General features: G+C 69.4%; 44 protein-coding genes (2 of these 44 cut by a window edge). 20 read left to right on the top strand and 24 right to left on the bottom strand.

The features are described from left to right. The 4 genes from QCZ28_RS08650 to QCZ28_RS08635 all read left to right on the top strand — a co-directional run. Positions 1–608, top strand: partial view of a flavodoxin family protein gene (locus QCZ28_RS08650; protein ID WP_279516088.1) — the 3' portion only. The gene continues 118 nt to the left of window position 1, outside the view; the window shows 608 of its 726 coding nt (coding positions 119–726); the start codon falls outside the window, past its left edge; the stop codon is at positions 606–608. A gap of 121 nt (positions 609–729) precedes the next feature. Then, positions 730–1,671, top strand: coding sequence for a DUF5996 family protein (locus tag QCZ28_RS08645; protein ID WP_279516087.1), 942 nt, complete (start codon positions 730–732; stop codon positions 1,669–1,671). Between the two features lie 126 nt (positions 1,672–1,797). Beyond that, positions 1,798–2,106 (top strand): GNAT family N-acetyltransferase, encoded by a 309-nt coding sequence (locus QCZ28_RS08640; protein ID WP_279516086.1) that lies wholly within the window; start codon positions 1,798–1,800, stop codon positions 2,104–2,106. A 31-nt stretch (positions 2,107–2,137) separates the two neighbouring features. Beyond that, a complete protein-coding gene (locus tag QCZ28_RS08635) occupies positions 2,138–2,419 on the top strand; it encodes a (4Fe-4S)-binding protein (RefSeq protein ID WP_279516085.1) in 282 nt (93 codons plus the stop codon). 323 nt (positions 2,420–2,742) lie between these two features. Here QCZ28_RS08635 and QCZ28_RS08630 read toward each other — a convergent pair whose 3' ends face one another. Continuing rightward, the gene (locus tag QCZ28_RS08630; RefSeq protein ID WP_279516084.1) at positions 2,743–3,171 is read right to left on the bottom strand and encodes an SRPBCC domain-containing protein; all 429 of its coding nucleotides are present in this window, start codon (positions 3,169–3,171) and stop codon (positions 2,743–2,745) included. Between the two features lie 356 nt (positions 3,172–3,527). Beyond that, entirely contained in the window at positions 3,528–6,257 is a 2,730-nt protein-coding gene (locus tag QCZ28_RS08625; RefSeq protein ID WP_279516133.1) for a LuxR family transcriptional regulator, read from the bottom strand. Between the two features lie 289 nt (positions 6,258–6,546). On the opposite strand from QCZ28_RS08625, the gene QCZ28_RS08620 reads away from it, so the two are divergent. The 4 genes from QCZ28_RS08620 to QCZ28_RS08605 all read left to right on the top strand — a co-directional run bounded on the left by QCZ28_RS08620 (position 6,547) and on the right by QCZ28_RS08605 (position 9,308). Continuing rightward, a complete protein-coding gene (locus QCZ28_RS08620) occupies positions 6,547–7,605 on the top strand; it encodes a protein kinase (RefSeq protein ID WP_279516083.1) in 1,059 nt (352 codons plus the stop codon). A 482-nt stretch (positions 7,606–8,087) separates the two neighbouring features. Further along, a complete protein-coding gene (locus QCZ28_RS08615; protein WP_279516082.1) occupies positions 8,088–8,399 on the top strand; it encodes a hypothetical protein in 312 nt (103 codons plus the stop codon). A gap of 2 nt (positions 8,400–8,401) precedes the next feature. Continuing rightward, positions 8,402–8,797 carry a nuclear transport factor 2 family protein gene (locus QCZ28_RS08610; protein ID WP_279516081.1) on the top strand — a complete coding sequence of 132 codons (396 nt, stop codon included), beginning with the start codon at positions 8,402–8,404 and terminating at the stop codon, positions 8,795–8,797. A gap of 46 nt (positions 8,798–8,843) precedes the next feature. Beyond that, positions 8,844–9,308 (top strand): MarR family transcriptional regulator, encoded by a 465-nt coding sequence (locus QCZ28_RS08605; protein WP_279516080.1) that lies wholly within the window; start codon positions 8,844–8,846, stop codon positions 9,306–9,308. A gap of 765 nt (positions 9,309–10,073) precedes the next feature. Here QCZ28_RS08605 and QCZ28_RS08600 read toward each other — a convergent pair. Next, a complete protein-coding gene (locus tag QCZ28_RS08600; protein ID WP_279516079.1) occupies positions 10,074–10,667 on the bottom strand; it encodes a helix-turn-helix domain containing protein in 594 nt (197 codons plus the stop codon). Positions 10,668–10,716: 49 nt separating this feature from the next. Here QCZ28_RS08600 and QCZ28_RS08595 point away from each other — a divergent pair, with 49 nt between their 5' ends. Next, on the top strand, positions 10,717–11,577 hold the full coding sequence (locus QCZ28_RS08595; RefSeq protein ID WP_279516078.1) for an enoyl-CoA hydratase/isomerase family protein: 861 nt from the start codon (positions 10,717–10,719) through the stop codon (positions 11,575–11,577). A gap of 211 nt (positions 11,578–11,788) precedes the next feature. Here QCZ28_RS08595 and QCZ28_RS08590 read toward each other — a convergent pair whose 3' ends face one another. After that, on the bottom strand, positions 11,789–12,172 hold the full coding sequence (locus tag QCZ28_RS08590) for a MerR family transcriptional regulator (RefSeq protein ID WP_279516077.1): 384 nt from the start codon (positions 12,170–12,172) through the stop codon (positions 11,789–11,791). Between the two features lie 110 nt (positions 12,173–12,282). Between QCZ28_RS08590 and QCZ28_RS08585 the strand changes: the two genes are divergently transcribed. The 3 genes from QCZ28_RS08585 to QCZ28_RS08575 all read left to right on the top strand — a co-directional run bounded on the left by QCZ28_RS08585 (position 12,283) and on the right by QCZ28_RS08575 (position 16,868). After that, entirely contained in the window at positions 12,283–12,990 is a 708-nt protein-coding gene (locus tag QCZ28_RS08585) for an SDR family oxidoreductase (RefSeq protein ID WP_279516076.1), read from the top strand. Between the two features lie 1,085 nt (positions 12,991–14,075). Beyond that, positions 14,076–15,788: a carboxylesterase family protein gene (locus tag QCZ28_RS08580; protein WP_279516075.1), complete on the top strand. Its 1,713-nt coding sequence runs from the start codon at positions 14,076–14,078 to the stop codon at positions 15,786–15,788. A gap of 72 nt (positions 15,789–15,860) precedes the next feature. Then, positions 15,861–16,868, top strand: a complete 1,008-nt coding sequence (locus QCZ28_RS08575; RefSeq protein ID WP_279516074.1) for a zinc-dependent alcohol dehydrogenase family protein — start codon at positions 15,861–15,863, stop codon at positions 16,866–16,868. A 37-nt stretch (positions 16,869–16,905) separates the two neighbouring features. Here QCZ28_RS08575 and QCZ28_RS08570 read toward each other — a convergent pair whose 3' ends face one another. The 6 genes from QCZ28_RS08570 to QCZ28_RS08545 all read right to left on the bottom strand — a co-directional run bounded on the left by QCZ28_RS08570 (position 16,906) and on the right by QCZ28_RS08545 (position 22,629). After that, positions 16,906–17,559 (bottom strand): response regulator transcription factor, encoded by a 654-nt coding sequence (locus tag QCZ28_RS08570; RefSeq protein ID WP_279516073.1) that lies wholly within the window; start codon positions 17,557–17,559, stop codon positions 16,906–16,908. Continuing rightward, positions 17,556–18,710 (bottom strand): histidine kinase, encoded by a 1,155-nt coding sequence (locus QCZ28_RS08565; RefSeq protein WP_279516072.1) that lies wholly within the window; start codon positions 18,708–18,710, stop codon positions 17,556–17,558. Before QCZ28_RS08565 ends, QCZ28_RS08570 begins: the two co-directional genes overlap by 4 nt. 14 nt (positions 18,711–18,724) lie before the next feature. After that, the gene (locus tag QCZ28_RS08560; protein ID WP_279516071.1) at positions 18,725–19,474 is read right to left on the bottom strand and encodes an ABC transporter permease; all 750 of its coding nucleotides are present in this window, start codon (positions 19,472–19,474) and stop codon (positions 18,725–18,727) included. Continuing rightward, positions 19,471–20,367, bottom strand: a complete 897-nt coding sequence (locus QCZ28_RS08555) for an ABC transporter ATP-binding protein (protein ID WP_279516070.1) — start codon at positions 20,365–20,367, stop codon at positions 19,471–19,473. Before QCZ28_RS08555 ends, QCZ28_RS08560 begins: the two co-directional genes overlap by 4 nt. 136 nt (positions 20,368–20,503) lie before the next feature. Then, complete coding sequence (locus QCZ28_RS08550; RefSeq protein WP_279516069.1) at positions 20,504–21,610, bottom strand: Gfo/Idh/MocA family oxidoreductase; 1,107 nt, start codon at positions 21,608–21,610, stop codon at positions 20,504–20,506. A 47-nt stretch (positions 21,611–21,657) separates the two neighbouring features. Then, positions 21,658–22,629, bottom strand: a complete 972-nt coding sequence (locus QCZ28_RS08545) for an aldo/keto reductase (protein ID WP_279516068.1) — start codon at positions 22,627–22,629, stop codon at positions 21,658–21,660. 127 nt (positions 22,630–22,756) lie between these two features. Between QCZ28_RS08545 and QCZ28_RS08540 the strand changes: the two genes are divergently transcribed. Next, positions 22,757–23,278, top strand: a complete 522-nt coding sequence (locus tag QCZ28_RS08540; protein ID WP_279516067.1) for a MarR family winged helix-turn-helix transcriptional regulator — start codon at positions 22,757–22,759, stop codon at positions 23,276–23,278. 15 nt (positions 23,279–23,293) lie between these two features. Here QCZ28_RS08540 and QCZ28_RS08535 read toward each other — a convergent pair whose 3' ends face one another. From QCZ28_RS08535 to QCZ28_RS08520, 4 genes are all read right to left on the bottom strand, one after another. Beyond that, entirely contained in the window at positions 23,294–24,337 is a 1,044-nt protein-coding gene (locus QCZ28_RS08535) for a PHB depolymerase family esterase (RefSeq protein WP_279516066.1), read from the bottom strand. A 69-nt stretch (positions 24,338–24,406) separates the two neighbouring features. Next, a complete protein-coding gene (locus QCZ28_RS08530) occupies positions 24,407–25,087 on the bottom strand; it encodes a GPP34 family phosphoprotein (protein ID WP_279516065.1) in 681 nt (226 codons plus the stop codon). Beyond that, a complete protein-coding gene (locus QCZ28_RS08525) occupies positions 25,084–25,803 on the bottom strand; it encodes an ABC transporter permease (RefSeq protein WP_210864585.1) in 720 nt (239 codons plus the stop codon). Before QCZ28_RS08525 ends, QCZ28_RS08530 begins: the two co-directional genes overlap by 4 nt. 27 nt (positions 25,804–25,830) lie before the next feature. After that, positions 25,831–26,712 carry an ABC transporter ATP-binding protein gene (locus tag QCZ28_RS08520; protein WP_279516064.1) on the bottom strand — a complete coding sequence of 294 codons (882 nt, stop codon included), beginning with the start codon at positions 26,710–26,712 and terminating at the stop codon, positions 25,831–25,833. Positions 26,713–26,819: 107 nt separating this feature from the next. On the opposite strand from QCZ28_RS08520, the gene QCZ28_RS08515 reads away from it, so the two are divergent. The 3 genes from QCZ28_RS08515 to QCZ28_RS08505 all read left to right on the top strand — a co-directional run bounded on the left by QCZ28_RS08515 (position 26,820) and on the right by QCZ28_RS08505 (position 28,912). Then, positions 26,820–27,962 carry a histidine kinase gene (locus tag QCZ28_RS08515; protein ID WP_279516063.1) on the top strand — a complete coding sequence of 381 codons (1,143 nt, stop codon included), beginning with the start codon at positions 26,820–26,822 and terminating at the stop codon, positions 27,960–27,962. Continuing rightward, entirely contained in the window at positions 27,959–28,561 is a 603-nt protein-coding gene (locus QCZ28_RS08510; RefSeq protein ID WP_279516062.1) for a response regulator transcription factor, read from the top strand. Before QCZ28_RS08515 ends, QCZ28_RS08510 begins: the two co-directional genes overlap by 4 nt. A 135-nt stretch (positions 28,562–28,696) precedes the next feature. Beyond that, entirely contained in the window at positions 28,697–28,912 is a 216-nt protein-coding gene (locus tag QCZ28_RS08505) for a hypothetical protein (RefSeq protein WP_279516061.1), read from the top strand. A 111-nt stretch (positions 28,913–29,023) separates the two neighbouring features. On the opposite strand, the gene QCZ28_RS08500 is transcribed toward QCZ28_RS08505, so the two are convergent. The 8 genes from QCZ28_RS08500 to QCZ28_RS08465 all read right to left on the bottom strand — a co-directional run bounded on the left by QCZ28_RS08500 (position 29,024) and on the right by QCZ28_RS08465 (position 41,370). Beyond that, complete coding sequence (locus QCZ28_RS08500) at positions 29,024–31,294, bottom strand: glycoside hydrolase family 44 protein (RefSeq protein WP_279516060.1); 2,271 nt, start codon at positions 31,292–31,294, stop codon at positions 29,024–29,026. Positions 31,295–31,549: 255 nt separating this feature from the next. Then, positions 31,550–32,755 (bottom strand): serine hydrolase, encoded by a 1,206-nt coding sequence (locus QCZ28_RS08495; RefSeq protein WP_279516059.1) that lies wholly within the window; start codon positions 32,753–32,755, stop codon positions 31,550–31,552. Between the two features lie 335 nt (positions 32,756–33,090). Beyond that, positions 33,091–34,509 carry an FAD-binding oxidoreductase gene (locus QCZ28_RS08490; RefSeq protein ID WP_279516058.1) on the bottom strand — a complete coding sequence of 473 codons (1,419 nt, stop codon included), beginning with the start codon at positions 34,507–34,509 and terminating at the stop codon, positions 33,091–33,093. A 153-nt stretch (positions 34,510–34,662) separates the two neighbouring features. Then, positions 34,663–37,074, bottom strand: coding sequence for a CehA/McbA family metallohydrolase (locus QCZ28_RS08485; RefSeq protein WP_347815095.1), 2,412 nt, complete (start codon positions 37,072–37,074; stop codon positions 34,663–34,665). Between the two features lie 259 nt (positions 37,075–37,333). Beyond that, on the bottom strand, positions 37,334–37,735 hold the full coding sequence (locus QCZ28_RS08480; protein ID WP_279516056.1) for a DUF4260 domain-containing protein: 402 nt from the start codon (positions 37,733–37,735) through the stop codon (positions 37,334–37,336). A gap of 167 nt (positions 37,736–37,902) precedes the next feature. Beyond that, the gene (locus QCZ28_RS08475; protein ID WP_279516055.1) at positions 37,903–38,184 is read right to left on the bottom strand and encodes a (4Fe-4S)-binding protein; all 282 of its coding nucleotides are present in this window, start codon (positions 38,182–38,184) and stop codon (positions 37,903–37,905) included. Between the two features lie 39 nt (positions 38,185–38,223). Next, positions 38,224–38,532 carry a GNAT family N-acetyltransferase gene (locus QCZ28_RS08470; RefSeq protein WP_279516054.1) on the bottom strand — a complete coding sequence of 103 codons (309 nt, stop codon included), beginning with the start codon at positions 38,530–38,532 and terminating at the stop codon, positions 38,224–38,226. Positions 38,533–39,213: 681 nt separating this feature from the next. Further along, positions 39,214–41,370 (bottom strand): hypothetical protein, encoded by a 2,157-nt coding sequence (locus QCZ28_RS08465; RefSeq protein ID WP_279516053.1) that lies wholly within the window; start codon positions 41,368–41,370, stop codon positions 39,214–39,216. 620 nt (positions 41,371–41,990) lie between these two features. On the opposite strand from QCZ28_RS08465, the gene QCZ28_RS08460 reads away from it, so the two are divergent. Beyond that, complete coding sequence (locus QCZ28_RS08460; protein ID WP_279516052.1) at positions 41,991–42,521, top strand: hypothetical protein; 531 nt, start codon at positions 41,991–41,993, stop codon at positions 42,519–42,521. Positions 42,522–42,845: 324 nt separating this feature from the next. On the opposite strand, the gene zwf is transcribed toward QCZ28_RS08460, so the two are convergent. Next, complete coding sequence (gene zwf, locus QCZ28_RS08455; protein WP_279516051.1) at positions 42,846–44,339, bottom strand: glucose-6-phosphate dehydrogenase; 1,494 nt, start codon at positions 44,337–44,339, stop codon at positions 42,846–42,848. Positions 44,340–44,422: 83 nt separating this feature from the next. Beyond that, complete coding sequence (locus tag QCZ28_RS08450) at positions 44,423–45,361, bottom strand: AraC family transcriptional regulator (RefSeq protein ID WP_279516050.1); 939 nt, start codon at positions 45,359–45,361, stop codon at positions 44,423–44,425. A gap of 72 nt (positions 45,362–45,433) precedes the next feature. On the opposite strand from QCZ28_RS08450, the gene QCZ28_RS08445 reads away from it, so the two are divergent. The 3 genes from QCZ28_RS08445 to QCZ28_RS08435 all read left to right on the top strand — a co-directional run. Continuing rightward, positions 45,434–46,273 carry an NAD(P)H-binding protein gene (locus QCZ28_RS08445; RefSeq protein WP_279516049.1) on the top strand — a complete coding sequence of 280 codons (840 nt, stop codon included), beginning with the start codon at positions 45,434–45,436 and terminating at the stop codon, positions 46,271–46,273. 383 nt (positions 46,274–46,656) lie between these two features. Next, positions 46,657–56,001 (top strand): neuraminidase-like domain-containing protein, encoded by a 9,345-nt coding sequence (locus QCZ28_RS08440; protein ID WP_279516048.1) that lies wholly within the window; start codon positions 46,657–46,659, stop codon positions 55,999–56,001. 9 nt (positions 56,002–56,010) lie between these two features. Continuing rightward, positions 56,011–57,671: the 5' portion of a SpvB/TcaC N-terminal domain-containing protein gene (locus tag QCZ28_RS08435; RefSeq protein WP_279516047.1), read on the top strand. It continues 5,998 nt past the right edge of the window; only the first 1,661 of its 7,659 coding nucleotides appear in the window; it begins with the start codon at positions 56,011–56,013; its stop codon lies beyond the right edge, outside the window.

Here is a 57,671-nt window from a genome sequence, read left to right as displayed (position 1 = left end):
TGGCGATCATGGAGGCGAACGGGGTCGCCGTAGATCAGATTCGCGCCGTCGACCACGACATCGCCACCGGCGTCCGACCCGATATGACCGAGTACGGATGGGATACCGACGAATGGCCCGCGCTGCTGACCCGGGTGCTGGAAGCTGACATCTTGGTCATCGCCGGACCGATCTGGCTCGGCGACAACAGCTCGGTCACCCGTCGGGTGATCGAGCGGCTCTACGGCTACTCCGGCGTGCTCAACGAGCAGGGCCAGTACGCTTACTACGGGCGGGTTGCAGGCTGCCTGCTCACCGGCAACGAGGACGGCCTGAAGCACTGTGCGATGAACATCCTCTACAGCTTGCAGCACATCGGCTTCACCGTCCCGCCGCAGGCCGATGCGGGTTGGCTCGGTGAGGTCGGTCCCGGGCCCTCCTACCTCGACGAGGGCTCCGGCGGTCCGGAGAACGACTTCACCAACCGCAATACCGCCTTCATGACCTTCAATCTGCTCCACCTCGCGTCGATGATGCGCCGCGCTGGCGGATTCCCGGCCTACGGCAACCAGCGCACGGCCTGGGACGCCGGCAGTCGACCCGGCAACGCCAACCCGGAGTACCGCTAATCATCAGGAAGCGACAAGACGGCCAATCAGCGGACCGGTGGCGCCGCGTAGGTACCGGCCGGCCAGCCACGACAACGACTTCTGTCACCATCTCGTGACAGCGCCAAGGATGTGAGTGACGATGACGAGCCCGACAACGATGAGCTGGCCGAGCCTGCGGGTCTCGGACTGGACCGCCACCCGCGACACAGTGCACATGTGGACCCAGATTGTGGGCAAGATCCGCATGGCGCACGCGCCGTTTCTCAACCATTGGTGGCAGGTGACCCTGTACGTGAGCCCGCGCGGGTTGACGACGTCCGCCATCCCGTACGGCACGGGAGTCTTCGAGATCGAGTTCGACTTCATCGGCCATCGGCTCGACGTGCGCGCCAGCGACGGCGGCGCGCGAAGCCTCGCCCTCCGGCCGATGCCGGTCGCCGAGTTCTACTCGCGGGTCATGGCCATGCTCGACGAGCTCGGGATCAAGGCACCGATCCGGCCGTACCCCAACGAGGTCGACCCGGCGATACCGTTCGCTGAGGACCACCAGCACGCCTCGTACGACGGTGAGGCGGCCACCCTGTTCTGGCGACAGCTGTTGCAGGCGAATCGGGTGATCGGTGAGTTCCGGTCGCATTTCGTGGGCAAGGTCAGTCCGGTGCACTTCTTCTGGGGCGGGATGGACCTCGCCTGCACCCGCTTCTCCGGCCGGTCGGCTCCGCCGCACCCCGGGGGCGTGCCCAACTGCGGGGACTGGGTCATGGTCGAGGGCTACTCGCGCGAGCTGTCCAGCTGTGGGTTCTGGCCCGGCGGCGGCGAGGAAGGCGCCTTCTACTCGTACGCCTATCCCGCACCCGACGGGTTCGCCGAGCGGCAGGTCGGTCCCGAAGGCGCGTACTACAGTTCCGAGTTTCAGCAGTTCCTTCTGCCCTACGAGGCCGCCCGTGCCGCGCCGGACCCCGACCGCGCGGTCGCCGAGTTCCTCCGCACCACCTACGAGGCCGCTGCGGACCTCGGGAACTGGGACCGCTCCGCGCTGGAGGACAGCCCGCTTCGCTGGCACAAGACCCCTGCTCGGTAAGACAAACAGTGTGACCGAACGATCGCCGTGTTACCCCTGCGGACACGACTGGCGGCAACCGGTGGCACGGCCGACGGTCGAACCGTTGGTCGGCCCGTATCGGAGATGAAATTTGAGGGAGGACACATGGTAGTGAATGTGAAAGATGTCCCCGAAGCCAAGCAGTACGAGGCTCGGGTCGAGGGAGGGCCCGGGGTTGCAGGTGTCGCGCAGTACATCCGCACCGCGGAACTCATCGCGTTCGTGCACACCGAGGTCTCGCCGGAGTACGAGGGCAGGGGAGTCGGGGCGGCCCTGGCCCGCGCGGGCCTCGACGAGGCCCGCGAAGCGAACTTGCTGGTCCTGCCGACCTGCCCATTCTTCGCGGGATGGATCGCCCGGCATCCCGAGTACCAGGACCTGGTGTACCAGTCCCGCAGCAGAGTCAGTGACTGAACGAAAGGGCGCAGCAGCGATCGAGGTGAGTATGAGCAGCGGAAACGGGAAGAAGACGTACGAGGGCAAGAAGATCACTGTCACGTTCGAGGCGAGGCGTTGCCGGCACGCCGCCGAGTGCGTCCGCGGCCTGCCGGAGGTCTTCGACACGGGCCAGCGCCCGTGGATCCGCCCCGAGGGCGCCGAGGCCGAACGCCTGGCCGAAGTGGTCCGGCGCTGCCCCTCTGGAGCGTTGCAGTACGAACTCGTAGACGGCCGGGCGGAGACCCCGGATCTGCCCACGGCACCGCGCGCGACTTCACCGGCCAGTTGATTGTGCGCGGTGAGTTGAGAGTGGACACATCGCAAGGCGGTTCGATCATGGCCGTATCGTCGAACACTGGGGATGTCATTCAGGACCTCATCGCCCCCGAGGCGATTGTCAACGGCAACCCGATGATCTGACACTCCCGTAGGTGGGGGGAGGTGCGGCGTTTCGGGACCCGTCCCTCCCCTCCGAACGGCGTGGTGTCCGGTCTCAGGACCTCCGTACCGCCGGGAAGCTGTCGTTTCCCACGTCCCGACTCGGTCGGCTGATCGCGGTCGGCGAGCCACTGCCGGGAGTCAACGCGGGCCCCTGTGCCGCCCACATGGCGGTCATGCCTCTGCCCGCGCGGCGAGCGCCCTATTCATCGCCGCGAAGCCTGACTCGGTCGAGCGCAACATGCCGGGCAGCATCATCACGAGCAAGCCGGAGAAGCGTTCGGACTGGGTGAACCGGCTCGACCCGGAGGTGAGCGGTTCGATGTCGAAGGAGTGCGCGCCGTCGAAGATGCCCGGGACGAGCAAACGGCCGAGCCAAGCGAGCCGCCGCTCGGGCTCGACGGCGGTGACGGTCGGTCTGAAGCGGCGCGGCTCAGCGCCGGGAAGAGCGATGGTCACCGCCAGCCGAGAGCCACGGGTCAGGCTGCCATCAAGGCTTGTGATGAATGGGTTCCATTCCGGGTACGCACCGACGTCGGTGAGGATCGCCCATACCCGATCCGCGGGCGCGGCGATGTCGATCGTATGGCTGATGGTAGGCATGATCGTCCTCTCGTGGTCTGGCCCGAGGGCGACTCGGTGGCCAAATCGGTTGTGCGACATGGTGTCGCATAGTTTCAGGTTATTTTGGGGTGAAGTCTGGCGATCCGAATCGCCGTCAGTCATCGTCGGGTCACCAAGAATTGCACCCGTGGCGACAGTTCGCGTCAGTGGAAGCTACTGAGGTCCAGAGCGGTCGCACCGTGCTGGCACGTCATCTGAGCACGGCCGACGCGCTCAGCGCTCATCAGCCGTGACCGCGAACAATCAGGTCGAGCCTGCCGAAGGAGGCTGGTGGATCGAGCGCCGACGTTCGGCTGCTCGGCCACCCCAGGACTCCCCGCCGTGTGCAAGTCTGGTCAGGGAAGCGGCAGATCCTTGAGCTGTCGGCGCGAGGTGATGCCGAGTTTGCGGAAGATGCTGCGCAGGTGCGCTTCGATGGTGCGTGGGCTCAGGAACAGCTGTGCGGCGATCTCCCGGGAGGTCGCCCCGGTGGCGACCAGTCGGGCGATGTGCAGCTCGTGGGTGGTGAGCGCGTCGGCCGGCTGCGTGCTCCGTTTGCGCGGGTGTTCACCAGTGGCGCGCAGCTCGCGGGCGGCCCGCCGGGCGAAGGCCTCTACGCCCATGTCCGACAGCAGTTGGTGGGCGGTGCGGAGTCTCTTGCGCGCGTCCTGGCGGCGGCCTTCGCGGCGCAGCCACTCGCCGTAGACGAGCTGAGCACGAGCCGCGTCGCTGGCCATCCGGGACTTTCCGAGCCGCTCGATCGCTTCGCGGTAGTGCTCCTCGGCCTCGGGTCCCGTGCTGGTCAGCGCTCGTGAGCGCGCCACCAGGCCGAGCGCCCATGAGGTGCCGCACGCATCTGCGAGTGAGGTGAACTGCTCCAGTGCGCGCGCCGCTCGCGCCGGCTCGCCGGCACGGACGGAAGCCTCGATGAGCTCGGGTAGGCCCACGCTGCTGATCGACTGTTCGTCGGAGCTGCACGCCCTCGTCGCCGCCTCCTGCGCGACCGAGTAGTTGCCCGACCCGTTGTGGAGCACTGCCATCGCGTACTGAGCCAGGGAGACATCCGTACCCCCGTCGGGGTAGATGTCCTCTTGGTCAATGATGGCGTTGAGCGCGGTGGTCTCGGCCTGATCGCCACGCCAGGCGTGGAGAATGACGCGAGCATGGTGCAGCGGCACGCCCCCGGTCGCCTGCGTGATCGCCGTGGCCTCGGTGGCCAACTCGTCGGAGTGGGCGAGATCGCCCATCAGGGCCGACGTGATGGACAGGAAGTTCAGTGCGGCGGGGAGCGTCGCCAGCGCGCCGGCCTCACGAGCGAGCTGGACGTTGCGGCTGGCCAGCACATAAAGCAGCTCGTCGTCGAGGACCGCCACGGCGTTGCGGCCGGCCAGCCACAGCCACCGGTCGCTCTGGCTGGACTGCACAGATTCCGCCTGCGGGCCGTCGCGGAACGCTTCCAGCGCAAGCCGTAGCGCCGGCGCTCCCGCCGCGAAGCCCCTCGTCAAGGTCGTCGCGAGCCCGTCGAGGAGCAGGTCCACCGGTCGCGTCGGCGCCCCAGGTGCGGGGGCGGTCAGGGCCGCTTCGGCGATGCGCACCGCGTCGCCCCCTCCGTTGATGATCGCCGCATCCAGCGCCTGTAGGTAGGTCTCGCGGGACAGCGCGGCGTCCAACGGGGCGAGTGCCTTGGCGGCGTCCATCAGCATGCCCGGCACCTCGGTGCCTCGGGTCAGGTGGAAAGCGATCTGGGCTCGCAACAGGTCGAGATGGGCGCGTTGCAGGGGATCGAGCGGATCGAGCGGCGCCGCCGTGAGCAGTTCCAGTGCGCTTCCGGACGCGCCGGCCTCGTGCTTGGCGCGGGCGGCTTCCAGCGTCAGCCGGGCACGGTTGGCGGGGTCGGGGGTGAGGGTTGACGCGCGCTGCAGGAACGCGGCCGCGGCGGCCAGCCCGCCACGGGCCCGTGCCCGGTCCGCCGAGCGTTCCAGCTCCGCGGCGGCGTCCTCGTCGGTGCCCAGGACCGATTGTGCGCGGTGCCAGGCGCGCCGGTCCGGGTCGGTCCGCGGGTCGGTGGCGGCGGCCAGCGCGCCGTGGGCGCGGCGCCGGTCAGGTGGTGTGGCGGCCCGGTAGACCGCCGAACGCGCCAACGGATGACAGAACCGCACCCGGCTATCGATCTCGAGCAGTCCGGCGGCTTCGGCGGGTGCGGCCGCCTCGCGGGCGATCCTCAGCGCGGCGGTGGCGCGCCACAGCAGCGCCACGTCGCCGGTCGGCTCTGCGGCGGCGACCAGCAGTAGCAGCTGGGTGTCGGGAGGCAGATCGCGGGAGCGGCGCCGGAATGCGTCCTCGACGCGGTGCGGGACGCTGAGGGTGTCGGGCAGCTCGAACCCGCCGGCCAGTTGGGTGGGCGGCGTGCTGCGGGGGAGTTCCAGCAGCGCCAGCGGGTTGCCGCGTGCCTCGGCGACGATCCGGTCACGGACCTCGTCGTCCAGCGGGGTGCGGACCGCGGCCGCCAGCAGCGCTTCGGCATCGGTGTCGCTGAGCCCGTCCAGGCGCAGTTCTGGCAGTCCCCAGAGCGGGTGACCCTCGCTCGCGCCGGCGTCACGTAGCGCGAAGACCAGGGCGATCCGCTCGGCGGCGACCCGGCGTGCCACGAACGCCAGGACCTGCGCGGAGGCCTCGTCCAGCCATTGGGCGTCGTCGACGAGGCACAGCAGCGGCTGTTCCTCGGCGATCTCGGCGAGCAGGTTGAGGGTGGCCAGCCCGACCAGGAACCGGTCCGGTGCCGCCCCGGCGCGTAAGCCGAGCGCCACGCCGAGGGCGGCCTGCTGCGGTTCGGGTAGCGCACCCGTGTGGTCGAGCAGTGGCGCGCACAGCTGGTGCAGACCGGCGAACGCGAATTCGGTCTCGGACTCCGCTCCGACCGAGTGCTCGACCCGGAACCCTGCGGGAACCGCGATGTCGCGGGCGTGTTCCAGGATCGCGGTCTTCCCGATGCCCGCTTCCCCGCGCACCACGAATACCCCGCTGCGTCCGGTCTGCGCCTGAGCGAGCAGGTGTTCGACGGCGACGCGCTCCGCGCGCCGGCCCAGAAGGTTCGCCAGTTCGTTCTCACCTGAGTCCGTCGGGCAGCGTACAAAGAGCTTAGAACTTAGGTAATTGTCACCGACGCGAACCGTGACCAACAGGGCGGGGTCTCAACCCTGGCTGGCTGGCCGGCGCGCCTGCCGGCGCCGTTGCTGGTCCTGGCAGGCAGCGACCATCCACCGGGCGCCACGGTGACGACCGGCGACGAGATCAGGGACTCCCACGGACGCGAAGGTGCCACCACCGCTGCCAGCCTGGCAACGAGGCAAAAACTGGATCAGTTAAGGAATTCTGGTGAGTTCGAAACGCGTCATCCACGGGCTGTATGAGGTAGGTGGTGTCATTGGTTGGGGTGGTACGGCAAACGTCTACCTGGGTCGCGACATTCGCTCAGGAAGCTCTGTCGCAATCAAGGTTCTACGCAAAGACCTTGCACGGGATCCCCTTTTTCAATCCAAGTTTAGGCGCGAGGCGCAGCTGTTGGCCCGTCTCAGTCATCCCGCAATTGTTGCCATTCATGACACTGGAGATGAAGAAGTTGAAGTAAGCTCGGTGGATACGGTGTGCGTTCCTTTTATCGTCATGGAGTATGTCGCCGGCCGGTCCTTGCGGGACCTCCTCGATGGTGGCCGGCTCGAAGTGGAGGAGTCGGTCCGTTATCAGGCCGGGGTCCTCTCGGCGCTTGAGTTCAGTCATCGAGCAGGCATTGTCCATCGCGACATCAAACCAGCCAACGTGATGGTCACAACCGAGGGTGCTGTCAAAGTCGTCGACTTTGGGATCGCGCGATCCAGTGGCGATTCGGCCGCGACTCTGACCCTGGCCCACGAGGTACTTGGAACTCCACAGTATCTCTCTCCCGAGCAGGTGCGCGGGGAAGCCGCGGACGCCCGCAGCGACCTGTACTCCGCAGGCTGCCTACTCTACGAACTACTGACCGGACGGCCCCCCTTTGTCGGTGCTGATCCGATCTCCGTCGCCTACCAACACATCTACGCGGAACCCGCGAGGGTCAGCACGCGCAGGCTGGGTCTCAATCCCGGCTTCGACTCCGTACTCGGGAAGGCTCTCGCCAAAGCTCGGAAGGATCGGTACCAGAACGCGCGAACGTTCAGAGAGGCCCTCCAATCCGCGGCGCAGGGCATCGCCCGCGACGAAGACGGGCTTCACTCGGGTGCGTTCGAGCGAAGTGTTCCTGCGGAGTCGCCTTGGGCAGTCACGCCCGCACGGCCACCGTCGACCGCTGACCGGCCAGGTGCGTGTTCACCGCTGGCGCGCAGTTCGCGGGCGGCCCGTTCGGCGAATGCGTCCGCGCCCATTGCCGACAGCAGTTGGTGGGCGGTGCGAAGTTGATCGCGGGCATCCCGGCGACGACCCTCATGCCCGCCGTGCCACGAACGCCAGGACCTGCGCGGAGGCCTCGTCCAGCCATTGGGCGTCGTCGACGACGCGCAGCAGTAGCTGTTCCTCGGCGATCCCGCGATCACCACCCGGTGTGCGTCAGCAACCGGCCGCGACCAGTGACGCTGCGTCATATGCGGTGATGGCAGGGCGCAACTACCGGATCGGCTGAGGACGTGCTTCCAGGAGGCCTGTCCAACCAACCAGTCATCGAAGTCGAACGGCCTGATGTCATCCACAGCGGTCAACGGCGGGTACGTCCCTGATGGGTGTCCTGCTCTCAGGAGGCGGGTTCTCCCGGACCTCATGTTCGGGACGAGCCGCTTGCGGCGCCTGGGTGACCTGCGTCCCAACCCCTTGCCGAAACGCGTCGCTGAGTTGACAGTTCAACTCAGCGGCGAGTCGTCCGCTCGAGTAACCGGAAGGGCAATGTCATGACCAGGCAACTAACAGGCCGTAGCTACCGCTTCGAGCTGGGTGACCTGAAGGTGCGGTTCACCTTTGATTCGCCGACCCAGGGCAGTTTCGTCGTACTGAAGGGCGCAGGGCTCGCACCCGACGGTCACGCTGAAACGGTGGCTCTGAACCTGCAGGAAATCCGTGAAGGCGTGTATCTGAACTCCTGGACCGAGGCGAGCGGGGCCACAGTTACGCACCTGGAGGACTTCGAGAACGGGACGGTCTATTCCAACGTGACCGTCGACGGCAAGCTCTACAACTTCGTCGGAACGATCAAGGAGGCCTGAAGATGACCCAGCACCCCGTCGCCCAGGACGATCAGGCAAAGCGAAACACCGAAATCGTTCTCACCGCGATGCGAGAGTTGTTCGCGGAGAAGGATCTCACCGCGATCGACCGATACTGGGCCGAACCGTACGTCCAGCACAGCCCGCAGATGCCCAACGGGCTTGACACCCTGCGCAGCGTCGTCCCGGGGCTGGAGGGCTTCTCCTGGGAGCCGCAGCGGGTTGCCGCCCAGGGCGATCTGGTCTTCACCCACAGCATCGTCCGTGGCTGGGCCCCGAACCCGGTGGCCATTGTCGACATCTTCCGGCTAGCGAACGGACGTATTGTGGAACACTGGGACGTCGTTCAGGACATCGTCGCCGCCGAAGACTCCGCCAACGGCAACGCCATGGTGTAGGCCCGGAAGGTCGACATGCCGGTGTGTCGACGCGAAAATGAACACCGTGACGATGCGACGTGACGACGACCTCGACCGGGCCGCAGCATGGCAGGACTTCGTGCTGGCGGCCCACCTCCTCGAGGCCGCGCTGGAACGACAATCCCAGCGCGACGGGAACATCTCGCACGGGCACTTCAAGTTGCTGGTCCTGCTGAGCGCGGCGGAGAATCAGACGCTGGGCCTGAAAGCGCTCGCCGGCATGCTGCGCTTCTCGCCCAGCCGTGTCAGCCACACGCTGACAGTCCTGGAACGCCAGGATCTGGTCACCCGGGGTCGTGTGCCAATCGGACGACGTGCCTACGAAGCCACCTTGACCTCGCAAGGTCGGCTGCTCGTTGCGCGCGTGCTGCGCGCGCAACGAGCAGAAATTCGAGACGTCCTTTTCGACAGCCTGGGTGCAGCTGATGCGGCCGCCCTCGGCAGGATCAGCGCACGTATCGTGCGAGTTTTCGACGAGGCAGAAGCCTAGTGCGGATGCCGCCGCACGGTGTGATGCAGCGTCTCCTGAACAGCACGGCAAGAGTGTCCGCGTGCCCCGCACCGCCGACCGACACGTCCTGGCCGCCTGCGACCAGGTCATCGGTGGAGTCCTGACCACACCGACGTCGACGGCAAGACCAGCGAGATCACCTGCTTCCAGCCGTTGCTCGATCAGATCGACGACCTCCAGGCCACGCCCGTGCACCTGGCCGGCTGCGCCCGCGGCCACTCGTCGATCGAAAACAAGGTCCGCCGGGTCCCCGACGGCACCTACGACGGAGACCGATCCCGCACCGGCACCAGGGCCGCAGGTCACGGCCCGCTCTGCGCAACGCCGGGCACCGTCGCGGACGGGGCCCAGTTGGGCTGCCGGGTCGCCGAGCGCGGGCTCGCCACCGAGGGTGTACGTCGGATGTTGCGCTCTGGCCCGCGACGCGTACGGCTGCTGCCGGCCGGCCGCCGGGTCGACCCTGGACAACGCCGCTCGCTCGCGGTGTGCTGGCGTGGCGGTTCACTGCGGTCGGGGCGGTGTCCCTCGACGGGTGTCCCGGGCTGCGGCACGTCCGCGACCTGATCGTCGCCGACTGAGGCGCCGGACATCCGCTGCCGGACAACTGCGCGTACGCGCCTTCGAGCCCCCTGGAAGCGGCCCCTCGCTGGGGGGCCGACCCGTGGCAGGGGGCAGCGCGACCGGTGCGGCTGTTCGGCGAATTGATCACGCTGATCACGACGGATGAGCGGTGTCACGGTTCGGTCATGCGAAGATCCCGGCCGTCGCCATCGTCACCCGACGTCGCGCCTCGGCCTCGTTGTCGCCGAAGCGGTCGATCGCCCAGGACAGGGCAAGTCCAAGTTCGAACACCTCGCTCGCGGTGACCTCTTCGGCCACCTTGCCGGCCGCCTTGGCCCGGTCCAGCAGGGCGGCGGCCCGCTCCATCAGTGGCGCATTCGCCGAGTGCAGCGGCGAGGCGTCGTCGTGGTGCGCGGTAGCCAGACAGGCTGGCAGGTCGTGCCAGATCCGCAGCCCCCAGCTCATCCGCACCAGCCATTCGACGAGCGCCTCGTCGGGAGGCAGCGTCCGGGACAACTCGTCGGCCTCTTCCTGCGCCCGGCTGAAGAACTTCTCGATGACCGCGGCCAGCAGGTCGTCGCGGGTGGGAAAGTTCCGATAGAGCGTCGCGTTGCCCACGTCGGCGCGCAGCGCGATGGCGTCGAGCGAGGCGAACACTCCGTCGGCCTCGAACACTTCGCGCGCGGCGGCCAAGATCGCGTCGCGGTTGCGTTGGGCATCGGCGCGAAGCGGACGTGTTTTGACCAACATCACTCCTCGTTGCAGAAGTGGGGACACTCCCCACATACTCTTAGCGGGGAAACTCCCCACTTACGAAGGAGTTTATATGAGCTACGACGACCTGGCTGGTCTGCGGATCACGGTGACGAACGGTGTCGCCACCGCCACCCTCGACCACCCGCCGCTGAACCTGGTGGACGGCGTCCTGCTGCCCTCACTGCGCGGCTTCATCAACCGGGTGCGCCGCGACCCCGACATCCGCGTCGTCGTGTTCGACAGCGCCGACCCGGGATTCTTCAGTGCGCACGGCGACATGGCCTACCTCACCGATCCGGAGGCGTTGCCCGCCGCCACGGCCGCTGCGATCGCCGCCGCGCCGGACATGCCCGTCCCGGACGACTGGAACATCCTGCAGGTTCTGAGCGAGGAGGTGCGCAGCCTGCCGCAGGTCACCATCGGCAAGATCGCCGGCTACGCCCGGGGCGCCGGCAATGAGTTCCTGATGAACCTCGACATGCGGTTCGCGGCGATCGGCCGGTCCGGTCAGGCCCAGCCCGAAACGATCATGGGAATTTTGCCGGGCGGTGCCGGAACGGTCAACATGGCCCGCCTGCTGGGCCGGGAACGCGCCCTGGAGGTGATCCTCGGTGGCCAACTGGTCGACGCCGAGCTGGCCGAACGCTACGGCCTGGTCAACCGTGCCCTCCCCGCCGACGAGATCGACGCCTTCGTCGACCGGCTGGCCCGCCGGATCGCTCGCCTGAGCCCCGAGGTCGTCGCCGCCGTCAAGGCCACCGTCGAAACCATCACCCCGAAGGTTCCCCACCACGCGTACGCCACGGAGAACGGCTTCCTGTACTCCCTGTTCACCGAAGACCTGGTCGCCTCGGCCCACAAGCAGCTCGCCGCGGGCGTGCAGACTCGAGAGGGCGAACGCGACCTGGAGGGCATCTACGACAGCCTCTGATCAGCGGGCCGCGCCGAGCAGGGCAATGGCTTCCTGGGCGCACCGCCATGTGATGGCGATCCCAACGTCGGCGGAGAGGCGGATGTGAACCGGTGGCTGGGCGGTCGGTGCTGGACCGGCTGCCCGGCCGCCGTTCTCAGGGCTGGCGGTGGCGATCTGCGCCCACGCGTACCACCGCTGGCCCTTCGACCCGCGCGGCCCCTGATGTGCGCTACGGCGCCGCGGTGACAGTGTCCACCGTGGTGCAGCCACTGGCCGGGTTCAGGCTGAGCGCAATGACCGCGTCGAGCCGGTCCCGGACCTCGACGAGTCCGGTGATCTGCTCGTTGATGCGGTCGCGCTCGCGATTCAGCATGGCTTGGGACTGCGGTGTGGTGACCTTCGCGTCGACGCAGGGCAGGAGGTCCAGGATGGTTTTGCTGGACAGGCCTGCGCCGTACAGCATCTGGATCAGATGCACCCGCTCGGCCGCCATCTCGCCATAGTGCCGCTGACCGCCGTTGCTGCGTGCGCTGGTCAGTAGTCCCTGCTCCTCGTAGTAGCGCAGCGCTCGCACCGAAACCCCGGTCCTGGTGGCGAGTTCACCGATCCGCACGACTTCCCCTCTCAACCTGGTGATGCCAGGCACAGCATTTGCCTCTGACGTCGGCGTCAGGTTCTAGCGTAGCCCGAGCAACGGAACGTCTTTAGCCTGTGGAGGCACCCATGCGTATTTCTGGTTCGGTCGCGCTCGTCACCGGCGCCAACCGTGGACTCGGCAAGCACTTCACCCAACAGTTGCTGGAGCGTGGCGCGACCAAGGTGTACGCCACGGCCCGCAACACGGAACTGATCGACATCGCCGGCGTTGAGAAGCTGCGCCTGGACATCACCGACCCGCAGTCGGTCGCGGCCGCGGCGGCCGCCGCTCCCGACGTCACCCTGCTGATCAACAACGCCGGGCTCGCCACCGGGGCGAACCTGGTCAGCGGCGACCTGAGCAAGATCCGGTTGGAAATGGACACACACTTCTACGGCACCCTCGGCATGGTTCGGGCGTTCGCGCCGGTGCTCGCCAGCAACGGCGGCGGGGGGATTCTCAACGCCCTGTCCGCTCTGTCATGGTTCTCCTACGACGGGGCCAACGCCTACAGCGCGGCGAAGGCAGCCGCGTGGAGTCTGACCAACGGCGTCCGCATCGAACTCGCCGGGCAGGGGACCCTCGTGACCGGGCTGCACCTGGGCGCTGCCGACACTGACATGGCGGCCGGCTACGACGGCGACAAGATGGCCCCCGCCGACGTGGTGCGTGCCGCACTCGATGGCATCGAGGCCGGCAAGCTCGAGGTCATTGCCGACGAATGGAGCGCCTACGTCAAGGCATCCCTCGCCGGGGACCCGAGCGCGTTCTACACCGCCGCCTCGGCGAGCTGACGAAGCAGGTCGACGGGCACGGCGGCCAGGTCCGCGTCGCCGGTGGGGAGGCGCGGACCGCCGCACGAGGCGCGCACCTCGCCGATCATGGAGTTGTGGTGGGCAACAAAACGCCCGCAAAACGCCAAGTCGGGCACCACAACTCCATGATCGGCGGGTCCACCTCACCTCGAACTCGCAGCCGAGGCACCTCCCTGGCCCCGGAACCCGTTCCATTACGCGGTCGGAGCCTCGAACGGGATCTACGCGAGCCAGAGTGGACGTCCGGCGGTGTCGGTTCGTCCTTGGTCGCTTGACCTCCGGCTTCACCCGTCCTGCCGACCGCGTCGCGCACCCCGGGGCTCGCGTCGCATTCCCGTCGAAAACATCCCCCCAAGCGGCACGGCCCGCCGACTCTGACGCAACGCATTCTGCGACTTCTGTTCCGGTCGTCGTCCGGGCCGGGGGACGCCGGACTCGTCGCCGTTGATGAAACGCTTCCCTATGCTGTCGCCGGAGCGATGTTTCGGATCAGCATCGGCGAAAAGGACGCGTTCGCCGGGGCCGAGGTCGGGTACCCGGCAACCAGGGCCACGACCAGTGACACCACGTCACAGGTGGTCGTGACGTGGCGTCACTGACGGGTCGGCCGCGCCCGCGCTGTCATGGAAGTGACCGAGGGACACCGGAGGCCGGCCTCCGGCACCTTGGACAACTCTGGCCTGGGTCGCCATCGCGGCCACCCTCGCCACCCGACTCTTTCACTGGGACCCCGCCGATGACCGCCGCTGTCAAATACTGCGACGCCGCGCGTGACCCAGTTCCGGGGAGAGGGTGTCCGTTGACAGGCGACTCGTCACCGTGCGCCCGCCAGTGAAGCGCTTCGCGCAAACATGTGTCATTTCTCGAAACAGCAACAGGAGTGAAGAGTGGGAAGCGAGCGGCAACAGCGCCCGACCGGTGTCGTCCAGGAGGATGCCAGGTCTGGTGGGCTTCGACGGGTTGGGAGGTCCTTCGGCCCCTGGATCCCCCTGTTCCCGCTGACGGCTGTCGCGTTCGTGCTCGCGTGGCTCAACCGGAGTCCGTGGTGGGGTTGGGCACTTGTCGTGGGGCTGCTCGTGGTGCTCGGTGCGACCGTGCGCTCGTGGGCCCGAGGGCACACGCTGCTCCGGATAGGCGCGTGGCTGCTCGCCGGGGCGCTCGTTCTCGGGGCGGCGGTGTTCGCCTATCCACCGCCGCAGACCCGCATCGCCGGCGGTGAGGACCGCTCGCCGTCCGGGCCGGTGCAGACGCAGCAGGGGCCGATCACCGGCGTCTACAACGACGAGCGCACCGTCGAGGTCTTCGCGGGCATCCCGTATGCGCAGGCTCCGGTGGGGGATCTGCGTTGGCGTGCGCCTGAGCCGCTGAAGCCGCGCGAGGGCGTCTTCACCGCGGACCGGTTCTCCGCCGTTCCGGTTCAGGGCACCTCCAGGTTCTTCACGCGGGCGCTCTCGCAGATCGTGGAGGTGCCCCTGGAAGGCACGCTCCTCAATCCGTATCCCGTGAGCGAGGACAGTCTCTCCCTCAACATCTGGCGGAGCACGACACCCGCCCCGAAGGGCCTTCCGGTGCTCGTCTACATCCCGGGCGGCGGCTTCACGACCGGTTCCGGCGCGCTCCCCCTCTACGACGGTGAGGCGCTCGCCTCCCGAGGTGAGGTGATCACCGTGACCATCAACTACCGGCTGGGGGTACTCGGCTTCCTCTCCCACCCCGAACTGTCCGCCGAGTCCGCACATGACGCGTCGGGCAACTACGGGATCCTCGACCAGATCGCCGCCCTAGCCTGGGTGCGCGACAACATCGCGGCATTCGGTGGCGACCCTGACCGGGTCACGATCGCGGGCGAATCCGCCGGGGGCGAGAGCGTCTGCATCCTCGGTGCGACACCGCTCGCCGAAGACCTCGTCGACGGCATCATCGGCAGCAGCGGAGCCTGCATGGGCACCACGGGGAACAGCGAGCACGGCGACCAGACCGACACGCGCGAGGCGGCAGAGGATGCCGGCCGCCGCCTGGGCGAGCAACTGGGAGGGGCGACCATCGAGGAGATGCGCGACATGCCCGTCGAGCGCGTCGTGGACGCGGCGGGCGCGCTCGGTGCGCACTGGCAGCCCTCCGTCGACGGCTACGTGCTCGAACGATCGCCGGCGGAGACCTACGCCCTCGGAAAGCAACTGGACGTGCCGATCCTTCTCGGCAGCAACGCGGACGAAGCCTCGCTGGCGCTGGCCAGCCCGCCGGACACGGACGTCGACGAGTACCGGTCGTCCGCACGCGAGACATACGGCGCGGATGCGGATCGGTTCCTCGCTCTGTATCCAGGGGATACAGCGGAGCAGGTTCTGGAGTCGCGTCTGCGGGTCGAAACCGACAAGGTCATGACCCGAGCGATGCGGCGCTGGGCTCAACTGCAGACGCGGACGGGTGAATCGGACGCCTACCTCTACTTCTTCTCACACATCCCGCCCGAGAAGGGTCTGGAGAAGTACGGCGCCTACCACGGCGCCGAGGTCGCGTACGCATATGACAACCTCGGCGCCGACAGCGCCGCCGACTACACGGAGGCCGACTACCGGCTCCGCGACCAGATGAGCGCGTACTGGGTCAACTTCGTCCGCACCGGCGACCCCAACGCACCAGGCCTGCCGGCCTGGCCGACGGTCGGGCAAGCGCCCGACCGGGTTATGGAGTTCGCCGGCGGCAGCGGGATGGCACCCCGCCCACGCCCCGACGCCGTCGACTTCTGGGTGGACTACGACGGGCCGATCCCCTAGACGAGTAAGTACTGGATGGACGCTGACCTTGCCGTTGCGTGACGCAGGAGAACCACGATGAGGAGCACCGATATGACTGATTCGATGAAGGCTGTTGTGCTCGCCCGTTTCGGCGGGGCCGACGCATTCGAGTTGCGCGACGTTCCCGTACCGCAAGTCGAACCCCGTCAGGTGCGGGTGCGTGTCCATGCGACCGCCGTCAACCCGCTCGACTATCAGATTCGGCGCGGAGACTACGTGGATCATGTGCCGCTTCCGGCGATCATCGGGCACGACATCTCCGGGGTGATCGAGGAGGTCGGGTCTCATGTGACTGAGTTCCGTGCCGGCGATGCGGTCTATTACACGCCGCGGATCTTCGGCGGTCCTGGCTCCTACGCCGAGCAGCATGTCGCCGATGTCGACCTCGTCGGCCGTAAGCCGGAGAACGTCAGCCATCTGGAGGCGGCGAGCCTGACTCTGGTCGGCGGTACGGTCTGGGAGGCGCTCGTGACGCGAGCTCAGCTCACTGTGGGGGAGACGATCCTCATTCATGGGGGCACGGGTGGTGTCGGCACGATTGCGATTCAGGTCGCGAAGGCGATCGGCGCGCGCGTGATCACCACTGCGAGGGCGGGCAACCATGAGTTCGTGGGCTCTCTGGGAGCGGATGCGGCGATCGACTCTGCTACGTCGGACTACGTCGATGCGGTGACCGAGTTGACCGGGGGCAAGGGGGTTGACGTCGTCTTTGACACGATCGGTGGCGACACGCTCACCCGAAGCCCGCTGACGCTCGCCGACGCCGGACGCGTCGTCAGCATCGTCGACATCGCGCAGCCGCAGAACCTCATCGAGGCGTGGGGTAAGAACGCCGCCTATCACTTCGTCTTCACTAGGCAGAACCGAGGAAAGCTGGACGCGCTCACCACGCTGGTCGAGCGCGGTCTCGTGAAGCCGGTCGTTGGCGCGACCCTTCCGCTGGCTCGGGTGGGCGAGGCTCATGGGCTCCTGGAGGACAGGGCGTCGTATGCGCTGCGCGGCAAGGTCGCGATCGATGTGGCGGGGGAAACTGTGGTACTTCCCCCTCGCATCCCGTAGCGGAACGCCCCAGGCATTGTTCCTGCTCTTTCGCCCGTCAGCGAGGGTGGACCAGGCCGTTGTCGTACGCGAAGATCACCGCCTGGATCCGGTCGCGGGCGCCGATCTTGAACAGGACTCGCCCGACGTGCTTCTTCACGGTGGATTCGGTGAGGGTGAAGCGTTCGGCGATCTCGGTGTTGGTGGCGCCCTGGCCGATCGCTTCGAGCACCTCGCGCTCCCGCTCGCTCAGCGTGCTCAGGCGGGGATCCTCGGACGTGGCCGGCGCCGGTTCCTGCAGGTAGGCGTCCATCAGCTTGCGGGTCAGGCTGGGGGCTACCACTGAGTCGCCGCTGGCGACGGCGCGGATACCGGCGATCAGTTCCTCGGGGCGGGCGTCTTTGAGTAAGAAGCCGCTCGCTCCGGCCCGAAGTCCGGCGTAGACGTATTCGTCCAGATCGAAGGTGGTCAGGATCAGCACGTGGGTGCGGGAGCCGGCCGCGGTTATGCGGCGGGTGGCCTCGATGCCGTCCATGCCGGGCATGCGGACGTCCATCAGCACCACATCGGGCCGGGTCTGATCGACTTTCCGCACCGCCTCGGCGCCGGTGGCGGCCTCCCCCACGACGGTGATGCCGGGGGTGCCGTCGAGCAGCATCTTGAAGCCCATTCGTTGCAACTGCTGGTCGTCGACGATCAGGACGGTGGTCATGAGGGCTCCTTGAGGAGTACGTCAACGAGCCAGCCGTTCTCGACCGGGCCGGTGGTCACTACCCCGCTGTACATGGCGGCGCGCTCGCGTATGCCGAGCAGGCCGTGGCTTGGAGGGGCCGGCATGGCACGGCCGTTGTCGAGTACGCGTACCCGTACCTCGCCGTGGCAGGCAGCGAGAGTGACTGTCGCGGACGCGCTGCGCCCCGCGTGTTTGAGGGTGTTGGTGAGCGCCTCCTGGACGATGCGGTAGACCGCGAGCTGCAGCCCCTTGCCGAGGGTGCGCAGCTCGCCCGAGGTGGAGTAGGTGACCGGCAGCCCGGCTGCCCGCACGCTCGGCAGCAGCCGGTCGAGATCGTCGATGCCGGGCTGCGGCCTCAGCTGCGGATCGGTGTCCTCCCCGCGTAGCACGCCCAGCACCCGACGCAGCTCCGCCAGCGCCTGGCGGCCGGTCTCGCCGATCAGCCGGAGCGGCTCGGCGGTCTGCTCCTGCCGCGATGTGGCGAGGGCGGCGCTGCCGTCGGCGAGGCCGACGATCACCGACACGTGGTGGCCGACGATGTCGTGCATCTCACGGGCCACCCGGGCCCGCTCCTCGGCGACGGCCAGGCGGGTCTGTTGATCCCGTTCGATCTCGAGGCGGGCGGCCCGGTCCTCCAGGGCGACGAGGTACGCCCGGCGGGTGCGCACCGCGACGCCGGACGCGATGGCCGCCACTGTCGCCCCGAGAGCCAGCAACGACGTAAGGGTGCGGTTCTGGGTGCCCGGCCCGAACAGGTAGATCTCAGCGAGCAGTTGGGCCACCGTGATCCCCGAGGCCCAGGCCAGCGACCGCCAGGTACCTCGGGACGCCACCCCGAAGAGCATCACCAGCAGGATCACCCCGGCGCCGACGCTGGTGCCCAGCCCGCCCAGGAGCAGGTCGATGGCCGCGGTGGCCAGGAACGCCGGGAACGGGTAGCGCCGCCGCCAGTACAGCGGTGGCAGCAGCACCAGCGTCGCGATCGTCGCCGACAGGGGTTTCTCGATGATGTTCGGGATGCTGAAGAGCACGATCGGAACGGCAACCAGGGTGTCCATGACCCACGGATGGCGCCGGTCGAACGCCCGCAGCCGTACCTGCCGGTCCACGAGCCATCCCTGCGTGCTCATCGCCCGAGTCTCCCTTACGCGTCGGTCTTCTTGAGCCGATAGGCGGCGGCGGCGAGCGTCACGACCACGTACCCGGCGAAGACCGCGAGGCCGGACCATGGGGCCAGGGTGCCGTCCTCGGGCGTCAGCGCCATCACGGCGCTGCCGGCGATGCTGGGCAGGTACGGGGTGATGGCCTCGGCGATCGAGTCCGGCAGCAGCGGGGCCAGACCGGGCACGATCAGCAGCAGACCGGCCAGGATCGCGATGGCGCCGGCGCTGGAGCGGATGAGCATGCCGAGCGCGACGCCGAGCACCGCGACCAGGCCGAGATAGAGGCCGGCGCCGAGCAAGGCCCGCAGCACACCGTCGTCAGCGAGGCCCAAGGCGTCGACATTGTCGTTGAGTACGGCCGACCCTGCTGCGAAAGCGGCGAAGGCGCCAGCGGTCATCGTGACGAAGGCGGCCGAGCCAACCACGAGGCTCTTTGACCACAGCACCGGCAACCGGCGCGGCACCGCGGCGAGAGTCGCCCGGATCATGCCGGTGGTGTATTCGCTCGCGCCCAGCAGCGCGCCGAGCACGCCGACGGACAGGGCGGCAAGGGCGCTGCCGGACAGGACCAGGCCCACCGAGCTCATGTTGTCGCCCGCGAAGGAAGCTGAGGCGATCATGCCGAAGGCGATCAGGAGGAAGACGGAGATGCCGGTCGTGATCCAGGTGGAACGCAGCGAGGAGAACTTGGTCCATTCGGCGGCAATGACGCCGCCAGGGGTGATCTTCATCGGGCGGCCTCGTATTCGACAGCGTCGCGGGTCAGGTCCATGAACGCCTCTTCGAGCGAGGCGTTCTGCGGGGTGAGTTCGAACAGGGGAATGCCGCGGGCGGCCGCGGCCAGCCCGATCTGGCGGGCGGAGACGCCGGCGACGAGCAGTTCCTCGGCGCCGGTCGAGGTGACCGTGATGCCCGGGCCGGCAATCGTCGTGCGCAGCGCGTCGGGGGCGGGAGTGACGACCCGGATGCCGTCGGCGGTCACGAAATCGGTCACGGTGGTGTCGGCCAGCAGTCTGCCCCGGCCGATGATGACCAGGTGGTCCGCGATCAGCGACACCTCGCTCATCAGGTGCGAGGACAGCATCACGGTGCGGCCCTCGGCGGCCAGGCCGGTGAGCAGGTTACGTACCCAGAGGACCCCCTCGGGGTCGAGACCGTTGACCGGCTCGTCGAGCATCACCACGGCCGGGTCGCCGAGTAGGGCGGCGGCGATGCCGAGCCGCTGGCCCATCCCGAGGGAGAACGCGCCGACCCGCTTGTGGGCGACGGCCGAGAGACCGGCCTGGCCGAGCACCTCGTCGACGCGGGAGCGCGGAATGCCGTTCGTGCGAGCCATGGCGAGAAGGTGGCTGACCGCCGTACGGCCAGGGTGCACGGCCCTGGCTTCGAGCAGAACGCCGATCTCGCGCAGCGGTGTCTTCGACGATTTGTAGGGCTTTCCGTTGACCAGCACGTCGCCCGAGGTCGGCGAGTCGAGGCCAACAATCATCCGCATGGTCGTCGACTTGCCGGCGCCGTTGGGGCCGAGGAATCCGGTGACCTGTCCGGGCTTCGCGGTGAACGACAGGTGGTCGACGACCGTCTTCGCGCCGTATCGCTTGGTTACTTCGCGTACCTGAATCATGGTCACCACGCTAGGTGCGCGCAGCGCCAGGATCGTGGTACCGCAGTCGGCACTTCTCCGCCCCCCGTGGTACCGCGGTACTACCGGCAACTAAGCCGCTGGTGAAAGAGCACCTAGACGAGCAGGGCTTGAACCTCTACTGGCGTAAGCCGGTTCGGGCGGCCCGCTCGACTCTGGCGATCAGGCGACTGTTGTGGGCGGCGTGCTCGAAGCCCGGGGTGTGGTGGGTGCCGTTGGTGATGTCGCGCGCCAGGCTGGCGTACACCTCGCCCACGTTGATGGACGCGCCGCTCCAGATATCGGCGGCGGTCGGGCCGGTGCCCGTGGCGACGGGGCGGTCGGGCGCGGCGAAGTCGACGCTCGACGACAGCGTGAGGTCGCCGACCTGAACGCCCGCCGGGTGGTTGCCGGTCAGTCTCAGCCAGCCGTCCGACCCACGGACCTCCAGGCTGAAGGTGGCGTCCGTCGGGGGTACGCCGGCCAGGATCTGCACCCCCACGCTGGCGCCCGACGAGGTCTTGACGATGGCGTCGAGGTGGTCGGGCACCTCCCGGACGGAGACGGCGCCGGTGTCCACCAGCTTCACCTCCGGCCACAGCGTCTCCGTGCGCGCGTCCACCTCTATGACGTCGCCGAGGACAGCCTCGACCACGTCCAGAACGTGGCCCGCCGCGATCGTCAGGAAGCCGGCGCCCGCGGCGGCCTTGTCGAAGTACTCGTATGCGCTCACCGACTCGGGGCCGTTCCCGAAGGTCGTCGCGGCGACTCGCGCGGACAGCAGCCGACCGAGTCGCCCCGCCTCGATGATCTCTGCCGCGCGGCGCACCGAGGGGTTGAGCCGGCCCTGGAGGCCGATCGCGGTATACAACGATTTGGCGGCTTCGGCCATCTCCTCTGTCTGCGCGACTGTCGCTCCCAGCGGCGACTCGGCGTACACGGCCTTGTTCGCGGCGAGGGCTGGGAGCACGAGGTCGCGGTGGGCCGGGACCTTGACCGCCACGGTGACGAGATCGATCGACGCATCGTGGATGAGTTCGAGCGGGTCGGCGTACCAGCGCTCGGCGCCGAAAGTCACCGCTGCCTCGCGGGCACTCTGCTCGTGGCGTGTGGCCACGGCCGCCAGGACGAACTGTGGCTGTGCCGCGAGTGCGGGGATGTGTGCCGCCCCCGCCCAACTGGCCTTCGTGTCCGCGCCGATGATGCCGACCCGAATCACCTTGCTCTTCATGATCTGTCTCTCCATTCGTTGACCTGCGACCGCGGCACGGCCGCCGCGTACGTCTGCGCTGCTCACCCGTCGATGGCGGCCATGTCCGGCTCGGCGTGGCGATCGCCGGACGCCGGGGCCAGGTTGTTCAGCCGGGCGATCTGGCCGGCGGTGAGTCGGATGCTGTCGGCGGCGCAGTTCTCCTCCAGCCGGTGGACACGCTTGGTGCCCGGAATCGGTGCGATCCCTTCACCCTGAGCGAGCAGCCAGGCCAGGGCGATCTGTGCCGGCGTGGCCCCTACCTCGTCGGCGACGTCGCGGACCTCGTCGACGATGCGCAGGTTGCGGGTGAGGTTGTCGCCAGTGAACCGGGGGTTGGTACGCCGCCAGTCGGCGGCGTCCAGGCCGTCGAGCGAGCGGATGTCGCCGGTGAGGAAGCCGTGCCCGAGCGGCGAGTAGGGCACCAGGCCGATGCCGAGTTCCCGCAGAGTGGGCAGCACCTCCGTCTCGGGGTCGCGGGTCCACAGCGAGTATTCCGTCTGGACGGCGGCTACCGGGTGGACCGCGTGGGCCCGTCGGATCGTCGTCGCGGACGCCTCGGACAGGCCGATGTGGCGCACTTTGCCCGCGGTGACAAGGTCGCGCAACGCTCCCACCGTCTCCTCGATGGGCGTCTCGCGGTCGACCCGGTGCTGGTAGTAGAGGTCGATGTGGTCGGTTCCGAGCCGCCGCAGCGACCCGTCCACGGCGGCGCGGATGGTGGCAGCGGTGCTGTCCGGACCCGGTCTACCGGTGTGGGAGACGAGACCGAACTTCGTGGCCAGGACGACCTCGTCCCGGCGGCCCCTGATGGCGCGACCCAGCAGTTCCTCGTTGACGTACGGCCCGTACGCCTCGGCGGTGTCCAGATGTGTGACGCCGAGGTCCAGAGCGCGCTGGATGGTGCGGATCGAGCCGGCTTCGTCGTGGCCGGCACCGGTGTAGAAGGCCGACATTCCCATGGCTCCCAGGCCGATGCGGGAGACCTCGAGGCCTCCCAGCGATGTGGTGTGCATCAAGCGGTCCTTCCCTGGGTCGGTGGCTGTTCGCGCCTCCAGGGAGACACGTCCGACTGAACTTGACGCTTCAAGTTGTACACCCTCAAACTTGAAGCGTCAACAAATCGCTTGTATCGTGATCCCCATGACCAAGAAGGGGGCGGAAAGGCCCAGCGGCTCCGTTGCCGGATCCCGGTGGTTGAGCGACGACGAGCGGGCGGCATGGCTGGCCAACTCGGCGATCATGATCAGCCTGCCGGCTGCCCTGGACGCACGGATGCAACGCGAGTCTCAGCTGACCTTCTTCGAGTACATGGTTCTCTCGGTTCTCTCCGAGGAACCGGAGCGCACGATGCAGATGAGCCGCCTCGCCGCTCGTACTGCGGCGTCGCTGTCCCGCCTGTCACACGTCGTCGAAAGGTTGGAGAAACGTGGGCTGCTCGCCCGGGCCCGGGTCCCCGGCGCTGGCCGGCGCACCAACGCCGTGCTCACCGAGGTCGGCTACGAGGCGGTCGTGGCCGCGGCGCCGGGGCACGTCGCGGCGGTTCGGGAATACCTGATCGACCACCTCGAACCCCACGAGTTGGCGACGTTGACGCGCATCGGCACCGCGGTCGAGGCCGCCATCAACCGCCCCGCGGCATCGTCCGAGGCGGCCGCGCCGTAACCGTGGGGTCGGGGCTCAACGCATCGGGTGGCGCTCGGCGAACTCCCACACGATCGCGCTGGCGTCGGGGCCGGCGTGATCGGTGTAGCGGCCGTCGCCGTCCGGTCCCGGCCACGCGTGCCCCATGCCCTGGACGCGGTACGCCTCAACGACCGACGAACCGTCCGGTGCCGTGGTCGTCGAATGCGTGTACGCGTGCCGACGGTCGGCGGCTGGCACGGACACGGTCTCCTCGGTCGCGTCGAGGCTGCCGTTGGCCAGCCCATCGTCGACGAGATCGCCCACCGCGGTCCAGTGGGCGACGAGGCGGGTGGCGACCAGGGGTGGCACGACCTCGTCCCGCTCGCCCTGAATGATCAGCAACGGCACCCGTCGGGCCCGCTCACCCATCTGGGCCCAGGCCTGACGTGCCGTGTCCAGCGGCGACGTCGAATCCGGGTCGTCCGGGTCGACCTGGTTGAGCCCGTACTCCCCACCGGCCACCGAGGTCACCGTGGCGAAGACGTCGGGGTGGGTGGCGGCGAGGATGACGGCGGTCCCCGCGCCCGACGAGGCCCCGGCGACGTGCACCCGCGCGGGATCCGCGTCGTACTCCTCGACCACCTGGCGGGCGACACCGGCGAGCAAGGCGGGTTCGCCGGCGTGCCGCTGCTGGTCCCGTGGGTCGGCGGAGTTCCAGCAGGCGATGACGTTGCGGGAGATCAGTTGCGTGGGGTAGACGACGATGAAGCCCTCCCGGTCAGCCAGGCGGTTGAACTGCGTCGTGGACTTCATGGAGTTCCACCCGTAGCCGGTCATTGCGCAGCCGTGGATCGCCATGACGACCGGCAACCTGGCTTTCCCGTCCTGTTGGGGCGGAACGTGGACCTGGTAACGCTGCGACCCGGCGTCGCCGTTGTAGACGTGGTTGCGGTCGCCCTCGTCCATCTGCCAGGGCGCGCCGAGTTGAAGACCGGCGACGCCGAGGCTGGCGGCGGCCACGACGGTGACGAAGATGCCGGAAACGATCCGGAGCCATCGTCGTCGTGGACGACGCGGCGGGTGCGGCGGCGCGGTCACGCGGGCCTCCTTTTCGGTACGGGATCCACGTCAGACGGATGCCTTGGCCAGTTCCTTTGCAACAGGGCCTCAGCTCCGAGGAAGCACGGAAATGGCCACGATGGCGCTGTTGACGACGGTGGCCGTCACGGTGCGGGTCACGGCTGCCGCCGCGGCGTCGGCGCCCCAGTCGCCCTGTTCGAGTTCCTTGGCTCGGTTGATCACCGGTGCGGTCCACGGGATCTCGCGGTGGAACTGCGGGAGCGTCCCGCTCGCCGAGAGCAGCGCCGTGAGCGCGGCGACCCGGGCTTGCGGCTGCGCACCGTCCACGAGAACCTGCCGAACCTCGGCGAGCAGGCGGGCCCGTCGTTCGGTCCGGCCGTCGCGCAGGGCCGTCGTCCGGAACAGGCCGAGCACCTTGCGGGGCTCCTGGTCGATGTCGCCGCGTGCGACGAGCCGTCGCAGGACCGGCTCGCGCAGGACGGGACCGATCGCGGCCAGTGCTGTCTGCACCCCTCGGGGTTTCTCGGCGAGGTAGTCGTAGGCCGGGCGCAGGAGGCTGTCCGACGGTGGGTGACCCGGCACGCCGCTGACCCGCCCCCGGTCCGTCGTGGTCACGTGCTCGCCGAGGGCGAGGTCGGCGAGGACGGCTCCGCCGAGGACGTAGAAGAGGGTGTTCTCGCCGGCGATGGTCCCGGATGCGGGTTGGAACAGGAGCAGCAGGAGGTCTTCGACGAGGGTCGGGGTGTCCGAGCGGGGGTCGGTGCTCATCGGCGGGGCTCCCAGCGGAAGAGTCGGGTGGCGAGGTTGACGGCGATGACGACCCAGCCGAGCGTGGGCGCGAGCAGGAGCAGGGAGTCGGTGACGGCGACGCCGCCGTTCCAGGCGTTCATGATGAGTTCGGTGGCCGCGCCGCCGGGCAGCAGCCGCTTGAGCCAGGCGAGGTTCTCGGTGCCGGAGATACCCACCCACGTGGTCACGGCGATCACCCCGAGGGTAACGGGGAGGGTGGTGACCTGGGCGTGTTCAGGGGAGTTCGTCAACCCGGCCGTGGCCAGCGCCAGGCCGATCAGCATGGCCAGGGTCGCGAGGATCGCCACCACCAGCAGGGCGACGTTCGACGGTCCACCGGCGACCACGGCCAGGGCGGTGAGGATCGCGGCCACCTGCACCGCCGCGATGACGAGTACGGGCAGCAGCAGTCCGGCGAGGATGCCGGGGTCGCTCTCGGCGGTGGAGCGCAGCCGCTTGAGGAAGAGGTTCTGCCGCCGGGAGGCCAGGGTGGTGACGGCGGTGGCGTAGAGGCCGAACGCGGCCACGGTGAACGTCACGATCGCGGCGATGTAGCCGAGGCTCCCGAGGGCGGCGTACGTCTCGTGCTGACGCACGAAGAACGCGCTGACCGCGACCGGGATGATGAGGCTGGTGATCAGTATCAGTCGGTTGCGGAAGATCTGGATCAGTTCGCTGGACGCGATGGACAACACGGGTGAGGCTCCTTCGGGATGCGCGGATCAGTTGCTGATGGCGCGGAAGACGTCGTCGAGCCGGGTCGGCCCGGCCGCCAGGTCGCGCAGTTCCACGGCGTGGGCCTGCGCCCAGCCGAGCAGCAGGTGCAGGTCCTTCTGCAGCTCGAAGGACTCGACGGTGACCTTCCCGTCGGCGTCCACGTCGGCCTGCAGCGGTAGCGGCGGCACCGGTGCGGCGAGGGAGAAGCGGATCACGCCGGGGAGGGTGCGGGTCAGCTCGGAGACGGTGCCCTCGCGATGGAGGACGCCCTGGTGCATGAGCCCGATCCGGTCGGCGCGCTGTTGCGCCTCCTCCAGGTAGTGCGTGGTGAGCACGATGGTCGAGCCGTTCTCCCGGAGCCGGTCCACCGTCGCCCAGACGGCGTCGCGGGACTGGATGTCGAGGCCGGTGGTCGGCTCGTCCAGGAAGATCAGCTCCGGGGTGCCGTAGACCGCGGTGGCGAAGTCCAGCCGCCGCTTCTCCCCGCCGGACAGCTGCGCGACCTTGCGTCCGGCCCGGTCGGTGAGGTCGACCAGGTCGATCACCCGGTCGACGTCGTCGGTACGCCGGGTGAGCCGGCCGATCAGGCCGACTGACTCACGGACGGTGAGATCCGGGGAGAAACCGCTCTCCTGGAGCATGACGCCCATTCGGGGACGTGTCGCCTGCCGGTCGTCGGGGCGGTGCCCGAAGACGCGTACCGTGCCCGAGGTTGGCCTCCGGTGACCCTCGACGACTTCCAGGGTCGAGGTCTTCCCGGCTCCGTTGGTGCCCAGCAGTGCGTAGAGCTCTCCGGGTCGTACCTCGAAAGAAAGATCCTTCACAGCGTGGAAGTCACCGTAGGTGAGGTTCAGCCGTTCGACTTCGATGACGGGTGTGGTGGACATGCACCAATGACAGCGCGGGCGGGGCCGTCCCGTCAGTGGCGCCGTGTCATCACCGCATGTGACGTGGTGTCACTGGTCGTGGCGTCCGGCTGCCCGATACTGGTCTGGTGACCGCCAGCTCACCGCGCTTCACCGAGTCGACGCAGGGAAGGCTGCGCCGGCTCAATCTCGCCACGTCACTGCCGCCGGTGGTGTTCGCCGCGGTGGTCCTGGTCTACACCGACACGCGTACCTGGTGGCACCTGATCATCCTCGCGCCGGGGGCCGCGGCCGCCCTGGTGGCCTTCGAACGGTGGACGGCCAACGACCTCGCCCGGGTCGTGCTGCCCTGCCTGGTCGTGGCCGCGACGGTGTGGCCACTGGGAGTTCTGGTGAGCGGCAGCCCCAACGCCTACTGGGGGTTCTGCGCGGTGGCCTCCCTCGCCATGCGCGAGGTGCGACGGCACCGGAAGCTGGTGCTGGCCGCGCTGTTCGGCTATGTCGCGGTGGTCGGCGCGGCGCGGTTGCTGGTGCAGCGGGACGACATCGGCCACGTCCTGGTCACCTACGTTCTCATCCCGACCGTCCTGACCATTCTCGTGACGGTCTTCACCATCGTGGGCGAGCGGTTCTTCGACCTCATCCGCGAGCTCGAACAGACCCGGGAACGTGAGGCGGAGCTGGCCGTCGTCCGGGAGCGCGTGCGGTTCGCCAGCGACCTGCACGACATCCAGGGCCACACCCTGCACGTGGTCAAGCTGAAGATCGCCCTCGCCCAGCGACTGCTGCTGCGGGACACCGCCCGGGTGGAGCAGGAGCTGCGGGAGACGTACGCGCTGGTCAGCGACACCATCGCGCAGACCAAGGAACTCGCCTACGCACAACGACGGCTCAACCTCACCGCGGAGATCGAGAACGCGAAGAACCTGTTCGAGGCCGCCGGCATCCGGGTCCGGGTGACCCGGGAGGCCGAGGTCGACACCCGGGCCAGCGAACTGCTCGGCCAGGTGCTGCGGGAAACGACCACGAACATCCTGCGGCACGCGCAGGCCAGACAGGTGCAGATCACCCTCTCCGAGTCGGGCATCACCATCGTCAACGACGGGGTGAGCGCCACCGCGCCCCCGGAGCTGCGCGGGCTGGCGGCGCTGCGGCAACGGGTGGCGGGCGACGGAGGCGAGCTGACCGTGCAACAGCAGCAGGGGACCTTCCGGACGGCGGCGACGTTCCCCGCCGCGCGTGCCGACACGGAGCGGGGTGACGGCCGATGACCACAATCGTGCTCGCCGACGACGAGGCGCTGCTGCGCACCGCTCTGGCCGCGCTGCTGCCGATGGAGGGCGACGTCACCGTTCTCGCCGAGGCGTCCGACGGCGAGACGGCGGTCGAGGCCACCCTGCGGCACGAGCCCGACGTGCTGGTCATCGACCTGGAGATGCCGGGCGTGGACGGTCTCGGCGCGGTCGCCGAGATCCGCCGTACGCGCCCGGAGCAGGTCGTCCTGATGCTGACCCGGCACGCCCGCCCCGGCGTGCTGCGCAAGGCGCTGAAACTCGGCGTGCAGGGCTTCGTCAGCAAATCCGCCGAGCCGGCGCACATCTCCTCGGTCATCGCCACCCTGCACGCGGGCAAACGCTGGATCGACCCGGACGTGTCCGCGCTTGCCGTCACCGAGGACAACCCCCTCACCGACCGTGAGGCCGATGTCCTGCGGGTCACCGGCGAGGGTTACTCGGTCGCCGACATCGCCGTCCGGCTCCACCTCGCCCCGGGCACCGTCCGCAACTACCTCTCCAACGCGATGCGCAAGACCCAGACCCGGACCCGCCACGAAGCGGCCCGCTACGCCCGCCAACACGACTGGCTGTGACCGACGGGTGACCATGTCAGACCAGCATGGACACCGCCGTTTCCGTCTTCGACCGCATGCCGGATCCCTGCCACTGTCGAGTCCTGTCCGACCGGCGCGCCCGCGTCGGACTCACGGCACCGACAAGGAGCGATCATGATTCGTGCGACACACCGTCTGGTGGCCGCGGCGGCAGTGGTGTCAGTCGCCGCTTGCGGCCCCGTCGATGCCGCCGAGCAACCGGCCGGCGACGAAGGCCCGACACGCGGCGACGATGTCCATCCACCGAACCTATACCCGGAACGCATGGACAAGGTCGCAGGGATCACGATGGGCATCGTTCGTCGGCGGCCCGAGGCGCCGCCGACCTGACCACTCAGCAGAAGCCGTACGCCAGGTGGAGGGGTCCGGGATGCCGCTGCGGCCCGGACCCCTCCGGCCTCATCCGCCTGCCGGTGTGGGACGGAGGAGGGGTCTCTCAGGTCACCCGCAGCGTTGGCCGTTGAGGGTGAAGGCGGTGGGCGCCGGATTGGTGCCGCTCCACGTGCCGTTGAAGCCGGTGCTGGTGGACGCGCCGGGGGCGAGTCTGCCGTTCCAACTCATGCTGTCCGCGGTGACGCCCGTTCCGTTCTGTTTCCAGGTGGCCGACCAGCCTTGGCCGACCTTCTGGCCGGCGGTGGGGAAGTCAAATGCGAGTTTCCATCCGTCGATCGCGGCGGTGCCGGTGTTCTTGATCGTCACGGTCGCGGTGAAGCCGCCCGGCCAACTGTTCGCCGCGTAGGCGACCGCGCAACTGCCGGTCGGGGTGGTGGTCGCGGTGCGCACGGTCAGGCCGGGCGAGGCCGCCGAGACGTTGCCCGCCGCGTCGCGGGCGGTCACCACGAAGGTGTACGGGGTGTCCGGCGTCAACCCCGTCACTGTGTACGTGGTGCCGGTGGCGGTGCCCACCTTCACGGTGCCGGTGGCGTCGACCCGGTGCACGTCGTACCCGGTGACGGCGGTGTCGTCGGTGGACGGCGCCCAGGCCAGCGCGATGCTGTCGCTGGTGATCGTGCCGGCGGTCGGCTTGCCCGGGACGGTCGGCGCCCGGGTGTCGCCGGGGGTGGTGCCGCGCGGCAGCACCAGGTGGGTGATCGAGTTTGCCGGGAAGGTGGTCGTGAGGCCACCGGCGGTCACCGGAAGGTCAGCCTCCCGGACGACACCGGCGAGGTTCGCCCCGCTGTAGCGGTAGACCTGGGCGGTGCTGGCGGAGGCGCCGCTGAGGGCGACCGAGCTGGTCAGGTCGTCGCCGGTCTTGTTGACGACGACCACCGTGAGTGCCTTGTCGGCGCTCCGCTCGGCGGCGTACACGGCTAGTTTGCCCTGGTCGGCGCTGGTGGCCTGGACGGAGGTCTCGCCGAACGCGCCGCCGGAGCCGTCGTAGTTTCGGTAGATGCGGAAGGCGTTGGTCACCGGCTGGTCGGCCGTCGGTGCGGTCCAGAGGGTCGCCAGGTCGAGTCCTTCGCGGCCGAAGATGCCGAGTACGTCGGCCTGGGCGAGCGCGCCGTTGAGTGAACCGTAGCCGCCCCAGTTGTATTCGGTCATCGCGATCTTCGTGCCCGGGTAGTGCTGGTCGACCAGCTCGCGCAGGCGCGGGATGTACCGGACCGGCTGGTTGATCCAGCTCTCGTCCACGTAGGTCGGGTCCCAGAGCTGGCGGGTCGACCGCAGTCGCAGTGCCTGGGTGTTGGCGTCGCCGGCCGCGTCGCCGAGCACGCCGGACTGCTGCGGGTAGAGATGGACGTCGAAGTAGTCGAGGATGCGGGTGCCGTGCTGCTGCTCGTACTCGCGCATCCGGTCCAGATACCACGGGCCGAGGTCCTGGCCACCGTGCGCGGCCTTGTCCGGGGGGTTCGACCAGCAGCCGGTGCGTGAGCAGGTGTCCTGATCGAGGCCCGAGTAGAAGATCGAGTTCAGACCCCAGCCGACGGGACCGAGTGTCTTCGCGCCGGGGTCGGCAGCCTTGATCGCGGCGGCGTACTCGTAGGTGCGGTCGCGTAGCTCGTCGTAGCCCAGTCCGGTCGGGCGGACGTCGCGGTGGGTGGAATGCCACAGGTCCGGCTCATTGTCCAGGTTGTAGAACTGGACCCCGCCGTCGGCGGCGGCGCCGAACTGCCCCTTGAGGTGGTTGACGAAGTCGGTGGCGTACTCCGGGCCGGCGGGGACGCTGGTGTCCTCCGGATCGTTGCCGGTGACCAATGACCCGTCCGGCTTCTTGCCGTTGCCGCAGTCCGGCGCCCACTGGTCGGTGGACTCCTGCGGGCCGTACTTGGCGACGCTGAAGCCACAGGCCCGCGACCGGTCCTTGGCGATCCAACCGAGCATCGGCATTGTCATGACGGTGGCGGCGCCGGTGGCCTTGTTCTGCTGCACGAACCGGTCGGTCTCCGAGCCTGCCGGGAGATCTTCCGGAGTCGGGTTGTCGTTGGGGATGTTCTCGAAGTACCAGTCCGCCGCGCGGTTGGTGGTGTCGGCACGGAAGTTGTAGCGGGTGGTGGCGTTGCCGCCGTAGCGGTGCACCGGCAGCCGCAGGTCGCGGGCGAGCGCCTCGTCGGCGAAGTTCATGCCGTAGATGTACGGGCTGATCTGGTGCCGGGCGGTGGTGGTGTCGACGGCCAGCGCCGGACCGGCTACCGCCAGGGCGGGCTCCGGCAACACCAGACCGCCGAGGGCTGTGGCGAGCACGACCGGGAGTAGAGCGGTGGTGGGACGCACGAGCCTTCCTTTCGAATAGAAGCCCAACGATGGGAGCGCTTCCACAGGATTGCGCTCTCCTGACTCCTAGTCAACGCCGAAGGCTGATTGTGGATCATCTCGAGGCGAGCGATTTACGCTCGGGTGAGCGGCCCCTCGGCCGGGTCCGCTGGTGCGCGCCCGGTCCAGCACCACTGCCAGTGACATGGTCGCGGTCCGCGGCTGACCGAACTGCAGCGCGGAATCTGTGATCGGCGACGCGTCGCGGGTGCCCTCTCATCCCGATGACGGCTTGGCTGCCGCCCGCGCCGCCCTTCGCCGCACGGAACCCGCCAGGAGCAGGACGGCCAGGAGACCGCCGGCGCCGGGGCCGAGGATGGCCATCCACGACATCGACCGTCCGGTCCGCGCCGGATCGTGCTGGTCGGCCTTCACCTGGGAGACCGGACGGTCAGGCTTCTTCTCGTCCGGGCCGACCAGGCGGCCGACCGACGCGTCGGGGGAGAGCGCGAAGCCCCAGTTCAGCAGCGCCGCCGCCTCGCCCAGGCTGCCCAGCGGTGCGGTCTCCGCGCCGAGCAGGGTCACGGCGAGCCGTCGTCCGTTGCGTTCGGCCACCCCCACGTACGTCTGCCGGGCCAGGTCGGTGAAGCCCGTCTTTCCGCCGAGCGTCCCCGGGTAGCGGTCCAGCAACGTGTTGTCGTGGGTGAGGGAGAGGCCGGGCCGTCCCGGACCGGCCGGTATCTCCGCCACCCGGGTGGCGACGTACCGCCGGAAGTCCTCGCGGGCGTAGGTGGCCCGCGCGATCAACGCCAGGTCGTATGCGCTGGTGTACTGGCCGGGACCGTCCAGGCCGGACGGTGTCGCCGCGTGGGTCTGGTTCGCGCCCAGCCGGTGGGCCTCGTCGTTCATCGCCTGCACGCCGCCCGGCCGGCCGGTGGTGCCACCGCCGACACGGGCCAGCACGTTGGCGGCGTCGTTTCCCGACTTCAGGAGAAGCCCCAGCCACAGGCTCCTGATCGAGTACCGGCCGCCCGGCACCACCCCCATCACCGAACTGGCCGGATCGAGATCGTGCAGATCCGCCCGGGTCACCTCGACCACCTGCGTCGGGTCGAGGTGAGGCATCAGGGCCGCGGCGAGCAGCGTTTTCTGCACGCTGGCCGGCGTGCGGCGTTCGTGCGGTCCGCACCCACCCAGCACCGCGCCACTGTCGAGGTCGGCCACCAGCCACGAGGTGGCGGTCACCGCCGGGGCCTTCGGCGCACCGGCCGGAATGGACAGTCCGGCCGTGGCCAGCGACTCACCGCCCACGGCCAGGTCGGCGGGACCGACCGGCGGCGGAGACGGTGCGGGCGGTGGGGCAACCGGCGGCTTCACGGCCGGGCAGGGCACGTACGGCGCGGCCAATCGCGCCGGTGATGCGGGCACCACGGCGGGCGTGGTCAGACTGAGCGCCACCGCGACAATGCAAATGATGGTCACGTCAAAGGACCGTAATCGCCAATGGTGCGGGCGTGGCCCGGTTGCAGAAAGTGGTCCCGGGAGGGCGGGTATTCCCGGCCTTGGCCCGGACGGCACTGCTTCTATCGCCTTGTGCCGTTTCGCGCGGCTCCGAGGGCCAGTGGGGACGGACGTGTCAGCGATGTTTCGGCCATTACGTCGAAACGGATGTGAACAGACATCGCCGGCCTGTTCGTGTCATCAGGCGGCTGTCGGAATACCGGAACAGCGGAAATGAGGCCGGCGAGGGTGCTGAGGTAGGTCGCGGCGACCGACTCTCAGCACCCTTCCGCAGCGCTCGCTGCCCTGGCCCGGATCTACTCGTTCAAACCCGGGATGATGTTGTGGTTCACGCGGAAGATGTTCGTCGGGTCGTAGCTGCGCTTGACCGCAACCAGCCGCTCGTACGTCTCCGCCGGGTAGGCCGCCGCGACCCCTTCCGCGGTGGCGTCGCTGGCGCCCAGGAAGTTCACGAAGCGCCCGCCGGTGCTCCACGGCTGGATGGCCCGGACCAGGCGGGTCAGGTAATCCTGGAACGCCGCGGCCTGGTCCGGGCCGCCGATCGCGACGGCGTAGAAGGTGAAGGCCGCGTCCCGCAGGTCGATCGCGTTCGTCGGCTCCGGGCGGCGGTCGAAGGCCCCGCCGAGGTGCCGGATCTCCAGCACGGTCAGCGGGCTCCCCGTGCCGGGGCCGGCCTGGGCGATGATCGTGTCGACCAGCTCCGGGGTGAACTCCCGTAGCAACGCCGAGCGGTCCACGAACGGAATCGGGGTCGGCGGGTCAGCGTGGATCGAGCCGATCGCGCTGTACGGCATGTCGGTCACCGAGTCGATCAGTGTCGGGGCGATCGCGCGTAGTGGGGCGATCAGCCGCTCACCGTCCTCCGCCGCGCCGAGGTAGGCGATCCGTACGTGCGCCACCAGCCGGCCGCGGAGCGGCTCGGGAACCTCGGGGACCGGAGGCAGTTGCAGCAGCGCGACCGACGAGGTCAACTCGTCCGGCACGCCGGCGGTCCATCGGCCCCACCCGTTGAGCACCTCGGCCGCCTGCTCACCAGGGAAGAAGAGGCCACCGCCGTAGATCTGGCTGACCGGGAAGAGGTCGAACTCCAGCGCGGTGACGACGCCGAAGTTGCCCTTGCCGCCGCGCAGCGCCCAGAACAGTTCTGGCTCGTCGGTCGCGGTCACCGTGCGTAGCTCGCCGTCCGCGGTGACGAGTTCGATCAGACGGACGTGGTCGGCGGCGAAGCCGAAGGTGCGGCCGATCGGGCTCAGTCCACCGCCGAGGGTGTAGCTGACCGCGCCGACGGTCGGAGCAGCCCCGCTCAGTGGCGCCAGGCCGTGCTTGGCCGCCGCGTCGACGACCTGCTGCCACCGGACGCCGGCTTCGATCCGGGCGGTACGCGCCTCGGCGTCGATGACGACAGCGTCCATCCGCCGGGTGGTGATGAGGAGCGCTCCGGCCGAGGGAAGCGCGGAGTGACCGGTGGCGAGCACCGCGACCGGCAGGCCCTGCTCGGCGGCGAAGCGGACAGCGGCCTGGACGTCGGCGGCGTTGGTGGCGCCGACCACGAGCGCCGGCTGCTGCGGGATGGCGAGGTTGTACGACGCGCACTCGACGTCGTACCGCTCGTCACCGGGGAGTAGGACTGGTCCGACCGTCTGGGCGGTGAGCCGTACTGCGGCATCCCCCGTGATCGGAGTGCCGTCCTCGGCTGGATTATGGATGGGATTCATCGAACTCTGCCTTCCGCAAGTCGGAACGTGGCGACCGCATCCGGACGTCATCGCGCGCCGAATGGTTCGAAATTCTGTTCCTGTGAGAGCTGTCTCACGCTGCCGATGGGCCTCCACCAGGCGGTGACGGTGGCGGCGCGATCGTCTGCGGGGTTACGCGATCAGGTGGATCCCCTGAGTGACGTCGCGCTGGCTGCGCTGCGCCTCTCGGTCACTGGTGAAGACCACAGTTCTGCCGTCGACCGCCGGCCACGTGCCGTTGCCACGCGTGCTCAGCTGAACCGCCGGTGTCCAGCCCGTTGCCGCCAGACGAGACGTGAAGATTTTCCAGCGCCAGTCGGCGGAACGGGAGTCGTACCAGACCGCGCGGACGGAGCCGTCGGGGTCGACGCCCAGCCGGGGACGCTGGCTCATGGCGTTGGCGTCGAGACCGACCGCTTCGGCCGCCGACCAGGTCGTGCCGTCGGCCGACCGGCTCGCCCGCAGCGAGAGATTGGCCCCGGAGGCCGAGAGTGCCTTGGTTTCCCAGATGACAACCAGGACACCGTCACGGCCCACGGCGACGCTCGGGTGACGGTCGGCCGCGTTGTCGTTGGCGCTGACCCGTATCGGCGCGCCCCAGCCGTCCGACCGGCTGCTCCGGGCCGCCGCCAGGATCTCCCAGTTGTCAGGGTTGGTGCCACCACTGGCGGCCTGGCCGGTCGGCGGGGTGTGGCCGGTCCAGCCCGCGTCCGGGTCGAACCGGTTGTCCTGCCAGGTCACGACGATGCCACCGTGCTGAGTCACCGCCACCGACGGGAAGAGCGAGGCCGGGTGAATGGGCGAGCGGGCGTCGTCCGGCGTACCGGGGACGATGACCTTGCCGGCGGCGGAGATGTTGACCGGGCTCCGGTCGACGCCGACCACCTGAACGTGGACGTCGAACGCGCCACCGCTGTTCTGCGCCCAGGCCACCACGGGGTACCGGTCGTCGAGCAGAGCAAGGGCGGGCTGCTCGGCACGGGCCTGGCCGTTGCTGAGCTTCACCGCGGGCTCGAAGCTCTTGCCGCCGTTGCGGCTGTGGCGCAGGTAGATCTCCGGCCGGTGGGGCTGCTCGTGGCCTCGGGAGTCCTGCCACACCACCCAGACGTCGTCGCCGGAGGCCGCTACCCGGGGCGCCCGTGCCGTACCCGAATCGCCGGAGAGCACGACTCCCTTGTCGGCGTGCTTGTTCCCGTGCCCGTCCAGCCGGCGGTACACCACCGACGTACGGTGGTCCCGGTGGGCCTGGGCGACCACGTGGGTGACCCGACCGGCCTCCGCGACGTCGGCGAAGCCAACGAACTCGCCCTGCTCACCCAGCACCAACTCGGCCCGGTCATTGCCGTTGGCCGGCTGCGGCAGTGCGATCTCGGGCGCCGGTTCGGCTGCCCGCCGCACCGACACGAACACCGGTGACGTGGCGCCGCGCAACTGGTCGGGCAGGTTCGGGTCGACGTCGCGGCCGGAGACCTCACCCGGCCCGCGCGCCTCCACCCGGTACCAGCTGTGGTCCCCGGTCAGCGTGAGCGGGAGCAGGTACGTCTGGTCGTCCTTGGTGGGGACGAAGGTCGCGACAGGGCCGGCCGAGCGGCCCGGTGCGGCGTAGACGAGTACCCGCATGCCGATGGCGGACCTGGCCCGGACCCGAAGCGCGGCGTGCTTCGGCAGCTTGCGGCTGGCGACGATCACCTCGTCGCCGCCGATGGCCTCGAACCGGCCATCGCCGTTGACGTCGGCCTCGATGGTGACGAAGGGCCCGCCCGGGCTCAGCGATACCGTTGTCCGGCCCGCCTTCAACGCGTCGAGGATCGCCCGGACGGAGCGTTCTGCGGCAAAGACCCAGGTGGTCGGTCGACCCGGGGCGTTGGTCGGTCGCAGTTCCTTGAAGTGGCTGTCGCTGGCCGCTACCGCGCCGAAGCGGAACCCGTGGTTCCAGCGGTTCTCGGCGTACTCGATTTCGACTTCGGGGTTGCTGCTGACGTTCCAGACCTCGACGGTGTCGATCCCCTGTGCGCTCGCGTTCTCGTTCGGTCCGTCGGCCGGGGTGTACTCGCCGTCGTCCGGGTGGGCGACCGACCAGACCGCGTCCTGGGCGTGCGCGTCCCAGATCGACTGCTGCACATGACGAAACGGCGCCGAGCCCGGCGGGTTGCCGCCGTCCACCACCGTGTCCACCGCGCCCAGCACGATGGCGTGTGGTGATCCGTTCGCCTCCTCACCGTTGAGCAGAAGCAGCCGGTCGGACTTCCAGAGCGGATCCCAGTGCTGGTCGAAGGTGCGGTGGTCGGTCAACGGCAGGAAGGCCAGGCCGACCGACTCCGCGTAGCTGATCTGGTCACTGACCGGCAGGTTTCCCGGATCGCGCTGGTTGGTCAGCTGACGTGGGGCGCTCCCGTCCGACGAGTGGTCGTCGTGGACGTGGGTGTCACCCGGCAGCCACGTGCCCTTCGGCTCGTCGTGCCCACCGGTCTTACGCTCCTCGCCGGTGTCCGCCCAGGCCGCAGCCCCCGGCAGCAGTCCGGCGGCGGCGACCGCGCCGGTCACGGCAATGAACTGTCTGCGGTCTAGTTCCATCTGGTCCCCATTTCACGCGAACCGCGTCAACCCGCCGCTACACGACGCCTCGACCGATTCGATCAAGATCATGCACGGGAGACGCTAGCCAGCCGAAGCGGTCGACCTGGTGAACCGGAAGTGAATCCGCAATGGCGGCGGCACTAGCTACCTACCAGTACGGCGCAGGCGCTGATCAACCGACGGAAACCACTTGAGCAGGCAGGGGGACCCTGATCCGGGATGTGCGTCAACGCGGGCCAGACTTTCGGGCCTTCCCGATCACGCCGAGGTGGGTGTGCTCGAATCCTTCGGCCGTCTTGAGGCCGTAGCCGAGGCCGCGATCGACGCCGATGTGGAACACCCAGGCGAGGGCCAGAACTCCGAGCCAAGCGATCTGGTCGCCGAACCCGGCCGCGGCCACGGCTACCGCGCCCAGGGCTGCTGGCAGCGTGTAGGAGTGCGCCAGGTTGTAGCAGAAGGCCCCGAGGCGTGGCCCGCGCAGGTAGCCGAGCATGGACAGGTCGAAGACGAGGAAGAGGGCAAGCAGCGACCACCACGGGTACCCGGCGGTGACGGTCACGACGACGGCGAGAGCCGCGACGACGAGGCCCTCGACGCGCTGCGCTGTGATCGGACTCAGATACGGCATCTCCCACCTCGATGTCGGTCAGGGGCACTGGCGGTTGTCTTACCGTCGCTGGCCTGACCTCGGGCAGAGGATAGACCGGCGGTGACGACCCTCGTGCTCTCTTGCCGGACGCCAGCGTCGTCGAAGGCGTCGCAGTACGGTTGAGGACGGCAGCCCGCCGTGCACGATCAACTGTCCGACGGGGTTGCGCCTGATCTGCGGGGGCCGGTCCGGGTCTCGGCCCCGCCGTCCACGAGTTCGTACTGCAGCGCCCCCGAGGGGCAGCGCCCCACCACTTCGGCCAGGCGCTCGGCCTCGGCACCGTCGGGCCGAATCCACGGGCGCTGGCCCGTGTCGAAGACCTCCGGCAAGCCGCGAACGCACTCGGCGGCGTGCCAGCAACGCCCCGCCTCGAACGTGACAGTGATCTTCCGGCCCTGGTACGCCTTCTTGTTGGTTCCGCCGCTCACAACGGCCTCCCTCGTCGCGTCGTCGCCATGCCCGGCCGTTCAGTCACTGACCCTGCTGTGGGCCTGGTACACCAGGTCCTGATACTCGGGGTGCCTGGCGATCCACCCCGCGATGAATGGGCAGGTGGCCAGGACCAGCAGGTGCGCGGCGCGCGCCTCGTCGAGGGCGGTGCGGGCCAGTGCCGCCCCGACTCCCCTTCCCTCGTACTTCGGCGAGACCTCGGTGTGCACGAACGCGACGAGTTCCGTGGTGCGGATGTACTGCGCTACGCCCGCGACCGTGGACTCTCCGTCGACGCGGGCCTCGTATCGCTTGGCCTCGGGGACGTCACTCACTCTTACTGCCATGTGCCCTCCAGGTGTCTTCAGCGTGGATCTCACGCCACGGTGGTTCGGTCTGGCTGGTGCGTCACTTGGTGTCACCGGTCTCCGGGCCCGGACCCGCTTTCGGGACTTGGTGGACAACGCGTCGCTGGACGTCGCCAAGTTGTGCGGGCGCAGCCGTCTCCGCGTCGCCTCGGTAAACGCCGGGCATCCCGCGGTCACCACCCAGTGTCCGTCAGCAACCGGCCGCGACCAGTGACACCGCGTCACATGCGGTGATGACACGGCGCCACTACCGGATCGGCTGTGTACGCGCTTCCAGGAGGCGTGTCCAACCAACCGGTCATCGAAGTCGAACGGCTCAATGTCATCCATGGCGGCACTCATTCAGTGAGGGCGCTCTCTTCCAGGCACGGCGGCAGTGCGTGGGTGCAGGCGCAGCCCCAGGGATGAGCGGCGGGTACGTCCCGGTGGGTGCGGTCGCGACCGGCGCGAAGCAGGTCTTCATCGCCGGCCAAGTGGCCGTCGACGCGGACGGGGGCACGGTCGGCGCCGGAGACCTCGCCGCGCAGGTCGAGCGCCCTCGCCGGCCGCGACTACCTCGTCGAGGTCGAGGCCACCGCCGTCATGGACTGAGAGCTACAACCTCCATCGACCGGACTCACTGTCCGACACGCCCGGCCGACCCACATTCCAAACGCGCTCTCAGCCGCCCCGGAGCCGCTCGGACAGCTCGCAGACCGCCGCCTCGTATCGGTCGTCCGTCACGCACGGCTGATGACCGCACATCGGGGGCCACACCGTGTCGCGGCCTCGGGCATCGAGATCCTGCGGGTCCCGAAGCCGGCGGTCCACCTCGGACCGCTGCGGCAGCGCGTCGTCACCCCCGCGCCCGGACGTGAAGATCCAACCGCCGATGGGATCGGTGTCACGCCACAAGTTCACCCAGCGCCAGCCCAACCGGCGGCCGGCCTCACTCAGCACATCCCTGCCTACGTACGCCGGGAACAGCGCGCTGTAGAAGCGTCTCAGCGGGGAACCGTGCGTCAGCAGGGCGACCCTGGAGCGCACGGACGGTTCCAATTGCAGGACGCTCGCCAGAGCGAGTACCGACCCGTGGCTGTGCGCCGTCACCAACACATAACTCCCTTGCCGGACCAGCATGCTGATGCGGCACGCGAGTTCGGGTACGGCGCGCTCGGCGTAACACGGTGGGGCGAAGGGGTGAGCGGCACGCGGCCAGAACATTCCGAGGTCCCAGAGCATGCCGATATAGCGACGAAAAGTGGTCGTGCGGTAGGCGAACAGCCCTCCGAAGAACAATCCGACGAACAGCAACGCCATCAGGTAGCTCCCCAACTGAGTGCCCGCACTGACGAAATCGGACGGCAGGCTGACCAGGCCCTCCACGGCGACACTCGGCTGCAGTTCGTCCAGGGCCAGAGCTGTGAAACCCAGGCTCAGCGCGACGAGGCAGCAGTAGGTCACTCCGAGCGGACACAGTCGTTCCGTGAATTGCGCCCGGGCGATCGCGTCGCGCACTTGTGCCCGCCGTCGGGCCGTCCCTGCATCTGCCTCAGGAAAGTCGCGCGCGACGATGCTATCCGCTGTCCGCCGTCGGTGCCTCCGCGTGAACAGCACCATCACCGCACCCGCGACCGCTGCGCCAATGACCGACGCGAAGAAGCCGAACATCGTCCACTTGTATGGCAGAACAGGGCTGGTGGGCAGCACATCGGGGGTGGGCAGGTCGCGGTCGAGGTAGTCCGATACGCGGTAGTTGAATTCGGTGGCGAAGCTGACCGCCAGTCCCACCGCCAGACACGCGAACAGCGGTGCACCGGACCAGCGCAGCCTCGCAAGGCTGCCCTCCCGGCCCATCAGTGCGGCGATCCCGAGCAGCACGAGCAGGACGCCCTGTGTCCCGAAGAGCAGGACGACCGCGATGTTGTGGCCGGGCAGCCCGTTTTCGGCGGGCCACTCGCTGCGGTCGAACGCGACCCGCCCGATGACGGCGATCGTCACCACCACGGCAGTCGACCGCAGGGCATGGACCACCCCATCGACCACCGGGGTGCCGGCTACGGCGTCGATTACGGAAGGTACGCACGCCAGTGCGACAGCGGTGACAAGGACGAGCACGGCGCAGAGCGTGAGCAGGATGTTGAGGAGGCTCGGTCCACGCGCAGCCCACAACGCCGCAATCAGACTGAGATCGAGCACAGCGAGACCGGTCGCCACATGGATGGAGCGAAGTCGCACCACCCCTGGCGTGGCGTTATGTGTCCCGATCGAGCCCAGTGCCGTGTCGGCCGGCTCGCCCGTAGGCGGGATGAAGTTTTCGTACCAGTGACCGCACCGGGAGCCCACCAGCCACAACACCCAGATCGCGGCGACGGGCACCAGCGCTAGCAGCGCAATGCGCAATCCGATCGGTTGACCGCCGAGCCAGGACAGCCAGGTACGGCCCCCGAGGCAACTGCCGAGGGACATGCACTTGCAGGCGATCAGGTCCAACGCCACGCCGACGAAAGACAGGACGTACAGGGCCGTGAGGCTCAGGCCGATCAGCCTGCAGCCCACCCAGACCACACCGCCGCTGACCTTCGCCCGCGGCCGCATCCAGGCCGCCGCGTTGCACGCCATGAACGGCAACAGCAGCACCAGCGACAACGTCCTCGCGGCGGCACCGCTCCGTAGATCACTCCATCGGTACGTCTCCAACACCACGCCGCAGGCGCCTCGGGAGTCACCATAGCCACTGCGGGGCCGGTAGAAGCCGCCCTTGCTGTCGCCCGCGACCCGCTGCACGTGCGGCCGATCCAGGATGTCATCCGCGCTGGCACCCATCACGCCGTGCACCCGCAACTCAACGACGTCACCCGGCGGGTGAGACCCACCCGATGTACGGCACGGCGATGATTCCGGCATTCTCACCTCGCGGGCTGGGACAGACCTCGGAGCGAAGCGCTGGCCAGCCGCATACCCGAACGGACCCATTACAGACGGGACAGCGTAGGTTTCCGTGTTGATCCGAGTGCGGTCCGTGGGACAGTGCGGTCAGAAGGGTGTTGAGGTCGGTCGTCACAAACGGATCTTCAACACCCTTCGTCTACGCCAACACCTGCATACGTCCACCGCCGCCCGGCCCGCGACTACGAGACCTACCCCAGCACGTGAGAGGCCGTAATTCGATGGGCTGCGCGCGGCGGCATGCTTCGCCCTCACCCAAGGCAAACCGCCACCCGCCAACAACGCCGCGCTTTCAGCACGCCCGAGTGACACAAAATGCGAAACCCGCTCTCAGTGTGTGGATGGTGCTCACGGTGCCTTGCGTACGTCGGACAACTCGCGCCTGAACGTATGGACTTGGCACCTCGAGAGGCCGGGACTGCAAATAGGCACCCGCCCTCTTCGGCCGGCCGTATAGTCACCGAGAGACTGCCGTCGGGACATCTTCCGCTGAAGGGGAGTCGGTCGCGATGCGAGAAATTAGCGATGAGTTTTTTTTGACAATGGCAGAAGTTTCTGCTGCTCTTGTCGGCACACTTCTCGTCGGAGTCTTTTTCTACCTCGACTCCGACCTGCACAAGACCCGCCAGGGCGCAGCCGCGGCCGACCGCTACATGCGCTCGGGAGTGCGGTGGATCTTCTTGGTCTCGGCCGTGCCGCTCATCGTGTCCCTCACGCTCGCCGGCCTGGAGCCGTTCTGGGGTGCTCTCACCTTCATCGCGCTCTCGGTCGTACTGGTTGCTTCAACTGCCAACACGACCTACCGCACAGTCGCTCGCGGCGCCTCGGCTATATCGACCGCCTTCGTTGTAAACGAAATCGTCACCACGGTCGCAGTCGTCGTCCTTGTCACGCTGCCCTGGGTGCTTGGTGGCTGGGTGCCACCGCCACCTGCCTTCGTGCCCTCGCTTCTGCTGGCCTTGGGATCTGGCTTCTTCAGCATTGTGGCGCTCGTCATGACTCTCTTTGGGCCGGCCCGGCAGGACGACACCCCTCCGTAGCACCCAGCGTGCGCTCAGGAGGCTCCGCCCTGCTTGAAGCTGCCGGTCCGCTTGGAAAGTACCCGGGCCACCGGCCGTCGATAAGCAGAGCGGGCACGGTGACCCCGAGGGCTGGGGCCCGGGCAGCACACGGAGGTGCTCCCCGGCGAGGGCGTCGTCCGCCGCCGTCCATTCACCGCCGCGCAGTGCGCGGGGCGACACAGCCCCGCCCAGGACGGCCGGCCATCGACTTCGATGACCGGCTCACTGGGAGGACCGCGCTGCGCGTCGATGCTGAGACCCAGCGATCGGCTCAGCAGCGCGGTCACCCTCGTTGTGGCAGGGTCACGCGGAGTTGCGCCACTTGCGGCCGTGTCGGCCGATGAGCCGGTCGGCGTCGGTCGGGCCCCAGGAAGCGGCCTCGTAGGTGGGGATCGGCGAGTTGTCCTGCTTCCAGTTGTCGATGATCGGGTCGACGATCCGCCAGCACTGCTGCACCTCGTCGCTGCGGATGAACAGCGACGCGTCACCGATCAGCGCGTCCAGGAGCAGACGCTCGTACGCCTCCGGGGACTCCTCGACGAACGTCTGGTCGTAGGAGAACTCCATCGTGGCGGTGCGGACCCGGAAGGAATGGCCGGGCACTTTGGCGCCGAAGCGCAGCGAGATGCCCTCGTTCGGCTGGATCCGCAGGATCAGTGCGTCAGCGTCGAGGCCGGTGAGCTGGTCGGTGGGGATCGGCAGGTGCGGCGGCCGTTGGAACTGCAGTGCCACCTCGGTGAGCCGGGCCGGCAGGCGCTTGCCGGTGCGTACGTAGAACGGCACTCCGGCCCAGCGCCAGTTGTCCACGTTGAGCCGCATGGCGGCGTAGGTCTCGGTCCGCGACAGGGGGTCGACGCCGACCTCCTCGCGGTAGCCGGCCATCAGCTCCTCGCGGGTGCCGCCCCGGGTGTACTGTCCCCGGACCGCGGCCTCGGCGATGTCCCGGTCGGTAGGGAGCCGGATCGCCTGCAGCAGCTTCACCTTCTCGTTGCGCAGGCCCTCGGCCTCGAATGAGGCCGGTGGCTCCATGAGTGCCAGCGCGAGGACCTGGAGCACGTGGTTCTGCACGATGTCCCGCATCGCGCCGGCGTCCTCGTAGAAACCGCCGCGGCTGCCGACGCCGAGGGTCTCGGCGACGGTGATCTGCACGTGGTCGACCCAGGAACGGTCCCAGATGGGCTGGAAGATCGAGTTCGCGAAGCGCAGCGCCAGCACGTTCTGGACGGTGTCCTTGCCCAGGTAGTGATCGATGCGGAAGACCTGGTGCTCGTCGAACGCGCTGTGCACGACGCCGTCGAGTTCGCGGGCCGTGACCAGGTCGCGCCCGTACGGCTTCTCGATGACCAGGCGGGAGAAGGATCCTTCGCGTGGCTGGTTGAGCCCGACAGCGGCCAGTCCGTTGATCACCGGCTCGAAGGCCCCGGCCGGGGTGGACAGGTAGAAGAGGCGGTTGCCGGACGTGCCCCGCTGTGCGTCGAGCTCGTCGAGGGTCTCCACGAGCCGCTTGTAGGTCTCCGGGTCGTCGTAGCCGCCGGCCACGTACCGCACGCCGCCCTGGAGCTGGTGCTTGCTGGCGAGGGTGCGGTCGCCGAGGGCGCTCTCGGTGAACTGCTCGTCGGTCATCGACGTGCGCGCGACGCCGATCAGCGCGAACTGGTCCGGGAGGCGCTCGTGGCGAGCCAGGCTCTCCACTGCGGGCAGCAGCTTACGCCGGGTCAGGTCACCGGAGGCACCGAAGATCACCAGCGTGGCCGGCGGGGCAGTCCGCTCCTGGATGAGCTGAGATGCGTGTTCCATGGTCTGCGTTCCTCCGGGCACAAGGGGTGGGGGTGGGGGGTGCCGTGTTGCCATGCCAGGGATTGTGCGGCTACGGGTAGGGGCTACCCGCGGGCAGCCTGCCGGTGCTGCCGCGGGCTCACGCCACGGCGGCGCTTGAAGGCGGTGCTCAGGGCGAAAGAGCTGCCGTAGCCGACCTGGTGGGCGACCGCACCGACGGTGGCGTCCCGTTCGCGCAGCAGGTCGGCGGCGAGGGCCAGCCGCCATTCGGTGAGGTATGTCATGGGTGGTTCGCCGACCAGCGCGGTGAACCGGCGGGCCAGCGCGGCCCGGGAAACCCCGCTCTGGGCAGCCAGTGATGCCACGGTCCAGGGTTTCGCGGGGTTGTTGTGCAGCAGTTGCAGGGCCCGGCCGACCACGGGGTCGCTGTGTGCTCGGTACCAAGCAGGGGCCTTGGCCCCCGGTCGGGCGAACCATTCACGCAGCGTGGCGATCAGTAGTAGGTCGAGAAGGCGGTCGAGCACGGCTTCCTGACCGGGGTCGTTCTTGACGATCTCGGTGGCCAGGAGCGGTACCAGCGGGGTGTCCCAGGATTCGCGCCGGACGACCATCAGCGGCGGCAGCGCGCCCAGCAGTCGCTGACCAACGACGCCGTGCGTCGTGTACGTGCCGGTGAGCAGGATCGTCGAACCGTCCAACCCGTTGCCCCACGTCCGTACGCCCAGTTGGGTCATCTCGAACAGTTCCTGGCCGTCCGGAGTGGTGCACCGTTGACCCTCATGGATGATCACCTGCGGTGCCGTGGCCGGGTTGTCGGCGACGGTGTACGGGCCGGGGCCGCGCATGATCGCCACGTCTCCGAGGCCGAGCCGTACGGGAGCGCCGTCTTCGGGAACGATCCAGGCATCGCCCCGGACGTTGGCCAGCAGGGCGAGCGGCGCCTTATCCCTGATGGCGATCGACCAGGGCGGCATCAGGACCGAGCGGAGCAGGAACGCGCCCTGCGCCCGGGGTCCGTCGAGCAGACCGGAGACAGCATCCACGTAGACGATTGAACATGACCATGCGCGTCTTGGCTATGTGTAGTCTCACCGATTCGCACTTCAATGGTTCGTATGACAAACAAGCGAGAGCAGAAGGCGGTCTTGGTCCTAGGCGGCACGGGCAAGACCGGGCGCCGCGTCGTAGAGCGGCTGCGGGGCAGGGGAGTGTTGGTCCGGGTCGGTTCTCGGGCCGCCGAGCAGCCCTTCGATTGGACGGACCGGACGACCTGGGCGCCCGCGCTCCACGATGTCGGCGCCGTGTACGTATCCTTCCACCCAGATCTCGCCGTACCTGGTGCGCCGGAGACGGTCGGTGCGTTCGCCGATCTCGCGGTGGCCTCGGGGGTCTCCCGGCTGGTGCTGCTGTCGGGCCGGGGTGAGGACGAGGCGCAGGCTGCCGAGAAGCTGATCCAATCCGCCGGCGTCGAGTGGACGATCCTGCGGTCGAGTTGGTTCAACCAGAACTTCAGCGAGGACTACCTGCGGGAGCCGGTCGTGGGCGGCGAGGTGGCTCTCCCGGTCTCGACCGTGCCCGAGCCGTTCGTGGACGCCGAGGACATCGCCGAGGTGGCCGTGGCGGCACTGATCGAGGGCGGACACGCGGGGCAGCTCTACGAGTTGACCGGTCCGCGGCTGCTCACCTTCGCCGACGCGGTCGCCGAGATTGCCGGGGCCACCGGCCGGCGCATCGACTTCGTTCCGGTCTCTATCGAGGACTACACGGGGGCGTTGACCGCCGAGGGCGTGCCGGTGAAGGTCGTCGAGTTGCTGACGTACCTGTTCACGGCCGTCCTCGACGGTCGCAACGCCCACATTGCCGACGGGGTGCAGCGTGCCCTGGGCCGTCCGCCGCGCGACTTCGTCGACTACGCCAAGGAGGCAGCCGCCGCCGGTGCCTGGAACAGGGCGTAAGGCGGGGAGTGCGCGGGGCCGCGACCCTGGGCACCTGCCGTGCCCGCACCCGCATGGATCAGCAACCTCGTAGTAGTGCCGCCGTCCGTGCATCGCCCTATCGCGCCGGCTGGTACACAGGCCGTTCAGCGGTGCGGGCTGCGGCCCAGAACGCCAACCATCTCGGCGTCGTGCCGATCGCGGTCACCCGGCGCGGAGCGCCAAGCCCGTCGCCGCCACCGGCCGTACCGGCAGTGCCCGCCGCCGTTCATCCAGACGGGCAGGCGGATCTCGGACAGTGCGATGCTCCTGAGCTGCTCTGATCCGCAGGATGCCGGGTAGCCCCCGGTCGCACCGGCGTCAGTCAGCCGCCGTCGCCGGCTGCTGGACGATCGGAGATGCTCATGACCAGCCCGTTGGGCTCGCGGCGGCACTGTCCCAGCGATGATGTCCGGCGGCTGCACGCCGCGTTGCTGCGGATGCCCGTCGACATCGCCACCGACGAACTCGTCGACGCCCGGTACGGGCCGACCACCCGCCGCGGAGTGGCCGAACTCCAACGGGCGCACAAGCTGCCGGTGACCGGCGTTGTGGACGGGGCGACCCGGGACGTGGTGCAGATGGTGCTGGCCGAGCCGCCGTCCCGGTTCGTGGTGGTGGGCCGGGTGCGGTGGGCCGACGGGCGGCCGGCGAACGCGCTGACGGTCGGCGCGTTCGACCGGGACCTGCGGCACGCCGAGCAACTTGGCGAGGCGAGCACCGGGGACGACGGGCTGTATCGCGTCGACTATTCGCGCGACCAGTTCACCCGCTCCGAGAAGCAGTCCGCTGACCTGTTCGTCCGGGTGTCGGCCGGCGATCGTCTCCTGTCCGACCCGCCGCTGGGCGCGGTGCTGTTCAACGCCCCCGAGCTGGCCGTGCTCACTGTGGACCTGTCCGGGGGCGGGGAGCGGGAACGCAGTGAGTACGAGCGGATCCTCGCCACGATCGTCCCGTTGCTCGGCGAGGTGCTGTTGTCCGAGCTGCGGCAGGACGACGAGGCCGAGGACGTGACGTTCCTGGCCGCGGAGACCGGACTGCCCGCGACGGCGCTGGCGCACTTCGGTGTGGCGCAGAAGCTGGCCGCGTCGTACAAGCTTCCGGCGGTGTTCGGTTACGCGCTGCTCGCCGAGCGGACGCTGTTGACCGCGAGTCGTACCGGCGCCGCGCTGGCCCGGTTCGACGTCGATCTGAACACCGAGCTGCGGCCGCTGTACTACGACATCGCCCTGCTCGACGAGGACACCGTCCGCAACGCCGTCGCCGACGCCGTGCGCCACCGGTACGTCCCCAAGGACCTGCTCGGCGAGCTGGACCGGATCCTCGAGATGCTGGCCCGGGTGCGGTCGGAGGCCGAGGAGTACGTCGCGCAGGAACGGCCGAAGGTGTTGTACGGGCGGGTGGAGCGGTTCCTCGTCGACGGGGCGCACGAGCGGGTGCAGAGTCTCCTCGCCACCGACGCCGCCGGTGACCTGCCCGGGCTGATCGCCCGGCTGGCCGACGCGGCGGTGTTTCCCGACCGGTCGGTCGCCGAGGCGGCTGGCGCGGCGAGCGTGCTGGCCGACGTGCTGGGCTACGACGAGGCGATCGTCGACCGGGTCCGCCACCGCGAGGGGATCGAGCGGACGGCCGACGTACGCCGGCTGGCCCGGCTGGCCCCGGCGGACTGGCGCCGGGTGTTGGGGGACAGCACCGCTGATGTCCGGGTCGCCGGTCAGCCGGTCCGGCCGGAGCTGATCGACCTGCACGCCGGAGCGCTGGCCCGCAAGCTGGAGCGGCGCTATCCCACCACGGCCTTCACCGCGCAGCTCGAACGCGATGCCGGCGCCACGGTCGGGACCGCAGCCGACGCCGACCCGGCAGCCGACGCCACGGGCGGGCGGGCCGACGGCGGTGACGAGCGGGCCAGCGTGGCGGAGCGCGCCTTCGGTGGGCACCGGGACGCGGTGCTCGAACTGCTCACCGCGAACCCGGATTTCGACCTCGCGACCGGCAACGTGGAGGGGCTGCTGCGTGACCACCCGGCGCGGTTGCGCACCGGGCGACCGGCGCTCAAGGCCGCGCAGCGGATCTTCAAGCTGGCGCCGACCTACCGGCAGACCACGGCGTTGCTGGCGGCCAACGTGCCGTCGGCGGCCCGGATCCACGCCCTCGGCGAGACCCGGTTCGTGGCCACCGCCGTGGACACCGGCCGGTTCACCGACGAGCAGGCCCGGTCGGTGTATCGCCGGGCGGTGGACGTGCACGTGGCGAGCGGGCTGCTGGCCGGCGAACTCCAGAGCGCGGCGCGGGCGCTGCCGGTCCAGGCGTTGGGCGGTTCGGCGGCTCCGGACCTCACCCCGGTCAGCGCCGACTTTCCCAACCTGGCCAGCCTGTTCCGGCTCGCCGACTCCAGCTACTGCGAACCGTGCCGCAGTGTGCACAGCGCCGCCGCGTACCTGGTGGACGTCCTTCAGTTCCTCGGCAACCGGCTGGTCACCGACGCCGACACGCCGGGTCCGGCCATCAAGGTCGCCCGGGATGTGTTGTACGGCCGCCGGCCGGACCTCGGTGACCTGGATCTGAGCTGTGACAACACCGACCTTCCGCTGCCCTACCTGGACGTGGTGTGTGAGCTGCTGGAGGAGGCGGTGGCGCCGGACGCCGGCCTGGCGTTCGCCGGCCCGCTCAGCGGCGGCGTCGATCCGGTGGAGGCGCCGTCGGCCGGGCTGCTGAGTCTGTTGCAGGGCCAGGGTTGGCCGTTCACCGACCGGTCCCTGGTGTATGAGCCGGACCTGGCCGGGGCCCGCGTGGTACGGGACACCGACGTGGTGGCCAAGGCGACCCCGGACGGGTCCGGTGGGTGGTTGGTGCGCCGACTGCGCCAGAGCACCGGCACCGCGGCGGAGCTGGCGGCCGCGCCGCAGTACGTGAACGGTGCCGCCTACACCGTGCTGGCGGGCAGCCGGTACGCGTTCGCCCTGCCGTTCGACCTGGCGCACGAGGAGACCCGCAGCTACTTCGCCCAGTTCGAGATCCCCCGGGCCGACCTGATGCGGGCGCTGCGGCGGCCGATCGGCCCGAGCGACGAGGCCATCGCGGCCGAGGAACTGGGGATCAGCGAAGCACAGCGGAACCTGGTGGTGAATGCCGACCCGGGTGCGCAGGACGACATCTGGAACACCGCGCCGCTCGGCGCTCTGGGCGGCATCGCCCGGGTGGACAATTTCCTTCCCCGGGCGCGCCTGGACTATCGGGAGCTGACCGAACTGCTGGCGTTGGCCTGGGTCAATCCCGGGAACGTCATGTTCGTCAAGCACCTGGACACCGGGTCCGACCTCAGCACGAAGCGGATCCAGCAGCTCACCGACGCGCGCCTGGACCGGATCCACCGGTTCCTGCGCCTGCTGCGCGCGCCGGCCTGCGCCGGCTGGACGCCGCAGCTGCTGGACCGGGCGATCCGCGCCGACGCGCTGGGCGGTGGCGCCCTGGACGACGACTTCCTGGTCACGGTGGCGGCGCTGCACCGGCTGGCGGCGCGGCTCGGGCTGCCGTTGCCCGTGGTGGTCGACCTGTTCGCGCCGCTGGACGAGGCGCGGTACGCCGAGGTGTTCCGCAACGCGGCGAACGGCCCGGTCCTCGAGGCGTTCGAGCCGGCCAACGTGCTCGCCAACGAGCAGGCGGAGCTGACCACACCCGGCTCGGGTGCTCCGCTGTCGGCGCACGAGGCGTACCTGGCGACCTGCCTGGGTGCCACGACGGCGGACACCGCGCTGCTGGTGGCCGACCTGCCGGCCCCGGCGATCGTCAGCAACGCCAACCTGCACACGGTGTACGCCGGCACGCTGCTGTCCCGGGCGCTGGGGCTCACCGCCACCGAGTACCTGATCATGAAGGATCTGATCGGGTCGGATCCGCTCACCGCACCGGCCACCGCGTTGGCCTTCGTCGAGCGGTTCGACGCCGCCCGGGCCGGCACCGGCATCCGCCCGGCGGACCTGCGCTACCTGCTCCGGCACGAAGCCGACGACCTGGCCGTGCGGGACCTGCCGGACGAGACGTTGACGGCGGTGCTCACCGGGTTGCAGGCCGCATACCAGAGCGCTCACGCGAGCACCCGGCCCGCTGTCGACCCGGCGGCGCCGCCCGAGGAGAACCTGCCGGGGATGCGGGCCCTGCTGGCCACCGTGCCCGGAATGACCGAGGCGGACCTGGCCGGCTTCGTGTCCATCGTGGACGGCAGCTGGACCGATGTGGCGGTTACCCCGGCGCAGTTCGTCGACGCGAAGCTCGCCGCCCTGGTGGACACCACACCGATAACGGCGGCGATCGTGGCCAACCCCACCGAGGCCCAGCAGACCACGCTGCTGCTGGCCATCACCACGGCGCTGTCCAGCTACGCGTACACCCGTACCAAGCAGAAGCTGGCGACGACGGCGGTGGCCGACACCTTCGGGTTCTCGGCGGACGCCGCCGCCACGGTGCTGGCCGGTGCGGAGCTGACCCGGCCGCTGCTCGCGGTCCTCACCGACGACGCGCTGGTGGACCTGGTGAACGAGCCGCCGGCGCCGCCGGCGGTCACCCCGGCCGGGTTCGACGAGCAGCACCGGGCCCTGCGCCTGCTGCACGTGCTGAGCCGGCTCGTCGACCACCTGACGGTGCCCGACGCGGACCTCGGCTGGCTGCTGACGAACGCCGCGTCGCTCGGCTGGCTGGCCCCGGACCGGGTGCCGTACCAGACCGGCCGGCCACCGGCCCCGTTGGCCGACTGGATCCGGTTGGCCGCCGGGGTCGAGCTGGCCCGTACCTACCCGCCGGTGGCGAACCCGCTGGACGCGGCCGCGCCGTGGACGGTGCACGGGCTGTTCGACCTGGTCCTGGCGGCCGGCACCACCACCGCGCAGGTCCACACCCATCTGGCGCAGCTCGCTGGTTGGGACGTCACCACGCTGGCCGACCTGGACACCCACCTCGAACTGTCGGCGGCGAACCTCACCGCGTACCGGTCGCCGGTGACGATCCAGCGGTTGGCCGAGGCGCTCACGGTGCTACGCCGGCTGGGCCTGCCGGTAGCGGCGGCGGTGCCGCTGGGCCAGCCGGTCACCACGGCGGCAGGCGTGGCCACCATGCGGCAGGCCCTGAAGGCGCGGTACGCCGAGGCCGAGTGGCTCGGGGTGCTCCAAGGTGTGCAGGACCGGCTGCGGGTGGCCAAGCGCGACGCGCTGGTCGCGTACCTGCTGGCCGAGAACCCGGCGCTGCGCGACACCAACGACCTGTACGACAACTTCCTCATCGACGTCGAGATGGGCGCCTGCATGGCGACGTCGCGCATCGTGCAGGCGCACGCCACAGTGCAGTTGTTCGTGCAGCGCTGCCTGTTGGGACTGGAACCGGACAGCGTCGCAGCGGTCACCGAGGACCCGGGTTGGGAGCAGTGGGACTGGATGGCCAACTACCGGGTGTGGGAGGCCAACCGGAAGATCTTCCTGTACCCGGAGAACTGGATCCAGCCGGAGCTGCGCGACGACAAGTCGGAGTTGTTCAGCGAGCTGGACGACCAGTTGCAGCAGGACGAGCTGACCGACCTGGCGGTGGAGAACGCCACCATCGCGTACCTGGAGAAGCTGGACGACCTGGCGCACCTGGACGTGATGGCCTGCTACTACCAGCACGACAGGCATCTCATGCACGTGTTCGCCCGCACCCGGGGCGGCGACCCGGCGGTGTACTACCACCGGCAGTTCGAGCGGGAGCGGTACTGGACGCCGTGGCGGCGGGTGCCGCTGGACATCGCAGGCGACCACCTGCTCGCCTTCGACCGCAACAGCCGGCTCACACTGGCCTGGCCGGTCTTCACCGAGGAGACGGACACGGCGCAGACCTCCCAGATTCCGGACCCGGACGGCATCCCGCCGGGCGGCACGGAGACGGACCGGCCGCGCCGGCGGTGGCGGATCCAGCTGGCCATCGGTGAGCGGGCGCAGGACCGCTGGCAGCCGAAGAAGATCTCCAAGGACGCGCTGTACTACCCCGCCAGCGGCTACCAGGAGGACCTGCCCTCGGCGAACGAGTTCACCTGCTTCGCGTACGCGGCCGGGGAGGCCGGCCAGGCGATCAGCGTGCTCACCGGCGTCGAGTTCGTCGGCTCGTTCGCGCTGACCGGCTGCCGGGGCTATCCGGAGCCGATGCCGGGCGGCGGTTCCGGCAGCCTGCTGCTGTCGCCGGTGTTCAAGGACACCAAGCTGCTGGCCGAACGGTTCACCGAGCTGGTCTCCCGGACGCAGAACGACCTGGCGATCAGCACTCCGCTGATGGGCACGTACCAGACGTTGGTGGCGCAGACGCCCGGCCGGTTCCGGGTGACGTACCCCATGCAGATGTCGTTGCTCGACTGGATCATCATGCTGCTGGGGATCTGGCAGAACGCCCGGGGTATCCAGGACCGCCGGCCGGTGCTGCCACTGGGCACCCTGATGCCGTACTTCTACGGCGACTACGACCGCGGTTACGTGATCATCCCGGGCTTCTACGACCGGCGCGCCGAGGACCCGACGGACCGGATCGAGAAGACGTACAGCGACGTGGACCAGTTCGTCCGCGACGTGCTGGCGCTGCTCACCGAGTACCTGCGCCGGTACGCCGAGGACCCGGCGCACGACCTCGCCGCCGCCGTGCAGGCGATGACCCAGGACGCCGAGTACCACCGGCTGGTCGCCGAGTTCAAGGTCTACGACACCCTGTCGTACGGGGTGAAGTTCGCGAACTTCTACCACCCGCTGCTGTGTTTCCTCCGGGCCACCGTCTACCGCTCGGGCGTGTCGGCGTTGCTGAGCCGGAGCACCCAGCTCACCAACACGGGGTTCGACTTCGCCGCCACCTACCAGCCGCAGCCGGTGGTCGTGTCGCCGTACCCGGTGGAGGACCTGGACTTCGCCGCGGACGGCGCGTACGCGGGCTACAACTGGGAGCTGTTCTACCACCTGCCGTTCGACATCGCGATGCGGCTCAACCGGGACCAGCGCTTCGCCGAGGCGCGCAACTGGTTCCACCACATCTTCAACCCGGTCGGCACGGCCGACGGCGCCACGGCCCCGCAGAAGTACTGGGTCACCAAGCCGTTCTTCCAGACCGGAGCGCCCGAGCTGATCAGCCAGCGGATCGGCGACATTCTCACGGCGATCGCGGCGGACCCGTCGGGGGCCAGCATCACCGACCTGAAGTTCGCTGTGGAGCAGTGGCGGGCGAAGCCGTTCAACCCGCACGTGGTGGCCCGCAGCCGGCCGGTCGCCTACCAGCTGGCCGTGGTGCTCGGCTACCTGAAGAACCTGGTCGACTGGGGTGACCAGTTGTTCCGGCAGTTCACCAGGGAGTCCGTCACCCAGGCGACCCAGCTCTACATCCTGGCCGACAAACTGCTCGGGCCGAAGCCGAGTGTGGTGCCGCCGCTGGTCACTCCGGCTCCGGCCACCGTCAACCAGCTCCAGGCCTCTGTGGACCTGTTCGGCAACGCGCTGCTGGACCTGGAGAACCTGATCCCCGACCTGGACCTGCTGCCGCACGGCGGGGCCGAACTGCCCAGCCCGTTGAGCTACTCGGCGCTGTACTTCTGCGTCCCGCCCAACGAGGAGATGCTCCGGCTGTGGGATCTGATCGCCGATCGGCTGTTCAAGATCCGCAACTGCCAGAACATCGACGGGGTGGAGAGCATGCTCGCCCTGTTCTCACCGCCGATCGACCCGGGGGCACTGGTCCGGGCCGCCGCCGCCGGCATGTCCGTCTCGTCGTTCCTGGCCGGGCTCGGCGCACCACTGCCGAACTACCGCTTCCGGGTACTGGCCCAGAAGGCCACCGAACTCGTCGGGTACGTCGGCGAGCTGGGCGGCGGGCTGCTCGCGGCCATGGAGAAGCGCGACGCCGAGCAACTCGCCCGGCTGCGCGCCGGCCAGGAGATCGCCCTGCTCGACGCGGTACGGGCGGTCAAGCTCGCCACCATCGCGGAGGCCGAGGGCAACGTCGCGGCCCTGGAACTGAGCCGCAAGGTGGTGGAGGAGCGGCAACGCTACTACGCCGGCCGGCCGTACATGAACGCCTGGGAGATCACCGCCACGGCGCTGTCGGGGGTGTCGCTGCTCGGCGAGGCCGCGATCGCGGTGGGCTACATCCTGTCCGGCGGGCTGAAGCTGATACCTGACTTCACCACCGGCGGCGCCGGCTTCGGTGGCTCACCCACAGTGACCCTCACCATCGGCGGGGACAAGGCCGGCGCCGCCGCCGATTCGGCGGTGATGACCCTGGAGGCGATCGCCCGGGCGCTGGACAAGGCCGCCGGGATGGCCGCCAACCAGGGTGGCTACCGCCGCCGGATGGACGACTGGGAACACCAGGCGGCGCTGGCCGGCCTGGAACTGACCCAGCTCGACCAGCAGATCCTCACCGGGCGGCTGCACGTGGCGATGCTCACCGACGAGTTGGCGGCGCACGACCGGGAAGCCGACAACGCCCGGGCCACCGAGGAGTACCTGCGCGGCAAGTACACGAACACCGAGCTGTACCAGTGGATGGTGAGCCGGGCCAGTTCCGTCTACTTCGGGGCGTACCAGCTCGCCTTCGACGTGGCGAAGAAGGCCGAGCGGTGCTTCGCGCACGAGCTGGGCAGCGAGGCCACGTTCCTGCAACCCGGCTACTGGGACAGCCTGCGCAAGGGACTGACCGTGGCCGACGCGCTGCGCCACGACCTGAAGCGGATGGAGGTGGCCTACCTCGACCGGCACAGCCGCGAGCGCGAGCTGACCCGACACGTCTCGCTGGCACAGCTCGACCCGGCCGCGCTGATCGAGCTGCGGGCCACCGGCAGTTGCCTGATCAACGTGCCGGAGGCGCTGTTCGACCTGGACCACCCGGGCCACTACTTCCGCCGGCTGCGTACCGTCAGCCTGTCCATTCCGTGCGTGGCCGGCCCGTACACCCCGGTCACCGCGAAGCTCTCCCTGATCGCCAACCGGTACCGGACCGGCACCGCGGCCCGGCAGGGCGCCACCAGCGCCAAGGACAAGTACACCGAGGTGCCCGGCGACGACCGGTTCGCGTACAACGTGGGCGGAATCGAGTCGATCGCCACCAGCAGCGGCCTCAGCGACAGCGGCATGTTCGAGCTGAACTTCGCCGACGACCGCTACCTGCCGTTCGAGGGCAAGGGCGCAGTCGGCACCTGGCGGCTGGAACTGCCGACGGCGGTCCGCCAGTTCGACTACGACACCATCAGCGACATCATCCTGCACCTGCGGTACACCGCCCGCGACGGCGGCTCGACACTGCGCGGCCTGGTCGAGGACTCCCTGCGAGAGGTGCTCAACGAGATGCTGGTCGACGCCGGCCGGACGGGCCTGTACCAGGCCTACAGCCTGCGCCACCAGTTCCCGGACGAATGGTGGCAGCTCACCCAGCAGCAGAGCACCGAGCTGACCATCGGCCCGGAGCACCTGCCGTACCTGGCCCGCGACCACCAGCCGGTGGTGGACCAGATGACCTGGTACGCCCGGGTGGACGGTGATCCCGGGACGTACGACCTCACCGTGGCCGGTGACCCGGTGACGTTGAACCGGGACGACGACCTGCACCAGTGTGTGGGCCAGTCCGACCCGCTGGTGCTCGGCGCCCCGGTCACGCTGGCGGCCGACCCGGACGGCCTCACCGACCTGGTCCTCCTGCTGCACTACCGGCTCGACGGCTGAGGGGGCGGCGTGACGACCAGCTATCCGGTCGGCGGCGGATCGTGGGGGCCGGGGCCCGGCTCCCGGTGGCGCGGCTCCGCCGACCCGACCGGCGCGGGCGCTCCCGACGCGGCGGGTGGAGCGTTCGGACCGGGCGGGCCGACGGCCGACGCGGCCGGCACCGGCGCACCGCCGGCCGGTCAGGGCGCGGCCGGGCCAGGGCTCGGCGGACCGGCGATCAGCCTGCCCACCGGCGGCGGCGCGATCCGGGCCATCGGCGAGACCTTCGCCGCCCACCCGGTCACCGGGACCGGCGGCATGTCGGTGCCCATCCCGGTCAGCGGCAGCCGGTCCGGGTTCCAACCCGACCTGACGCTCAGCTACGACTCGGGCGCCGGGAACGGCCCGTTCGGCCTCGGCTGGCAGCTGCCCGTGCCGGCCATCAGCCGGCGCACCGACCGCGGCCTGCCCCGCTACGACGACACCGACACCTTCCTGCTGTCCGGCGAGGACGACCTCATCCCGGTGCCCGGCGGCACCCCGGTCGCCGGCCACACGGTGCAGCGGTTCCGGCCGAGGACCGAGGGGGCGTTCGCCCGGATCGAGCGGTGGACCCGGGACTCCGACGGTGACGTGCACTGGCGCACGGTGTCCGGGGCGAACCTGCTGGCCGTGTACGGCCGCGACGGCGACTCCCGGATCGGCCGGGGCGCGAAGGTGCACACCTGGCTGCTCTGCGAGACCCGGGACGACCGGGGCAACGCCGTCACCTACACCTACAAGGCCGAGGACACCACCGGCCTGGACCTGGACCGGCCACACGAACGGCACCGCACCGACCGGCACACCAACCGCTACCTCAAGTCGGTGCGCTACGGCAACGTGGTGCCGCTGCTGGACGCCGACGGTCGACGCCCGGTGGACCTGACGCCGGCCCAGGTCGCCGACGCCGGCTGGTTGTTCGAGGTGGTGTTCGACTACGGCGAGCACGACCCGGACGACCCGCGCCCGGCTGACACCGGGGACTGGACCTGCCGTCCGGACCCGTTCTCCACCTATCGCCCGGGATTCGAGGTCCGCACCTACCGGCTGTGCCGCCGGATCCTGATGTTCCACCACTTCCCAGACGAGCCGGAGGTGGGCGCGGACTGCCTGGTGCGCGCGGTGGAGCTGGAATACGCCGCCGGTCCGGTGCTGTCCACCCTGGTCGAGGTGACGCAGCGCGGCTACGCCCCGGCCGTCGGCGGCGGGCACACCAGCGCCGCCCTGCCCCCGGTGACCTTCGAGTACACCCCGGCCACCATCGCAGCGACCACCCGGGAACTGGACCGGGACAGCCTGGCGAACCTGCCGGCCGGTGTGGACGGGCGGACCGAGCTGTGGGTGGACCTGGACGGGGAAGGACTCGCCGGGGTGCTGACCGGGCACGAGGGTGCCCTCTACTACCGGCCGAATCTCGGCGCCGGCCGGATCGGCCCGGTCGCCGCGCTGCCCACCGTGCCGTCGCTGACCGACCTGGCCGGCGGACGCCAGCAACTGGTCGACGTGAACGGGGACGGGCGGATCGAGCTGGTCCAACTCGGCACCGCCCCGGCGGGCTTCGTCCGCCGCACCGACGACGCCGGCTGGTCCGACCTGCAACCGTTCCGCGAGTTGCCCGCCGTCGACTGGGCCAGCCCCGACCTGCTGCT

This window comes from Micromonospora sp. DH14, assembly GCF_029809455.1.
GTDB lineage: Bacteria > Actinomycetota > Actinomycetes > Mycobacteriales > Micromonosporaceae > Micromonospora > Micromonospora parva.
The sequence above is the reverse complement of the archived record's forward strand: the minus strand, read 5'-3'. Positions and strand labels throughout refer to the sequence as shown.

What these genes read in the sequence shown, in the direction of transcription:
- QCZ28_RS08645 (WP_279516087.1), top strand. Translation starts at nt 730, where the DNA reads ATGACGAGCCCGACAACGATGAGCTGGCCGAGCCTGCGGGTCTCGGAC.
- QCZ28_RS08640 (WP_279516086.1), top strand. Translation starts at nt 1,798, where the DNA reads ATGGTAGTGAATGTGAAAGATGTCCCCGAAGCCAAGCAGTACGAGGCT.
- QCZ28_RS08635 (WP_279516085.1), top strand. Translation starts at nt 2,138, where the DNA reads ATGAGCAGCGGAAACGGGAAGAAGACGTACGAGGGCAAGAAGATCACT.
- QCZ28_RS08630 (WP_279516084.1), bottom strand. Translation starts at nt 3,171, where the DNA reads ATGCCTACCATCAGCCATACGATCGACATCGCCGCGCCCGCGGATCGG.
- QCZ28_RS08615 (WP_279516082.1), top strand. Translation starts at nt 8,088, where the DNA reads ATGACCAGGCAACTAACAGGCCGTAGCTACCGCTTCGAGCTGGGTGAC.
- QCZ28_RS08610 (WP_279516081.1), top strand. Translation starts at nt 8,402, where the DNA reads ATGACCCAGCACCCCGTCGCCCAGGACGATCAGGCAAAGCGAAACACC.
- QCZ28_RS08595 (WP_279516078.1), top strand. Translation starts at nt 10,717, where the DNA reads ATGAGCTACGACGACCTGGCTGGTCTGCGGATCACGGTGACGAACGGT.
- QCZ28_RS08585 (WP_279516076.1), top strand. Translation starts at nt 12,283, where the DNA reads ATGCGTATTTCTGGTTCGGTCGCGCTCGTCACCGGCGCCAACCGTGGA.
- QCZ28_RS08575 (WP_279516074.1), top strand. Translation starts at nt 15,861, where the DNA reads ATGACTGATTCGATGAAGGCTGTTGTGCTCGCCCGTTTCGGCGGGGCC.
- QCZ28_RS08570 (WP_279516073.1), bottom strand. Translation starts at nt 17,559, where the DNA reads ATGACCACCGTCCTGATCGTCGACGACCAGCAGTTGCAACGAATGGGC.
- QCZ28_RS08565 (WP_279516072.1), bottom strand. Translation starts at nt 18,710, where the DNA reads ATGAGCACGCAGGGATGGCTCGTGGACCGGCAGGTACGGCTGCGGGCG.
- QCZ28_RS08560 (WP_279516071.1), bottom strand. Translation starts at nt 19,474, where the DNA reads ATGAAGATCACCCCTGGCGGCGTCATTGCCGCCGAATGGACCAAGTTC.
- QCZ28_RS08555 (WP_279516070.1), bottom strand. Translation starts at nt 20,367, where the DNA reads ATGATTCAGGTACGCGAAGTAACCAAGCGATACGGCGCGAAGACGGTC.
- QCZ28_RS08550 (WP_279516069.1), bottom strand. Translation starts at nt 21,610, where the DNA reads ATGGAGAGACAGATCATGAAGAGCAAGGTGATTCGGGTCGGCATCATC.
- QCZ28_RS08545 (WP_279516068.1), bottom strand. Translation starts at nt 22,629, where the DNA reads ATGCACACCACATCGCTGGGAGGCCTCGAGGTCTCCCGCATCGGCCTG.
- QCZ28_RS08540 (WP_279516067.1), top strand. Translation starts at nt 22,757, where the DNA reads ATGACCAAGAAGGGGGCGGAAAGGCCCAGCGGCTCCGTTGCCGGATCC.
- QCZ28_RS08530 (WP_279516065.1), bottom strand. Translation starts at nt 25,087, where the DNA reads ATGAGCACCGACCCCCGCTCGGACACCCCGACCCTCGTCGAAGACCTC.
- QCZ28_RS08520 (WP_279516064.1), bottom strand. Translation starts at nt 26,712, where the DNA reads ATGTCCACCACACCCGTCATCGAAGTCGAACGGCTGAACCTCACCTAC.
- QCZ28_RS08510 (WP_279516062.1), top strand. Translation starts at nt 27,959, where the DNA reads ATGACCACAATCGTGCTCGCCGACGACGAGGCGCTGCTGCGCACCGCT.
- QCZ28_RS08505 (WP_279516061.1), top strand. Translation starts at nt 28,697, where the DNA reads ATGATTCGTGCGACACACCGTCTGGTGGCCGCGGCGGCAGTGGTGTCA.
- QCZ28_RS08490 (WP_279516058.1), bottom strand. Translation starts at nt 34,509, where the DNA reads ATGAATCCCATCCATAATCCAGCCGAGGACGGCACTCCGATCACGGGG.
- QCZ28_RS08480 (WP_279516056.1), bottom strand. Translation starts at nt 37,735, where the DNA reads ATGCCGTATCTGAGTCCGATCACAGCGCAGCGCGTCGAGGGCCTCGTC.
- QCZ28_RS08470 (WP_279516054.1), bottom strand. Translation starts at nt 38,532, where the DNA reads ATGGCAGTAAGAGTGAGTGACGTCCCCGAGGCCAAGCGATACGAGGCC.
- QCZ28_RS08460 (WP_279516052.1), top strand. Translation starts at nt 41,991, where the DNA reads ATGCGAGAAATTAGCGATGAGTTTTTTTTGACAATGGCAGAAGTTTCT.
- zwf (WP_279516051.1), bottom strand. Translation starts at nt 44,339, where the DNA reads ATGGAACACGCATCTCAGCTCATCCAGGAGCGGACTGCCCCGCCGGCC.
- QCZ28_RS08445 (WP_279516049.1), top strand. Translation starts at nt 45,434, where the DNA reads ATGACAAACAAGCGAGAGCAGAAGGCGGTCTTGGTCCTAGGCGGCACG.
- QCZ28_RS08440 (WP_279516048.1), top strand. Translation starts at nt 46,657, where the DNA reads ATGACCAGCCCGTTGGGCTCGCGGCGGCACTGTCCCAGCGATGATGTC.